At 69.1% G+C, this 55,451-nt stretch carries 53 protein-coding genes and 1 riboswitch (1 of these 54 only partly in view); of the genes, 20 read left to right on the top strand and 33 right to left on the bottom strand.

Going from position 1 to position 55,451, the window contains the following annotated elements; genetic code table 11:
* Positions 1-48: 48 nt before the first annotated feature.
* The 3 genes from FBZ83_RS09520 to FBZ83_RS09510 are packed head-to-tail and all read left to right on the top strand — an operon-like array spanning position 49 to position 3,490.
* The gene (locus FBZ83_RS09520; protein ID WP_145682241.1) at positions 49-1,554 is read left to right on the top strand and encodes a CHASE2 domain-containing protein; all 1,506 of its coding nucleotides are present in this window, start codon (positions 49-51) and stop codon (positions 1,552-1,554) included.
* 5 nt (positions 1,555-1,559) lie between these two features.
* Entirely contained in the window at positions 1,560-1,916 is a 357-nt protein-coding gene (locus FBZ83_RS09515; RefSeq protein ID WP_211101644.1) for a hypothetical protein, read from the top strand.
* On the top strand, positions 1,907-3,490 hold the full coding sequence (locus FBZ83_RS09510; protein ID WP_186466027.1) for a M48 family metallopeptidase: 1,584 nt from the start codon (positions 1,907-1,909) through the stop codon (positions 3,488-3,490). The genes FBZ83_RS09515 and FBZ83_RS09510 overlap by 10 nt, the downstream gene beginning before the upstream one ends.
* A gap of 19 nt (positions 3,491-3,509) precedes the next feature.
* Here the strand turns inward: FBZ83_RS09510 and FBZ83_RS09505 are convergent, their stop codons facing one another.
* On the bottom strand, positions 3,510-3,950 hold the full coding sequence (locus FBZ83_RS09505; protein WP_186466042.1) for a nucleoside deaminase: 441 nt from the start codon (positions 3,948-3,950) through the stop codon (positions 3,510-3,512).
* 113 nt (positions 3,951-4,063) lie between these two features.
* Between FBZ83_RS09505 and FBZ83_RS09500 the strand changes: the two genes are divergently transcribed.
* Genes FBZ83_RS09500 through rsmD form a run of 3 tightly spaced genes read left to right on the top strand, consistent with a single transcriptional unit; the run spans position 4,064 to position 6,113 of the window.
* Positions 4,064-4,273 (top strand): dodecin, encoded by a 210-nt coding sequence (locus FBZ83_RS09500; RefSeq protein ID WP_014239544.1) that lies wholly within the window; start codon positions 4,064-4,066, stop codon positions 4,271-4,273.
* A 60-nt stretch (positions 4,274-4,333) separates the two neighbouring features.
* A complete protein-coding gene (locus tag FBZ83_RS32525) occupies positions 4,334-5,554 on the top strand; it encodes a pseudouridine synthase (RefSeq protein ID WP_145682237.1) in 1,221 nt (406 codons plus the stop codon).
* A complete protein-coding gene (rsmD, locus tag FBZ83_RS09490; RefSeq protein ID WP_247888240.1) occupies positions 5,535-6,113 on the top strand; it encodes a 16S rRNA (guanine(966)-N(2))-methyltransferase RsmD in 579 nt (192 codons plus the stop codon). Before FBZ83_RS32525 ends, rsmD begins: the two co-directional genes overlap by 20 nt.
* On the opposite strand, the gene FBZ83_RS31645 is transcribed toward rsmD, so the two are convergent.
* Positions 6,104-7,294 carry a calcium-binding protein gene (locus tag FBZ83_RS31645; RefSeq protein ID WP_145682235.1) on the bottom strand — a complete coding sequence of 397 codons (1,191 nt, stop codon included), beginning with the start codon at positions 7,292-7,294 and terminating at the stop codon, positions 6,104-6,106. The genes rsmD and FBZ83_RS31645 overlap by 10 nt on opposite strands.
* A 214-nt stretch (positions 7,295-7,508) precedes the next feature.
* Here FBZ83_RS31645 and FBZ83_RS09480 point away from each other — a divergent pair, with 214 nt between their 5' ends.
* From FBZ83_RS09480 to FBZ83_RS09460, 5 genes are all read left to right on the top strand, one after another.
* Complete coding sequence (locus FBZ83_RS09480; protein ID WP_145682234.1) at positions 7,509-9,197, top strand: alpha-amylase family protein; 1,689 nt, start codon at positions 7,509-7,511, stop codon at positions 9,195-9,197.
* A 63-nt stretch (positions 9,198-9,260) separates the two neighbouring features.
* Positions 9,261-9,413, top strand: a riboswitch (FMN riboswitch).
* A gap of 152 nt (positions 9,414-9,565) precedes the next feature.
* The gene (gene ribB / locus FBZ83_RS09475; protein ID WP_145682233.1) at positions 9,566-10,240 is read left to right on the top strand and encodes a 3,4-dihydroxy-2-butanone-4-phosphate synthase; all 675 of its coding nucleotides are present in this window, start codon (positions 9,566-9,568) and stop codon (positions 10,238-10,240) included.
* Positions 10,241-10,438: 198 nt separating this feature from the next.
* Positions 10,439-11,209, top strand: coding sequence for a substrate-binding periplasmic protein (locus tag FBZ83_RS09470; protein WP_145682232.1), 771 nt, complete (start codon positions 10,439-10,441; stop codon positions 11,207-11,209).
* 587 nt (positions 11,210-11,796) lie between these two features.
* Positions 11,797-12,441 (top strand): TetR/AcrR family transcriptional regulator, encoded by a 645-nt coding sequence (locus FBZ83_RS09465; protein ID WP_247888239.1) that lies wholly within the window; start codon positions 11,797-11,799, stop codon positions 12,439-12,441.
* 234 nt (positions 12,442-12,675) lie between these two features.
* Complete coding sequence (locus FBZ83_RS09460; protein WP_145682231.1) at positions 12,676-14,532, top strand: tetratricopeptide repeat protein; 1,857 nt, start codon at positions 12,676-12,678, stop codon at positions 14,530-14,532.
* 54 nt (positions 14,533-14,586) lie between these two features.
* Here the strand turns inward: FBZ83_RS09460 and FBZ83_RS09455 are convergent, their stop codons facing one another.
* The 19 genes from FBZ83_RS09455 to FBZ83_RS09360 form a co-directional block, all read right to left on the bottom strand.
* Positions 14,587-14,883 carry a hypothetical protein gene (locus tag FBZ83_RS09455; protein ID WP_145682230.1) on the bottom strand — a complete coding sequence of 99 codons (297 nt, stop codon included), beginning with the start codon at positions 14,881-14,883 and terminating at the stop codon, positions 14,587-14,589.
* Positions 14,884-14,887: 4 nt separating this feature from the next.
* Positions 14,888-15,466, bottom strand: coding sequence for an RNA polymerase sigma factor (locus tag FBZ83_RS09450; protein ID WP_432612490.1), 579 nt, complete (start codon positions 15,464-15,466; stop codon positions 14,888-14,890).
* A 52-nt stretch (positions 15,467-15,518) separates the two neighbouring features.
* The gene (gene fliS, locus FBZ83_RS09445) at positions 15,519-16,001 is read right to left on the bottom strand and encodes a flagellar export chaperone FliS (RefSeq protein WP_145682228.1); all 483 of its coding nucleotides are present in this window, start codon (positions 15,999-16,001) and stop codon (positions 15,519-15,521) included.
* A gap of 50 nt (positions 16,002-16,051) precedes the next feature.
* Positions 16,052-17,749, bottom strand: coding sequence for a flagellar filament capping protein FliD (gene fliD, locus FBZ83_RS09440; RefSeq protein ID WP_145682227.1), 1,698 nt, complete (start codon positions 17,747-17,749; stop codon positions 16,052-16,054).
* A gap of 120 nt (positions 17,750-17,869) precedes the next feature.
* On the bottom strand, positions 17,870-18,694 hold the full coding sequence (locus tag FBZ83_RS09435; protein ID WP_145682226.1) for a flagellin: 825 nt from the start codon (positions 18,692-18,694) through the stop codon (positions 17,870-17,872).
* A 106-nt stretch (positions 18,695-18,800) separates the two neighbouring features.
* Positions 18,801-19,706, bottom strand: coding sequence for a flagellin (locus FBZ83_RS09430; RefSeq protein ID WP_137115733.1), 906 nt, complete (start codon positions 19,704-19,706; stop codon positions 18,801-18,803).
* A 95-nt stretch (positions 19,707-19,801) separates the two neighbouring features.
* Positions 19,802-21,523, bottom strand: a complete 1,722-nt coding sequence (gene flgK, locus FBZ83_RS09425; RefSeq protein WP_145682225.1) for a flagellar hook-associated protein FlgK — start codon at positions 21,521-21,523, stop codon at positions 19,802-19,804.
* 22 nt (positions 21,524-21,545) lie between these two features.
* Entirely contained in the window at positions 21,546-22,007 is a 462-nt protein-coding gene (locus FBZ83_RS09420; protein WP_145682224.1) for a hypothetical protein, read from the bottom strand.
* A gap of 173 nt (positions 22,008-22,180) precedes the next feature.
* On the bottom strand, positions 22,181-22,438 hold the full coding sequence (locus FBZ83_RS09415; protein WP_145682223.1) for a hypothetical protein: 258 nt from the start codon (positions 22,436-22,438) through the stop codon (positions 22,181-22,183).
* A 14-nt stretch (positions 22,439-22,452) separates the two neighbouring features.
* A complete protein-coding gene (gene flgE, locus FBZ83_RS09410; RefSeq protein WP_145682222.1) occupies positions 22,453-23,763 on the bottom strand; it encodes a flagellar hook protein FlgE in 1,311 nt (436 codons plus the stop codon).
* Between the two features lie 58 nt (positions 23,764-23,821).
* Positions 23,822-24,481 carry a flagellar hook assembly protein FlgD gene (locus tag FBZ83_RS09405; RefSeq protein ID WP_145682221.1) on the bottom strand — a complete coding sequence of 220 codons (660 nt, stop codon included), beginning with the start codon at positions 24,479-24,481 and terminating at the stop codon, positions 23,822-23,824.
* Between the two features lie 365 nt (positions 24,482-24,846).
* Complete coding sequence (argE, locus tag FBZ83_RS09395; RefSeq protein WP_145682220.1) at positions 24,847-26,004, bottom strand: acetylornithine deacetylase; 1,158 nt, start codon at positions 26,002-26,004, stop codon at positions 24,847-24,849.
* Positions 26,005-26,131: 127 nt separating this feature from the next.
* Complete coding sequence (locus FBZ83_RS09390) at positions 26,132-27,091, bottom strand: agmatinase (protein WP_014199764.1); 960 nt, start codon at positions 27,089-27,091, stop codon at positions 26,132-26,134.
* Between the two features lie 41 nt (positions 27,092-27,132).
* Positions 27,133-27,555, bottom strand: a complete 423-nt coding sequence (locus tag FBZ83_RS09385) for a RidA family protein (protein ID WP_014199765.1) — start codon at positions 27,553-27,555, stop codon at positions 27,133-27,135.
* Positions 27,556-27,668: 113 nt separating this feature from the next.
* Positions 27,669-29,798, bottom strand: a complete 2,130-nt coding sequence (locus FBZ83_RS09380; protein ID WP_247888237.1) for a dipeptide ABC transporter ATP-binding protein — start codon at positions 29,796-29,798, stop codon at positions 27,669-27,671.
* 4 nt (positions 29,799-29,802) lie between these two features.
* Positions 29,803-30,666, bottom strand: coding sequence for an ABC transporter permease (locus FBZ83_RS09375; RefSeq protein ID WP_247888236.1), 864 nt, complete (start codon positions 30,664-30,666; stop codon positions 29,803-29,805).
* A 1-nt stretch (position 30,667) separates the two neighbouring features.
* Positions 30,668-31,624, bottom strand: coding sequence for an ABC transporter permease (locus FBZ83_RS09370; protein WP_014199768.1), 957 nt, complete (start codon positions 31,622-31,624; stop codon positions 30,668-30,670).
* 67 nt (positions 31,625-31,691) lie between these two features.
* The gene (locus FBZ83_RS09365; RefSeq protein WP_094303827.1) at positions 31,692-33,194 is read right to left on the bottom strand and encodes an ABC transporter substrate-binding protein; all 1,503 of its coding nucleotides are present in this window, start codon (positions 33,192-33,194) and stop codon (positions 31,692-31,694) included.
* Positions 33,195-33,516: 322 nt separating this feature from the next.
* Entirely contained in the window at positions 33,517-34,926 is a 1,410-nt protein-coding gene (locus FBZ83_RS09360) for an MmgE/PrpD family protein (RefSeq protein WP_145682217.1), read from the bottom strand.
* Positions 34,927-35,091: 165 nt separating this feature from the next.
* Between FBZ83_RS09360 and FBZ83_RS09355 the strand changes: the two genes are divergently transcribed.
* The gene (locus FBZ83_RS09355) at positions 35,092-36,048 is read left to right on the top strand and encodes a LysR family transcriptional regulator (protein WP_247888235.1); all 957 of its coding nucleotides are present in this window, start codon (positions 35,092-35,094) and stop codon (positions 36,046-36,048) included.
* Between the two features lie 35 nt (positions 36,049-36,083).
* Here FBZ83_RS09355 and FBZ83_RS09350 read toward each other — a convergent pair whose 3' ends face one another.
* Positions 36,084-37,007 carry an AraC family transcriptional regulator gene (locus tag FBZ83_RS09350; protein WP_211101643.1) on the bottom strand — a complete coding sequence of 308 codons (924 nt, stop codon included), beginning with the start codon at positions 37,005-37,007 and terminating at the stop codon, positions 36,084-36,086.
* Positions 37,008-37,099: 92 nt separating this feature from the next.
* Here FBZ83_RS09350 and FBZ83_RS09345 point away from each other — a divergent pair, with 92 nt between their 5' ends.
* Positions 37,100-37,828, top strand: coding sequence for an SDR family oxidoreductase (locus FBZ83_RS09345; protein WP_348982503.1), 729 nt, complete (start codon positions 37,100-37,102; stop codon positions 37,826-37,828).
* A gap of 20 nt (positions 37,829-37,848) precedes the next feature.
* Here the strand turns inward: FBZ83_RS09345 and FBZ83_RS09340 are convergent, their stop codons facing one another.
* The 6 genes from FBZ83_RS09340 to FBZ83_RS09315 all read right to left on the bottom strand — a co-directional run bounded on the left by FBZ83_RS09340 (position 37,849) and on the right by FBZ83_RS09315 (position 43,076).
* A complete protein-coding gene (locus tag FBZ83_RS09340) occupies positions 37,849-38,763 on the bottom strand; it encodes a sigma-70 family RNA polymerase sigma factor (protein WP_145682214.1) in 915 nt (304 codons plus the stop codon).
* Between the two features lie 26 nt (positions 38,764-38,789).
* A complete protein-coding gene (locus tag FBZ83_RS09335; RefSeq protein WP_145682213.1) occupies positions 38,790-39,125 on the bottom strand; it encodes an antibiotic biosynthesis monooxygenase family protein in 336 nt (111 codons plus the stop codon).
* Positions 39,126-39,218: 93 nt separating this feature from the next.
* Positions 39,219-40,244, bottom strand: coding sequence for an aldo/keto reductase (locus FBZ83_RS09330; protein WP_145682212.1), 1,026 nt, complete (start codon positions 40,242-40,244; stop codon positions 39,219-39,221).
* A 148-nt stretch (positions 40,245-40,392) separates the two neighbouring features.
* On the bottom strand, positions 40,393-41,430 hold the full coding sequence (locus FBZ83_RS09325; protein ID WP_145682211.1) for an ABC transporter substrate-binding protein: 1,038 nt from the start codon (positions 41,428-41,430) through the stop codon (positions 40,393-40,395).
* Between the two features lie 26 nt (positions 41,431-41,456).
* Entirely contained in the window at positions 41,457-42,230 is a 774-nt protein-coding gene (locus FBZ83_RS09320) for an ABC transporter permease (RefSeq protein WP_145682210.1), read from the bottom strand.
* Between the two features lie 3 nt (positions 42,231-42,233).
* Positions 42,234-43,076 carry an ABC transporter ATP-binding protein gene (locus FBZ83_RS09315; protein ID WP_145682209.1) on the bottom strand — a complete coding sequence of 281 codons (843 nt, stop codon included), beginning with the start codon at positions 43,074-43,076 and terminating at the stop codon, positions 42,234-42,236.
* Positions 43,077-43,309: 233 nt separating this feature from the next.
* On the opposite strand from FBZ83_RS09315, the gene FBZ83_RS09310 reads away from it, so the two are divergent.
* Complete coding sequence (locus tag FBZ83_RS09310; protein WP_145682208.1) at positions 43,310-44,014, top strand: GntR family transcriptional regulator; 705 nt, start codon at positions 43,310-43,312, stop codon at positions 44,012-44,014.
* Positions 44,015-44,044: 30 nt separating this feature from the next.
* Here FBZ83_RS09310 and FBZ83_RS09305 read toward each other — a convergent pair whose 3' ends face one another.
* Positions 44,045-44,443, bottom strand: coding sequence for a nuclear transport factor 2 family protein (locus FBZ83_RS09305; RefSeq protein WP_145682207.1), 399 nt, complete (start codon positions 44,441-44,443; stop codon positions 44,045-44,047).
* A gap of 79 nt (positions 44,444-44,522) precedes the next feature.
* Between FBZ83_RS09305 and FBZ83_RS09300 the strand changes: the two genes are divergently transcribed.
* Positions 44,523-45,758, top strand: a complete 1,236-nt coding sequence (locus FBZ83_RS09300; RefSeq protein ID WP_145682206.1) for an amidohydrolase family protein — start codon at positions 44,523-44,525, stop codon at positions 45,756-45,758.
* Positions 45,759-45,823: 65 nt separating this feature from the next.
* On the opposite strand, the gene FBZ83_RS09295 is transcribed toward FBZ83_RS09300, so the two are convergent.
* Positions 45,824-47,695: a tetratricopeptide repeat protein gene (locus FBZ83_RS09295; RefSeq protein ID WP_145682205.1), complete on the bottom strand. Its 1,872-nt coding sequence runs from the start codon at positions 47,693-47,695 to the stop codon at positions 45,824-45,826.
* Positions 47,696-48,198: 503 nt separating this feature from the next.
* Between FBZ83_RS09295 and FBZ83_RS09290 the strand changes: the two genes are divergently transcribed.
* Together FBZ83_RS09290 and ppk2 are read left to right on the top strand one after the other, a co-directional pair.
* A complete protein-coding gene (locus FBZ83_RS09290) occupies positions 48,199-48,450 on the top strand; it encodes a hypothetical protein (RefSeq protein ID WP_145682204.1) in 252 nt (83 codons plus the stop codon).
* A complete protein-coding gene (gene ppk2 / locus FBZ83_RS09285; RefSeq protein ID WP_247888234.1) occupies positions 48,447-49,382 on the top strand; it encodes a polyphosphate kinase 2 in 936 nt (311 codons plus the stop codon). Before FBZ83_RS09290 ends, ppk2 begins: the two co-directional genes overlap by 4 nt.
* A gap of 57 nt (positions 49,383-49,439) precedes the next feature.
* Here the strand turns inward: ppk2 and FBZ83_RS09280 are convergent, their stop codons facing one another.
* A complete protein-coding gene (locus tag FBZ83_RS09280; RefSeq protein WP_145682203.1) occupies positions 49,440-51,254 on the bottom strand; it encodes an esterase/lipase family protein in 1,815 nt (604 codons plus the stop codon).
* 706 nt (positions 51,255-51,960) lie between these two features.
* On the opposite strand from FBZ83_RS09280, the gene FBZ83_RS09275 reads away from it, so the two are divergent.
* A complete protein-coding gene (locus FBZ83_RS09275; protein ID WP_145682202.1) occupies positions 51,961-52,821 on the top strand; it encodes a DUF2092 domain-containing protein in 861 nt (286 codons plus the stop codon).
* A gap of 203 nt (positions 52,822-53,024) precedes the next feature.
* Positions 53,025-53,570: a hypothetical protein gene (locus FBZ83_RS09265; RefSeq protein ID WP_145682201.1), complete on the top strand. Its 546-nt coding sequence runs from the start codon at positions 53,025-53,027 to the stop codon at positions 53,568-53,570.
* A gap of 162 nt (positions 53,571-53,732) precedes the next feature.
* Here the strand turns inward: FBZ83_RS09265 and FBZ83_RS09260 are convergent, their stop codons facing one another.
* The gene (locus FBZ83_RS09260) at positions 53,733-54,017 is read right to left on the bottom strand and encodes a glycine zipper family protein (RefSeq protein WP_145682200.1); all 285 of its coding nucleotides are present in this window, start codon (positions 54,015-54,017) and stop codon (positions 53,733-53,735) included.
* A gap of 68 nt (positions 54,018-54,085) precedes the next feature.
* On the bottom strand, positions 54,086-54,487 hold the full coding sequence (locus FBZ83_RS09255) for a Rap1a/Tai family immunity protein (RefSeq protein ID WP_145682199.1): 402 nt from the start codon (positions 54,485-54,487) through the stop codon (positions 54,086-54,088).
* Positions 54,488-55,284: 797 nt separating this feature from the next.
* On the opposite strand from FBZ83_RS09255, the gene FBZ83_RS09250 reads away from it, so the two are divergent.
* Positions 55,285-55,451, top strand: partial view of a DUF3141 domain-containing protein gene (locus FBZ83_RS09250; RefSeq protein WP_145682198.1) — the beginning only. Its footprint extends 2,170 nt past the window's final position; only the first 167 of its 2,337 coding nucleotides appear in the window; its start codon is at positions 55,285-55,287; its stop codon lies beyond the right edge, outside the window.

Genomic DNA, 55,451 nt, shown 5'->3' with positions numbered 1-55,451 from the left:
TAGAGAGAAACTGGCTGGCACGTTGTCAAAGGACCAGAGGCCGCCGTTATGCCGCTTCGTGGCGCAAAGGGAACTTTCGAAACCGCCCGCCGCGCTTGGCAAGGCTTCATCGCTTGTCTGTTCCTGCAGTGTACCGGATGGCGGCGGCTGGGCGACCGGCTGCTCAAACTCTCATTCGTTCCGGCACTGATTGTTTCGGCGGCGGTCTTCAACCCTTTGGACATCAGCGGCTCCAGCGGTCGAACCTCTCTGGATGCCTATCGCCGGATCGCCACCAGCGTCTATCCCGATAAGGGGCAAAAGAAAATTGTCGTCGTTCAGATCGACGACACGTCACTTGCTGTGAATGGTGAATCCTATCCGCCGTCGTTCGATTTCTACGCACGTCTTATTCAAAAACTAAAGGACGCTGGGGCTGAAAGCATCCTCCTGGATTTGATGATCATCGACAGGAACAGGCCTGGAGAGCCGGGTGGTCTGGATCGCCTTGTCAGCGCGATCGCGGATTTTCCGGTTTTCATGACGGTCGCGCGCAGCAGCCAGCAGGATGACTCGGGGTGTGCGACCGCCGGCCGGCAGAACGTGGAGGACCTGCGCCTTGCGGTGAAAGGAGAGCCTCACCCCCTGATCCGCGACGGGGCGTCCCATGTCGATCTGTTTCCGGACAGCTATTGCGGTTCGCCGCGGCTTTCAGCGGCTCTGGCGGTCTACAACGAGTATTGCGGGCGGAGTGAGGCGTGCCAGGGCAGCCGGAACGATCCGCTGGTCAATCCGGACGCCTTTCGGAACATGACCCTGACCATCGAATGGGGGCGTGTCTGGCCGGCCGGGGCGGAGGCCGTGCATCCTGACCACCGGCGCCTTGCGGCGGAGTGCCCCGACGGTTCCCTTCTGGACAAGGCCGGCAATTTCCTTCGGACGTTGATGCCGTTCGAGAGCGGCGTCCTGTCCAACGCCCCGGCGGATTGCCGCTATCACCCGGTCATCCGGGCGGAATGGCTGACGGCACCGGAATCGGCGACGGGTGTCGACGGCAAAGCCCTGGCGGATTTGCTGGCCGGCCGGATCGTGGTGGTGGGGGCGATGTTCTCCGGCGTCCAGGATGTCGGCCCGTCGCCTGTGTTCGGCATCGTGCCCGGCATGTTCCTGCACGCCATGGCGATCGACAACCTGATCGTCCGCGGCGCCGGCTTCATGAAGGAGTGGAGCAAGCTCGGGCTTGGCGATCTCGACCTGTCGGTGCTGGTGGAACTTGCCGCCATGGCGCTCGTCGCACTTGCCGCCCGTAGGATCGGCATCTGGCTCGCCCCGCGGACGTTGCTGTCGGCGGTGGCATGGACCCTGCTGCTCATGGCGGCTGGGTCGCTTGTCGGCCTCGCTTTCTCGACTTGGTTGGTATGGCTCACCGGCTTGGAACCGGTGAACTGGATCGGCGTCGCCGTTGCCGGCGCGGCGGTCGCCGGCCCGGCCCGCATCGTGCTCGCCAAACGGTTCGAAGAGCTTCGCGTGCTGGAAGCACAGGAAAAGTCACAGAGCAATGGAGGAAACGCGTGATCAGAATGTCCGCTGTGGTCTTGGCCGCCCTGTGCTCGTTCGCGGTGTCCGCGATGGCTCAGGAAAAGATCAAGATCGAAAAGATCATGTTCGGTTCCGGGGGCATGATCGCCGTGTTCGATGAGAAGGGCGGCAAGAAGGGAGAATTGCCCAAGGAGGCGTTCCCGTCGGTTCCCTTCGATGCCGCCGACTACAACCGCAACACCCGCTCTGTGAAGGTGAACGCGGGCGGTCAGGAGGTGTGGCTCAGCCCGTTCCAGGTGCAGGTTTCGGCCAAGGCCCAGGTGCTCACCGAATGCCAGACGGCTCAACGGGTCAGCGGAACGACCTTCTCGTCGCGGGGCGCCTCCGAATGCAAATGAACGCCGCCTTGCGTCGCCCGCTCGTTCCCGCCCTGCTCGGCCTGACCCTGCTCGCCGGCGGATGCAAGTCGCTCGACACGCTGACCACGGAACTCAGCGGCAAGCGAACCTACGAGTCCGTCCCCGCGCGCTTCGTCGAGGTCGCGGAGCAGCGGCGTGTCCCGGACGCCGGGGGCAGCTCCCTGACGGCGCTCGCCGCATCGCTGCAGAAGCCGTCGGGTGCGTCGGCGCGGTCGCTCGACGGCCGTGACCCGCTGCCGCCGGGCACGCGCGAGCTGGCGGGGGCGGAACCGTTGCAGCGTTACGCCAACCAGATCCTGGCGCGTCTTCTGAAGGCATGGCCCCACGCCAAGCCGTCCGTCACCATCGTCGTGACCAACAACCCCGCCTATGTGGCGGAGGCTGTTCCGGCTGGCACCATCCTGGTTTCGCAGGGGGTGTTCGTGAACTCCGAGAACGAGGATGAACTGGCCTTCATCCTGGCTCACGAAGTGTCGCACCTTCTGCTCAACCACATGGACGCCGACCGCCAGCATGCGGCGCAGAAGACGGTCGAGGACACCGGGATGGGGACGCTGCTCTCCGCGGCTCCCCGCTCCAACCCGGACATGGCCAGGAACGCGGCGCTGATCTACACGACCTACCGGACGTTCCAGGACACCGTGGCGCAACCGTCGTGGGCTCGCCAGCAGGAGGACGAGGCCGACCTTCTCGGCTTTGATCTTCTGGAGAAGGCCGGGTACAACACCAACGTCTTTCAGGTCGTGATGGAGCGCTTCGCCGACGACGCGCGCAAGCAGAGCGCCAAGGCCGAGGAGGAGCGCAAAGCACTCGAAGACCAGATCAATGCGCTGATGCAGTCGGGGCAGTACAGCGCGGGCATCAACGCCGCCTTCAAGGAATTGTCGGCCGGTCCGTCCAAGATTTTTGGTGAAATCGGCAAGCAACTGCGCATGGGCCACAATTCCGCGGAGCAGCGCTTCGTGGATTTGAGCGCCTATGCGGTCCGGGAGCAGCTGTTCGAGGGCGCGACCCGGGACAAGAACACGGTGGGTTACGAGAAGGTCGTGTTCCAGGGGGCGGCGCTGAAGGCGCTGTCGCGCAGCGTCCTGGTGCAGCGCGCGGAGAGCCTGATCGCGAAGGAGCGTCTCGCCGAGGCGGAGGCCGCCCTGAAGGAGGTCGCCAAGGGGGGCTTCGAGTCCGATCCCTATCTGCGGATGACCTACTACCGGCTTCACACCAAGCAGAACCGGCCGGACCTCGCGGTGAAGGATCTCGAGATCGCCGTCAAAAGCGCCTCAGCTCCGCCGGAGGCGTTCGATCTGCTGATCGCCGAGCATCGGGCCGCCGGCCGGGCGTCCCAGGCTCTGGTCGCCCTCGACGCCAAGGACCGCCGCTTCGGCGGGGCTGAGCGGGGCTATCCGCTCCGCATCCGGCTGCTGGTCGAGGCCGGCCGCACGCCGGAGGCCGGGTCCGTGGTCGAGCGTTGCCGCGCGGTGCGGGGCCCGCTGGTCCGCGAGTGCGAAAACGCGTGGAGTCAGGCGACGGTGGCCAGCCTGTCCCAGCCGCAGTGACGAAACGCCGCCCCGGCACTCACCCGGGGCGGCGCTCCCTGAAGAACTCCCGCAGCATCTCCGCCGCCCGCGTCTCGTCGATGCCGCCGTAGACGTCCGGGGCGTGGTGGCAGGTGGGCTGGTGGTAGAAGCGGGGGCCGTGCTCCACCCCGCCGCCCTTGGGGTCGTAGGCGCCGAAATAGACCCGCCGCAGCCGGGCGAAGCTGATCGCCGCGGCGCACAGCGCGCAGGGTTCCAGCGTCACATAGAGGTCCAGCCCCGGCAGGCGCGGCTCGCCGAGCGCTGTGCAGGCGGCGCGGATCGCCAGCACCTCGGCGTGGGCGGTGGGGTCGTTCAACTCTTCCGTCCGGTTGCCGGCGCGGGCCAGCACGGCGCCGGTCGCCGGATCGACCAGCACGGCACCCACCGGCACCTCCCCGCGGGATGCGGCGGCTTCGGCCTCCTCGAAGGCGATGTCCATGGGGGAGGGGGGGCGGCTCATGCGGGGCACCCTGCCCGGCGGTCCCTGTTTTCGTCAAGCCGCGGAACGCCCTCCGGCGTTGTTAAGCATCGGACGAAACAGGGAGGACGATCATGAGCAACCATGTCTACAAGAAGGTGGAAATCGTCGGCACCGCCGAGACCACCATCGACGACGCCATCCGCAACGGCATCGAGCGGGCGTCCAAGACGCTGAAGAACGTGGACTGGTTCGAGGTGGGCGAGATCCGCGGCCACGTCAGCGGTGGAAAGGTCGCCCACTTCCAGGTGGTGATGAAGGTCGGCTTCCGCCTCGAAGAATAACGGCGGGGACCCCGTGCCGTGGGTTGCGGGCGGGGCTTGCAAGCCCTATGGTCCGTGCCCATGGACACCCCCGATTACGAACATTCCAAAGCCATGCCCGGCGCCGCCGATGCGGACGCGGGCGAGCCCGATGCCGGCGAGCGCATCGCCAAGCGGCTGGCGCGCGCGGGCTTGTGCTCGCGCCGCGACGCCGAGCGCTGGATCACCGACGGCCGCGTGGCCGTCAACGGCACGACCCTGGACAGCCCGGCCTGCGTCGTGCGGTCCGGCGATGTCGTGCAGGTGGACGGCAAGGTCATCCCCGAGCCGGAACCGGCGCGGCTGTGGCGCTATTACAAGCCGTCCGGGCTGGTCACCACCGCCCGCGACGAGAAGGGGCGCACCACCGTCTTCGAACGGCTGCCGCCGGACATGCCGCGCGTCATCTCGGTCGGTCGGCTCGACCTGACGACCGAAGGGCTGCTGCTGCTGACCAACGACGGCGAGCTGGCCCGCTTCCTGGAACTGCCGGCCACCGGCTGGACCCGCCGCTACCGCGTGCGCGTCTTCGGCGAGGTGAACGAGGTGAAGCTGGCCGAGCTGGCGAAGGGACCGACCATCGAGGGGGTGAAGTACGGTCCCATCGAAGCCGTTCTCGACCGCATCCAGGGCCGCAACGCCTGGCTGACCGTCAGCCTGAAGGAAGGCAAGAACCGCGAGATCCGCAAGGTGATGGAGGCGTTGGACCTCCAGGTGAACCGGCTGATCCGCGTCGCCTATGGCCCCTTCCAGCTCGGCAAGCTGGAGGAGAGCGCCGTCGAGGAGGTGCCGAAGCGCGTGGTGCGCGAGCAGGTGTCCCGATTCTTCACCGGCGCCGATCCGGCGGAGGATGGCAAGGCCAAGGGCAAGACCTCTGCCGCCAAGACCTCTTCCGCCAAGGCCGCCGCCAAGAGCGAGAGCACTGGCACCGAAGGCGCCAAGGGCCGTTCCGCCGCTCCGGCGAAGGCGTCCAAGCCGCGCGACGCCAAGGCCGGCTGGGCCAAGGCGGAGCCGAAGGCCGCGTCCGAGCGGCGCGGCCCGGCCAAGCCGGCCTCGGGCGGCTACGCTTCCGGGAAGCCCGCTTCCGCTAGGCCCGCTTCCACCAAACCGGACGGCAAGCCGGCGGGCAAGCCCGGCACGCTGACGCTGAAGGGCGGCAAGCCCGGCGGCGGTGGGAAGCCGGGGCCGAAGCCGCGTGGCGGCGGAGGCGCCTCCGAGGGTGGCCGCGGGCCGGAGCGGACCCGTGCGGATCGTCGGCGGTAAGCACCGCGGGCGGCGGCTGGCCGCCCCGGGGGGGAGCGACACGCGGCCGACCACCGACCGCACCCGCGAATCCCTGTTCAACATCCTATCCCACGCTGACTGGGGGCCGGACGGCGCCGACCTGCTGGAGGGCGCCGTCGTCGTGGACGCCTTCTGCGGAACCGGCGCCCTGGGGCTGGAGTCGCTGTCCCGCGGGGCCGCCCACGCCAGCTTCCTCGACCTGGGCCGCGCCGCGCTCGACGCCGTTCGGGCCAACGTCGCGGCGCTGGGGGAGGGGGCGAACGCCGCGGTCCTGCGCGCCGACGCCACCCGCCCGCCGCCTCCGACGGGCCGCCCCTGCACGCTGGGCTTCCTCGACCCGCCCTACGGCCAGGATCTGGCGCCGAGGGCGCTGGCCGGGCTGGCGAAAGCCGGCTGGCTGGCCCCTGGCGCCGTCCTGGTGGTCGAGGTCGCCGGGCGCGACCCGCTGCCCCTGCCGCCCGGCTTCGCGGAGCTGGACGAGCGCCGCTACGGCGACACCCGCGTCCAGTTCCTGCGGTACGGGCTGCCTCAGCCGTAGGTGAAGAAGGCCGAGGTGACCTGGTTCGGAGCGATGCCGGCCAGGGTCAGCCGGTCGCCGCTGCCGAAGTCGAGCAGGGCGCTGCCGCTGCCGTCCGATCCCAGGCGGTAGGTCATGTTGGAGGCGATCTGGATGCGGTCGTTCTGCGCGCGGCTGAAGTCGGCGATGCGGTCCTGACCGCCGCCGCGGGTGAAGACGAACAGGTCCGCCCCCGAGCCGCCCCACAGCGTGTCGTTGCCGGCATCGCCCCACAGCGTGTCGTTCCCCTCGTCCCCCATCAGCAGGTCGGCGCCCGAGCCGCCATGGAGTGCGTCGTTGCCGGCCTGCCCGCGCAGCGTGTCGTTTCCGGCGTCGCCCCACAGCAGGTCGTTGCCGGCGCCGCCGAACAGCTGATCGTTGCCGCTCAGCCCGCTCAGCGTGTCGTTGCCCGCCCCGCCATAGAGGCTGTCGGCCCAGGTGTTGCCGGTCAGCGTCAGGTTCTTCGGGATCTCGACGATCTGGAAGGTCTTGCCGGTGAACTGCTCGGCGTAATAATCGATGGAGTTCATGTAGTTGGGGCGCAGCGTCGGCGTCAGGTCCGACATGATGGTGCCGGTCGCGGCGAAGTTGCCGTAGGTGGCGCCGCCCGCATACTCGTCGAAGGCGCCGATCATGTGGCCGAATTCGTGGGCCGCCAGTTCGTCCTGGTAATCGGGCCCCCAGTCGGTCTGGGTGCACCAGTTCAGCATGTCGCAGCGCCCGTAGCTGTTGCTGACGTTCACGTCGTAATGCTGGTTCCCGGCCGCCACGAACTGCACGTCGAAGCGGATGGCGTAGCTGTTGGTGCCGTCCGACAGGCTGTACTTGTCGCCCCAGATCCCCTCGATTCCCTGCTCCCAGACCTGCTTCAGCGACCCGGCGTCGTCGCCGGTCAGGTGGATGCGGGTCTGCACGGTGAAGGCCGTGCCATCGAAGCCGAGGTCGTATTTCACGTCCCAGCCGAACCCGCCATCCGCCCGCGTCTCCGCGTAGTTGATGGTCACCGGGGCGAAGCTGGTGGGAACCGGCGCCGCGGGAGCCGCCGCCAGGGTGCCGGCGTTGTTCCCGTAGCTGTAGCTGACGGCCTGCGTCGTGGTGGTCTGGGTGGCGGGGCTCTGGGCGGCCCCGTTCCGGGCGGCGTTCTGGCGCATGGCACGCTTCATGGCACGATTCCCCTGGTTCTGTGCGTCTTGGGGGACATCATGCGGGCAGGATTGAAGGCTTTCTTGTGACTTTAACTATACATTAACCTTTTTCCTAAGGGCGTAGGACACCCCCTTACGGTTGGCTCGGCGGAGCGGCGGGACCTCGGCCGGTCGGCCCTGTTATGGCCTAGGACGAGCGGCGGCGGGCGCCGCGTCTGGGGCGGGGCGGGGCATGATCAAGGATCTCTGGTACAAGAACGCGGTCATCTACAACCTGTCGCTCGGCACCTTCATGGACGCCAACGGCGACGGGGTCGGCGACTTCCAGGGCCTGCAGCGCCGGCTGGATTATTTGCAGGGGCTGGGCGTGACCTGCGTCTGGCTGGGGCCGTTCCAGCCGTCGCCGATGCGCGACCACGGCTACGACGTGGCCGACTACTACAACGTCGACCCGCGCTACGGCACGCTGGGCGACTTCGTGGAGTTCAGCCACGCCTGCAAGCAGCGCGGCATCCGCCTCATCATCGACCTTGTGGTCAACCACACCTCGGACCAGCATCCCTGGTTCCAGGCGGCGCGCAAGGACCCGGACTCCCCCTACCGGGACTGGTACGTCTGGTCGGACAAGAAGCCGGACGGCGCCGACCAGGGCGTCGTCTTTCCCGGCGTGCAGAAGACCACCTGGAGCTGGGACAAGGAGGCCCGCGCTTACTACTTCCACCGCTTCTACGAGTTCCAGCCGGACCTGAACACCGCCAACCCGGAGGTGCAGGCCGAACTGCTGAAGGTGATGGGCTTCTGGATCGAGCTGGGCGTGTCGGGCTTCCGCATGGACGCCGTGCCCTTCGTCATCGCGACCAAGGGTCCGGACGTGAAGAAGCCGAAGGAGCAGTTCGACATGCTGCGCACCTTTCGGGAGTTCGTGCAGTGGCGGTGCGGCGACGCGGTGCTGCTGGCCGAGGCCAACGTGCTGCCGACCGTCGACCAGGAGTATTTCGGCGACGACGGCGACCGCATGCAGATGGTCTTCAATTTCCAGGTCAACCAGACCCTGTTCTACGCGCTGGCGACGGCGGACACGCGGCCGCTGGTCAAGGCGCTGGACGTCACCCGGGTGCCGCGCCCCAGCACCAACCAGTGGGGCCTGTTCCTGCGCAACCACGACGAGCTGGACCTCGGCCGCCTGACCGAGGCGCAGCGCAAGCGCGTGTTCGACACCTTTGGGCCGGACAAGGACATGCAGCTCTACGACCGCGGCATCCGGCGGCGCCTCGCCCCGATGCTGCGCGGCGACCGGCGGTGGCTGGAACTGGCCTACAGCCTGCTGTTCACGCTGCCCGGCACGCCGGTGCTGCGCTACGGCGACGAGATCGGTATGGGCGACGACCTGTCCCTGCCGGAGCGCGAGTGCGCCCGCACCCCTATGCAGTGGTCGGACGAGCCGCAGGGCGGCTTCACCAAGGCGGACGACCCCGTGCACCCGGTCATCAGCGGCGGCGCCTACGGCTACGAGCGGATCAACGCCGCCCACCAGCGCCGCGAGCCGTCGAGCTTGCTGAACTGGACCGAGCGGATCATCCGCATGCGCAAGGAATGCCCGGAAATCGGCTGGGGCGACTTCCAGGTGCTGCCCACCGGATCGAACGCGGTGCTGGCGATCCGCTACGACTGGCGCAACAACTCGGTGCTGGTCGTCCACAACCTCGACGACCGTCCCCACGAGGTCACGCTGGCGGTCGATGGCACGGGGGAATCGCCGCGGCTGGTCAATCTGCTGGCCGAGGACCACAACGATCCCGGGGAGGACGGGCGGCATTGCCTGGTGCTGGAGCCCTACGGCTACCGCTGGTACCGGCTGGGCGGGCTGGACTACCTGCTGCGCCGGACCGAGGGGCCGGCCGGCGGGACGAAGCGGCCTTGACTTTGCCCGGCCCGCTGGGGGACGCTGGCGGTGCCGTCCCCATCCGGGGGCGGCGCAACAGACGCTTGTTCTCAGGGCAGGGTGAAAATCCCGACCGGCGGTAGCCCCTCGCAAGAGGGGGAGCCCGCGAGCGCTCCCGGCCGTCAGGCGGGGAGGTCAGCAGATCCGGTTCAAGGCCGGAGCCGACGGTGACAGTCCGGATGGAAGAGGACGAGCCGGTCATCGACCGTGGTCCGCGCGTCGCGCCTTGGCGTGGCGCGTGGGGCGCGTGCGCTGGCCTGCGACGGCGGTTCGCGCGGGGCATCCCGCGCGCCGCCGGAAGTCTCTTTGCGCCCTGATTCAGGCTCGCCCCAACCGGAGTGAGAACCGTGAATCAGACCTTTGCCAGCAACTCCGCCTCCGCCGGCCTTCTCGACCGCTTCGGCAGTGCCGAGGAACGGGTGACCCGCGCCGTGGAGGCGATCCGCCAGGGCGGCGGGGTGGTCGTCGTCGATGACGAGGACCGCGAGAACGAAGGCGACGTCATCTACGCCGCCGAGACGATCACCGCCGAACAGATGGCCCTGCTGATCCGCGAAGGGTCGGGGATCGTCTGCCTGATCCTGACCGACGCCGACGCGCGCCGCCTCGACCTGCCGCCCATGGTCGGCAGCAACACGGCGCGCTTCGGCACCGCCTTCACCGTCTCCATCGAGGCGCGGGAGGGCGTGTCCACCGGCGTGTCGGCGGCGGACCGGGTGACCACCATCCGCACCGCCATCGCCGACGGCTGCCGGCCGGAGGACCTCGCCCGGCCGGGCCATGTCTTCCCGATCCGCGCCCACGCCGGGGGCTTGGCGGCGCGGCGCGGCCACACCGAGGCGACCATCGAGCTGACCACCCTGGCCGGGCGCCGTCCGGCGGGGGTGCTGTGCGAGGTGATGAACCCCGACGGCACGATGGCCCGCCTGCCCGAACTGGTCGCCTTCGCCGAGCGCCAGGGCATGCCGGTGGTGACCATCGAGGACCTGGTCGGGGCGATGCGCCTGCGCGCCGCCGCCTGACCGGCCGGGATCGGTGAGTGGGGCCGGCTCCCCCCTTCGCGGGCGGGGCCGGCCCTTTTTGTGTCCGGCTGGGGGCCGTGCGCGCCGTCTCCGGTGCGATATCACACCCGCCCGCTCTTTTCCCATTGAGGACGACCGGATTGCCCTGTACGCGGAGCCCCGCGACCGGCGGTGTCAGGATGTGAGCGGAGAGGGTTGATGAGGACGAGGGTGAGCGCGTGTCTGGCGAAGGCGATGATGACCGTGGCGGGGCTGCTGGCCGCCTTGGTTCCGGCCCTGCTTCTGGCGTCGAACCCGGCGCGCGCGGAGAACTGGACGGTCGCGTCCGAGGACTATTTCCCGCCGTACAATTACACCGAGCGCGGCAAGCGGACGGGAATGGACACGGAGATCGTCGATGCCCTGCTGAAGGACATCGGCGTCTATCCGGTTCACCGCCCCATGGGCTGGCCGGAGGTGGTGCGGGCTCACGACGAGAACGAGGTGGATGTCGCCTTTCAGTTCTTCACGTCGCCGCGCCGTCTGGAGCGTGGCCATCTGATCGGTCCCTACCGCGTCGGCGCGACCGTGCTCATGGTCCGCAGCAACGCCGAGATCACCTACACGGGCATCGAGGATTTGCGGGGCCTGCGGATCGGCGTCGTCGACGGCTTCGAATACACCCCCGAGTTCGACAGGTCGCCCCTGTTCGAGCGGGTGTCCAGCAGCAGCAACGTCGTGTCGTTCCGCCGCCTGCTGCTCGGCCGCGTCGATGCCATCGCCGGTGATTCGCAGGTGCTGCGATCCCTGGCCGACAGCGAGGGCCGGACGGGTTCGGTCAAGATCCTGGCCAAGCCGCTGGCCATGGTGCCGCGCTACATATCGGTCCCCAAGCCGCGGGCGGAAAAGGCCGCGCGGCTGCAAGCCGCCTACGAGAAGCTCAAGCAGGACGGCACCATCGACGCCATCGTCCGCCGGTGGGAGCGGTAGGGAAGAAGCACGCGCGAACAGGACGGAGCCGCGCGGGCATGGCGGAGGTGTTACGCGCGATGCCGCTCGATCGTGGCGACCGCGTGTTCGGCGAGCGACGCCAGCGCCTCGTCGGACGCGCCGTCCTGTGCCTGCACGGGACATGCCCTTGATCATCGCGCCGCTCGGCATGGATGACACCGGCTTCTCGGTGCGCGATCCCTCCCGCTCGCCAAGGTCTATGCGGACGGCCGGGGGTGTTTCCAACCGATGTCCGGAACGCCGTCTACGAGTAGGACCGGCGCGACGGGCCGCCGGTCCTGCGCCGTTCGTCCGCCCGAAGGAGCGGAGGCAAATGCGCGTCCTTGGCGATGGCGGTTTCTTTCCGAAGCAAACAGGACGGCATCGAGCGGCTGCTATATCCGGTTGTGATGCGGATGGCGGCGGACGGCCCGCGCGGCGCTGCGGCGCTTTGGTCTTGCTCGCTTTGGATGTAGGCGGTGCGGCGTTCGTCTGCTAAGGAAAGGGCGCCGGCCGGCGGCCCCGGATGACTCAGGTGTCGAGGTCCGGTCTGCCCGGGATCGGGCGGTGCAGGCAGAGGAATGATGATGGAATCGTCGCGCACCGCGGTATGGGTCGGCCGCCCTCCCAAGGAGGATGCCACCGGCCCCTCCGACCGGATCATCGACATGGCGGCTCGGCTTTTTGCGGCCCAGGGCTTTGCGGCGACCTCGATCGGGCAGGTCGCGGCCGCCTGCTGCGTCGGGAGCGACACGATCCATCGACGCTTTCCGTCGAAGGCGGCGCTCTTCGCGGCGGTGGCCGAGCGGATGCGCGCGCGGACCCTGGACGGTCTCGAAGCCGAGATCGGCTCCGCGGACGGCGACGCGCTGTCGCGCTTGAAGCGCGTCGCCCGCTGGTTTCTCGCCATGAACCTGGAACCGGACATGGTCGCGCTGAACCGGATCGCCCTGAGCGAAGCGATCCTCCTCGGTCCGGAGGAGGACGATCCGGTCACCGAGCGGCTGGTCGCCCTGGTCGCCGCCGCGCAGTGGGACGGCAAGCTGGGCGGTGACGATCCGCGCATGATCGCCGCGCATCTGCTGCACTCCATCGTGTCCGGCCCGTCGAACGACTCCATGCGGGGGCGCAAGACCTACGCGTCGACGGAGTCCCAGGACCGGTTCTTCGATCAGGCCTGGGCCTTGTTCCTGCGCGGGGTGGGGCGATCCCTGCCACCCGGCGGCCGCTGATCCCACTCCGTAACGGTCCGAGCGGCCAAGGGAGGCCGCGCGGGCGACCGATTGTTTTCGTCATCGGCTGCAAAAATTGCTCAAACCCGCGCAGGAGCGCGGCGGGGCTTCCCGTATCAAGGGCGGGAACATTTTTGGGCAATCGGGGGCAGGTCGGCACGGAGAAAGCCGCTGGACAGCATCACCCTGCTCGTCCGACGGCTCGGCCGGTTCCAGGACATAAAGCGCAAGGCCATGACGGATCATCACGACAGCGCGCCGGCGGCCAGCCGGCGCGGCGGGGACGGCTCGCCCTGGGAAGCGGTGCTTCACGACCCGGCACGGGCGGAGGGCGTCTTCCTGCTCGGGCTGGCGGCGGCGCGGCTGGGGCGGGCGGAGGCGGCCATCCGCTGGTTCCGGCGCGCCGTCCGGCTGCAACCCGGCTGGGCGGACGTATGGGCGGCCTTGGCCGACGCCTGCCGCCGTGCCGGACGCTGGAGGGAGGCGGCGGGGGCCTTCGCCGTGCTCCTGTCCTTGTCCCCCGCCGACGGCGCGGCGCTGGTCAACCTTGCGGTGCTGGAACGGGCCGCCGGCCACCCGCGGGCGGCGGTGCGCCGGCTCCGCCGCGCCCTGGCGCTCGACCGCCGCCAGGCCGCGACCTGGAACAACCTCGGCAACGCGCTGCGCGACCTCGGCGCGACCGCCCAGGCCGCGGCGGCGTGGCGGACGGCGCTGGCGCTCGACCCCGGTCAGGCGGACGCGCTCGGCAATCTGGGCGGCGCGCGGCGCGACCAGGACCGCTTCGCCGAGGCGGGGGTCCTACTCCGCCGGGCGCTGGCGCTGGCCCCGCAGCACGCGGCGCTTCACGGCGTCCTGGCCTACGCGCTGAGCGGCGAGGGCCGGCTGGCGGAGGCCGAGCGGGCCTGCCGCCGCGCGCTGGCCCTGGCGCCGGCCCTGGCCGATCCGCTGTGCACGCTCGGCCTGACGGTGCAGCGGCGCGGCGGCGGCGATGCCCTGCGCTGGTTCGACCGGGCCGCGGCGGCGTCGCCGGGCCACCCGCTCGCCCGCTTCAACCGCGGTCTGGCGGAGCTGGAGAGCGGCGCGCTGGCCGACGGCTGGGCCAACTACGCCTGCCGCTTCGCCGCCGGCCGCGCCGGACGGGAACGGCGCTTCTCCATCCCCGAATGGCGCGGCGAGCCGCTGGCCGGCAAGCGGCTGTTCATCTGGCGCGAGCAGGGGGTGGGGGACGAGTTCCTGTTCGCCTCCTGCTACGCCGACGCCATCCGACAGGCCGACCAGGTGGTGATCGAATGCGAGCCGCGCCTGCTGCCGCTGTTCGCCCGCTCCTTCCCCAAGGCCATCGTCCGGGCCGAGCAGCCGCTGCGGGGGCGGGCGCTGGTGGAGGCGGTGGACTGCGACCTGCACAGTCCCGCGGGCTCGCTGCCGCGTTACCTGCGCGGTGGGCTGGCGGACTTCCCGCCGCGATCCTCCTGGCTGTTTCCCGACCCGGCGCGGCTGCTGGACTGGCGGCAACAACTGGACGGCATCGGCGGGGACCTGCGCGTCGGCATCGCGTGGCGCAGCCAGCTGATGACCGTCGAGCGGCAATGGGCCTATCTGCCGCTCGGCGAATGGGGGCCGGTGCTGGGCGTGCCGGGGGTGACCTTCGTGAACCTCCAGTACGACGACTGCGAGACGGAGATCCAGCGGGCGGAGGCGCGCTTCGGCGTGCCCATCTACGAGTTGGAGCGGCTCGACCTGAAGAACGATTTCGAAGGAACGGCGGCGCTCACCGCCAACCTGGATCTGGTGATCGCGCCGGCCAATTCGGTGGCGGAGCTGGCCGGCGCGCTGGGCGTGCCGGTCTGGCGCTTCGGCGCGCGGGACTGGACCCATCTCGGCAGCGGCGTGCGTCCCTGGTACCCGTCCATGCGGGTCTTCCATCCCCGCGCGGGCGAGCCGCTGTCCGCGGCGCTGGGGCGCATCGCGGCGGAGCTTCGCCGCGCCGCCGCCCTGGCGCGCCGGGCGGGTGTGGAGGCGCCGGGGCCGCGCCCTTCCGCCCGCCCGATCCGGCGCACCCATCCCCAGGCCCCCTCGCTGCGGCGGCATTGAACCACCACGGCCGGATGCCGCCGCGTCGTTTCGCTGTGTTTGAAGAGTGGCGGCTCAGACGGGGCGGTTCGTGCCGGGAACCGGTGCCGCGTCGGGAGTCAGGGCGTCGGAGGACGCCGTCCGGGCGCCGAAGGCCCGTTCGAAGATGCGGTCGGCCAGATCGGCGGGGGGCGCTGCATCGCCGTCCGCTTCCGTCAGGGCGAGTTCGACGGTCACCATCTCGTCCAGCATGGCCTGGGCCGCGACGGACTGGGCGAGGAGGCGGCGCGCCTCCCGCAGCGTCGCGCGGGGCCAGCGTTCCAGATCGCCGCCGTGGCGGTCGAGCAGCTCGCGAAACTGGTCTTCGGTCATCGCGTCATCCGTCTTCGAACGAATCCCTGGCGGCCTGCGCGCTGGCGCGCAACAGCGTGCGAAGCTGCTGGCGGGCGCGTTTGAGCAGCGATTCTACAGCAGTGACGCTGATTTGCATAATGGTTGCGATCTCGGCGCCGCTCAAGCCTTCGTTATAATAAAGGGCGAGGGCGGCGCGCTGCTGCGGCGGCAGCCGGTCCTGAGCGTCGCGCAGGCGGGCGGCCACCTGCCGGCGCTGGATGTGGGTGACGGCGTCGGGGGCATGGTCCGGCGGCTCGGGCACCGAGTCCAGATCCTCCCCCGCCGGGCGGCGCTTGTGGTCGATGCAGCGGTTCACCACGACCCGGTAGAGCCATGTGGTGAACTTCGCCCCCTCGTCGGTCCAGTGGTCGCGCCGCTGCCAGACCTGGAGGAAGGCGTCCTGGGCGATGTCCTCCGCCTCGGCGTCGCTGCCGCACATGCGGCGGGCGAGCGCGTAGGCGCGCTTCAGGTGGCGGTGGACCAGCGCGCGGTAGGCCGCCTGGTCCCCGGCGCGGATGCGCGCCATCAGGACCTCGTCGGTCTCCGCCGCCAAGCCGGCCACGTTCCTGTTGGACACGGAATTGGAAAGGGTGCCGGACGGACGCGTGCCGTCCTCAGCCAAACAGGCCGCCGCGCGCATGATCCATGGATCTCCCGATCACGGATGCGTGCGACCCTTTGGTCGAAGCACCGGTTGAGCTGGGGACCACGCCGCGTTCTGCGGCGATGGTCTGCCACGCCTTCGTCATGAAGGACAGCTGGCGGATGATGGCCTCGGTCGCGGCCACGGGGTCCCGGCGCGCAGCGGCCAAACCGGCCTGCCGGACCAGGGACCGGTAGAAGCGCCGCAGCGTCGCCGCGACATCCCCACCTTTATCCAATTTCAGAATGGAATCAAGCCCCAAGAGGATGGTGATGGCGCGGTCCATGGCCTGGAAATGGGCGTCGTACCGGCCGTCCCGCGCGGCGTCGCGCGCCTGGTGCAGATGCGCCGCCGCCGTCTCGTAGAGGCGGACGACGGCCAACAGGGGCGGCATCGCCGCGCTGTTGGCGGAGGCGTAGGCGGACAGGGCCTTGGTCAGGGTCGGGTTGCGCATGGCGCGGGTCCTTCGGGTGGGGAAATGGAGGCGACGGGCGCGCGGCGCCGTCAGTCGTCGCTGCTTTCCTTGTATTTCAGCTGCTGGAGCAGGAGGTTCGCGGCTTCCGCCTTGGCCTCCAGCCGGGCGTAGTAGGCGGTCAGGCGGGTGCGATAGTCCTCGGCCTTGGTCTTGATGTCGTCGGATCGCCGGGTCAGGTCAGTGTTGTCGGCCTCAAGCTGCGCGACGATGCGGGCGACGTCGCCGTCGTCCTCCGCCGCGATGCCGTTCAGCGTGGTGTAGAGCTGGTCGGCCAGCCCTTGCGAGAAGCCGACGTCCACCGACCCGCCCTCGCCGGTGTAGACCAGAACCAGCCCGGCGAAGGCGGTTCCGTCGTTGCCGATGATGCGGTTGCCGCTGACCCGGAACAGCGAGGAGTCGCCGTCCACCGACGCGCCGGACAGGGTTCCGTCCTCGGCCACCGTGATGTCCAGCGTGAAGTCCGTTCGGCCGAGGCTGCGGTCGTAGCGCAGCAGCTTCAGGTCGGCGGAGGAGCTGGTCATCTCCAGCCCCAGCAGCGTGCGCACCGCGTCGATGTCGCCGGTCAGCGCGGCGTTCAGCGCCGTCTCGTCCACCGTCAGCGTGTTGTCGCTGGCGAAGGTGATGCCCAGGCTGGCCAGCGACAGGGTGCTGCCCTCGTCCGTCGTCACCTTGGCGTTCAGCGCGTCGTAGACCGACTTGGTGACCTGCCGCAGCAGGCTGTCCGCGAACAGGGTGGCGTCGCTGCCGGCGGTGCCGCCGCTGCCGACGGTCTGATGGGTCTGGGCGAAGGCGCGGAACGCGTTGTAGGCGTCCACGAAGCCGGTGATCGCGCCCTTGATCGACGACAGGTCGGTGCCGATCTCCACCCCGATCGTCTGGCCGGGCAGGGCGGCGTAGAGGTCGAAGGTCAGCCCGTCGACGGCGTCCGCGATGGTGTTGCTGCTGCGCTCCACCCGCACCCCGTCCACGGTGACGACGGCGTTCTGGGCCGCCACCAGCTCGTTGGCGTAGCCGCCGTCCGCGTCGGTCAGGCCAAGGCCGCTCAGGACGCCGCTGCCGCCGTCGTCGAGGGTGATCGCCTTGCCGGTGTCGTTGGCGGTGAGGATCAGCTGGTACTGGCTGTCGGTCACCTTCACGATGCTGGCGGTCACGCCGCTGGTGGATTTGCGCGCATTGATGGCGTCGCGGACGTCGGTCAGGGAATCCCCGGTCTCCACGTCGATGGACACCGCGGTGCCGCCCGCGACGCCGAGCGAGAGGGTGCCGGACTGGCCGAGCGCGGCGCTCTGGCTGGCGGTGGTCGCCGCACCGATCTTGTGGCGGGTGGCGAGCTGCTCCACCACGATGGAGTAGGTGCCGGTCTCCGCCCCGTCCGCCGCGGTTACCGACAGCACGTCGCCCGCCGCGGTGGAGCCGCCGCCCGACAGATAGGCGGTGCGCTCCTCGAACAGGTTGCTGCCGGCGCCGGTCGATACGCTGCGGTTGCGCAGCCCGTCCAGCGACGTGTTCACCGCCAGAAGCAGCGACTGCATGTCCTCATAGGCGGTGATCCTGGCCTCGTTGGCGGTGATTGTCGTGTCGATGCGGTCGGCGCGGGACAGGCGCTTCTGCACCGACGCCTCGATCAACGCCGAATAGTCGATGCCGGTGCCCGACCCGCTGGCGATCAGCGACGAACTGCCGGTCGATGCGGCGGTCGAGGATGAGGTTGAGGACACCGTCGTCATGGGCGTTGGTCCGGCAGGGGAAGGGGCGGGCGAGGGGTGTGTGCGTGGCGGTGCGTTCGGCGCCGGCCCATCCCCCTCGCCCTAACCCTCTCCTTGGCGAAGGGAGAGGGATGGCGGGCCTTATCGCAGCAGCTGCAGCAGGTTCTGCGGCATCTCGTTGGCCTGGGACAGCACGGCGATGGCCGCCTGGGTCAGCACCTTGGTCGAGGCCAGCTCCGCCTGCTCGGCGGCGACGTCCACGTCCATGATCGCCGACTGCGCCGCCTCGGTGTTCTCGATGGAGGTGTCCAGCACTTGGCCGCGGAACTCGAAGCGGGAGATCAGGGCGCCCACGTCGGCCCGCGCGCTCGACAGCGTTTCCACCGCCGTGTCCAGCGCGGTCAGCGCGGCGCTCGCTGTGGCGGAGGTGCCGACGTCCAGCGTGCCGATGGACAGGCCGGTGGTGTTCACGTTGGCGATGGTGACGGTGATCTTGTCGGTGCTTTCCGTGCCGACGCGGAAATCCACGCCGCTGGCCCAGGCGCCGTTGCCGTCCAGCAGCGGGTCGTCGTTGAAGCGGGTGCCCGACGCGATGCCGTCGATCTCCTCGATGAGCTGCTGGAACTCGGCGTCGAGGTAGCCGCGCTCGGTGTCGGTGACGGCGCCGGACAGCGACTGGGTGGCCAGCGAGCGCATGCGCTGCACGATGTCGGAGACGCGGGACATGCCGCCGTCCGCCGCCTGGAGGATCGAGGAGCCGTGCGAGGCGTTGGTCGCCGCCTGCTTCAGCACCGTGATGTCGGAGGTCAGCGAGGTGCCGACGGCCAGGCCCGCCGCGTCGTCCGACGCCTTGGTGATGCGCGAGCCGCTGGCGATCTTGGAGACGGAACTGGCCTGGTTCTCGGAATTGATGTTCAGGTAGCGCAGCGCGGAGTTCGCCGCCGTGTTGGTGGAGATGACGGGCATGATGTGCCTCCTGGTCGGAGCCTGATCGGATGGTGGGGCCGCCTGTGCATCAGCCCTCAGTGCGTCTCACGGCCGGTGCCGCGAAAGCTGGCGCGGAATCTTCGGCTCAGAGGAAATCGTTCAGGTTGGTCTGCTGGAGGATTTTCATCAGGCTCATGGTCGACTCCAGGTTGGCCTGAAGCTGCGACAGCCGCGTCGTCGCCTCAGCGAGGTCGATGCTGCGGATGTCCTCGACGTGGGTCTGGAGGACGAGTTGCTCCTCCAGGTGGCGGTCGATGGTCCGCTCCAACGTGGCGGAGGCGGAGCCGAGCTTGGTCTGCACCACGGTCAGCCCGTCCGCCGCCGCGTCGGCGAGGTCGGACGCCTCGTCCACCAGGGCGGTGTCCACCGGGTTGGTCGGCATGTTGGCGATCAGGCTGATGGAGCGCAGCGCCTTCTCGATGGACGGGTCGTCGGCGGTGACGCCGTACTGGACGATGAGGTCGTCGGCGGCCTGGAAGTAGGAGACGCTGCCATCGCCCTTGTAATAGGTCGTGTCGGCGGCGGAGGGGCTGGTCGCCGCCGGCAGGCCGTCCAGCGACACCGGCGCGCGGTCGGTGCGCCCCCCGGCGAACAGGTAGCGGCCTTCCTGCTGGGTGTTCAGCAATCCGGCGAACTCCGTCATCAGGGCCTGCGCCTCGCTCTTGATGCCGTCCGCGGCGCCGCTGCCGGCCCCCTGGAGGCTGGCGACGAGGCTGCGCACCCGGTTGGCGAGGTCGATCATCCCGCCCACGGCGTCGTGCATGGTCTGGATGCGCCCGTTGACCACCTCCCCCTCGTCGACGTAGCGCTCTGAGCGGCGGTAGTGGCTCTCCAAATTGACGAGGCGGCCACTGTCGCCGGCGATGCCCTTGTAATCGACCGATGCCTCGCGGGTTGCCGCCTGCACCTGGGCGGCGGCCACCTGGGACTCCGCCGCCAGCATGTAGCGGACGAGTTGGTTCTGGTGGTTGAAGGTCGCGATCCGTTCCATGCCGGCTCCCTTTCATATGCCTCATGCGCCGGCGGGCTCCGGCCGCATGCGCGGCCGGGACCGCAGTCGCGGTCCAAAGCGGATTGCAATCCGCTTTAGCGGACCAAATTCAGCGCCGTGTCGAACATCTCCTGCACCGCCTTCATGACCGCGGCGGCGGCCTGATAGGCGGATTGCAGGTTGCTGATCGCGGCGGTTTCCTCGTTGACGTTCACGCCGCTCTGCGAGGCCATCGCCGACTCCAGCCCGCTGGCGTAGGAGTCCTGGTCCTCGTAGGCGGTGGCGGCGCGGGTGGCGGCGGTCGCCGCCCCCTGGATGATGGCGCCCGCATACTGGGAGAAGGTGCCCGTCCTCCCGGACAGGCCACCCGCCGTGTCGAAGGACTGCGCCCCGGAGAAGGCCGTCTTCAGCGCCTGCGCCACCGAGCCCTCACCCGCGGACAGCGCCGATCCGCCGGCGGCCAGCGTCGCGGCGGTGGAGAGCGCGCCGGTCGCCAGACGCCCGCTGTCCTGGGCGATCGCGTCGCTCACCCTGAGGTCGGCGGCGCCGGTGCCGGTCAGCAGGTCGTTCAGCCCGAAGCGGGCGGAGAAGCCCTGGCCGTCCGCCCCCGCGGTGCCGTCGCCGCCCAGCGCCACGCCGTTCGCGGCGTTGTCGGCCTGGATGACCAGCCGCCCCTGGGCGTCGAGATGGGCCGAGAGCGAGTCCATGGCGTCGATGGCGTCCACCGCGTCCTGCATGGTGGCGTAGGCGGCGAGGTCGAGGTCCAGAACTTCCACCGCCGTGCCGTCCGCCGCCGTGACGGCGACGCGCAGCGTACCGTTGCCGTTCAGCGCGTCCGTTCCGGCGGCCGTGGCCGTGCCGGTCAGCGCGTTGGGCGGGGGAAAGGCGGTGCCCTGGTTGTGGAGGGCGTTCAGCCTGTCCTTCAGCGTCAGGGCCAGCTCGTCCAGCCGGGCTTGCTGCGCCGGCAGGTCCCTGTCGCGGACCTGGATCAGCCCGCTCAGCGTGCCCGAGGCGACGGAGGCGGTGACGTCCTTGCCGTCGATGGTGATCGGGCCAAAGCTCGTCCCGGCGCCGACCGTGGTGGCGGGCGTGTAGGACAGCCGGTGCACCGCGGAGTCCAGCAGCGACGTGCCGGAGGAGGTGGAGACCCGGACCATGCCGTTGGCGTCGGTCTGGTAGCGGATGTCGATGTCCCCGGCGAGGCTCTTCAGGGCGGTGTTGCGCTGGTCCTCCAGGTCGCCGGTGTCCTGGCCGAGCGCCTTGCCGGTCTGGATGCGGTCGTTGAGGTCCTTCAGCGTGTCGAGCGTGCCGTTGATGCGGGTTACCGTGTCGGCGATGGCGTGGTCGGCCTCGCCACGGAGGTCCTGCACCGCCTTGGCGGTGGAGCGCAGCGTCTCCGCCGCCGCGGTCAGGTCGTCCACCGCCGCCGCCTTGGCGCTGCCGCTCTCCGGGGAGGTCGCCAGCGTGGCCAGCGTCTCGCCCAGCGTGTCGATGACCGAACCGAGCGACGATGCGGAAGTGGTGGCGCCCAGCCGCTCCTGGAAGCGGTCCAGATAGTCGCTGACCGTCCGGCTGAGGCCCAGCCCGGACTGCGCCGACACCAGCGACGTCATCAGATAACGGTCGACCGTGCTGCCGATGCCGGCGACCTCCACCCCGGTGAAGCCGACGGCGGTGTCGCTCGCGGTCGCCTTGGCGGTCTTGCGGGTGTAGCCCTCCGTGCCGGCGTTGGCGACGTTGGCCGAGGCGACCGCCATGCCCACCTCGTTGGTGCGCAGCGCGGAGGTGGCGATGCTGCCGGCGACGCGCAGGGACATGACGGATCTCCTCGGCGGCGGATCAGGCGGTGACGGCGAAGTGCTTCGCCCCGGCCATCCGACCGAGCGCCGCGTAGGAACGCGTCGGGCCGGCGACGGACGCGGCGGCGCGCAGCGCGGCGCCGATGGCCGCCTGCCGGGCCTGCCGGGCCTTCGCCTGCGCTTCCAGCGCGCGCACCGACCGGCCGAGCGGGGCCAGCGCGCCGTCCAGCGCCTTGCGCACCGTCAGCCGGGTTTCCAGCGGCACGCGCTTGCTTTGCGCCGCGGCCAGCGCGTCGCGCAGCGTCCCGGCCTGGCTGTGCAGGAGCATTTGCATGGCGCCCGCCGCCCGCAGGGCGTCCACCGCGCGCCCCTCCTGCGCGGCGCTGGCGGCGCGCTCCGCGTGCCCTTCCAACTCCGCGACGAAGCGGGTGATGACCGCCACCGGGTCCGGGCGGGCGGCGGGCCTGGGAGATGTGGGCGGGCTGTGCGGGGTGGGGAGCATGGCGGGTTTCCTTGATGTGTTCCCTCTCCCCTCTGGGGAGAGGGTTTAGGGTGAGGGGGTTGCGCGTGTGCCGGACAAACCGCCATGCGCACCCCCCTCACCGGCCCTCCGGGCCACCCTCTCCCCAGAGGGGAGAGGGTTGGGAAGGGCGAATGCGGGCATCCGTCGAGGCGTCAGCCGCGCAGTGCGCCGGTGCGGCGGTAGGCGGTGGCGGCGCGCTGGGCGCTGCCGGTCTGGCGGATCGCCGCCTGCACTGCGGCCCGCGCCGCGGCGATGCGCGCCCGCAGGCCCAGCAGGTCGTCGATCAGCGCGAGGCGCTCCGCCGCTCCCGGAACCGGCTGGGACCGGTGACGGTCCACCCGCCGGGCGAGGCGGCGCAGCTCGGCGTCCAGAGCGGCTTCGCCGTCGAGAAGCGGTTGCGCGGGCTGCATGGCTGTCACCGCCGTCAGCGCTTCATGGCGATCAGCGTGTCCATCATGTCCTGCGAGGTCGTGATGACTTTGGAGGCGGCGGAATAGGCCTGCTGGGCGACGATCATGCGGCTGAACTCGTCGGTCAGCTCGACCGTGGAGCTTTCCAGCGCGCCCGCCGTCACCGTCCCGGCCTTGGCGTCGCCCGCCGTGCGGAGCTGGTACTGACCGGCCGCCGCCGTCTGGGTGAAGGTGGTGCCGGTGACGCTTTCCAGCCCGTCGGCGTTGGCGAAGGTGGCGATGGGGATCTGGTAGATGGCCCGCGTCTCGCCGTTGTCGAAGACGGCGCGGACGATGCCGTCCTTGCCGATGGTCGTGCCGGTCAGGGAGCCGGGCTTGTAGCCGTTCTGCGTCGTGGTCTCGACGCTGACCGAGGGCGTGCTGTCGCCCGACGCGTGCTGCGTCAGGCCGTTGTTGCTGTTGGCGGTGCCGAGGTTCAGCGCGACCGCGCTGTCGCCGGCCCCGGTGGTCCATCCGTCGACGGTGAAGGACAGGGCGGACAGGTCGGCGGGGGTCGTCGTTCCGTCGGCGGCCACCGTGGCGGCGGAGGACAGCGTGCCGTCGGTGTTGAAGGAGAGCTGGATGGGGAACCCCGCGATGGTCCCGGTGGTCCGGGTGGAGTCGGAGGACATGACGGGGTCGGAGGCGTCCAACTCCCACGTGTTCTCGCCGGTCTTGGTCCAGCTCAGGGTGATGGAGTGGCTGACGCCCAGGCTGTCGAACATCTCCATGTCGGTGGTGAAGCTGTCGCCGGTGTCCGCGTCCGAGGGCAGGTTGGCGTCGATCCCCATGGTCGAGGTCGCCTTGGGCGTGCCCTTGATGTTGGCGACGTTGACCGGGATGAGGCTGTCCACCGACCCCTTGTTGCCGGCGGCGACGGTGCCGTTGGCGTTCAGCGCCCAGCCGTAGAGATAGTAGCCCTCGCTGTTCGACAGGTAGCCCTGGGCGTCGGTGGAGAAGGAGCCGTTGCGGGTGAAGGCGACGGTGCCGTCCGCCGTCTCCTCCGACACCACGAAGAAGCCCTCGCCGTTGATCGCCATGTTGGTGGAGACCGACGACGACTGGATTTCGCCCTGCGCGCTGACGTTGCGGTAGGTGGTGGCGAGCACGCCGCCGGTCTGCTCGTCGATGGTCGAGGTCTTGTTGATGTAGGAGTTGAAGTTCGTCCCGGTGCTCTTGAAGCCGGTCGTGCTGGAATTGGCGATGTTGCTGGAGATGGAGGCGAGCGCCTTGCTCTGCGCCATCAGGCCGGACGTGGCGCTGTACATCGCGCTGGTGATGCTCATCGTCGCACCTGTCGCAAGAAGGGGGAGGGGGCCGGTGAGGAAGCCGGGAGGGGGCGGCTCAGCTCAGCGACAGCACGTCGTCGGCGGGCACGCTGACGCCGCCGATGCCCAGCGCCGCGCTGGTGCCGGAGGTGTCCACGGAGGTGACCGTGCCCTTGATCCGCGTTTCGGTGGCGACGGCGGCCTTGCTGGAGTCCAGCGCGGTGACGGTCAGGCTGTAGGCGCCCGACGTGTGGACCGCGCCGTCGCGGCCCGTGCCGTCCCAGGTGAAGGAATGGCTGCCCTGGCCGGTGGCGCCACTGTCCTGGTAGACGATGGCCCCGTCCTCGTCGCGCACCGTCAGGGTGACCGACGCGGCCTCGCTGTTCAGCGAATATTCCCAGTTGGCCGCGCCGTTCTGCAGGGCGGTCGTGTCGCCCTCCGCCGTCACCGTCCGCCCGAGATAGCCCAGCGCCGAACTGCCGGTTCCCAGCGCCTGCACCGCCGAGGTCAGCTCGTCCAGCTTGTCGCTCATGGACATCTGCTGCTCCAGCGAGGAGAGCTGCACGAGCTGGCTGGTGTATTGGGCGGTGTCCACCGGGTTGGTCGGATCCTGCACCTCAAGCTGCTTCAGCAGCAGCGTCAGGAAGGACTGGTAGCTGCCGGCCAGCGAGGCCGAGGAGCTTTTGGCGGACGAGGTGGTCGTGACGGTCGAGGAGCTGAGCGAGTCAACCTGCATGGCGGCCTCCGGGATGCAGCCTCCCCGTCGCGGGAATCGGGGATTCCGCGTCCGTTTCGGCGTGATGATCCAGCGTGTGGTCCGGGAGGAGGCGCCGCAGGGCGGAGCGTTGTCCCGTTCTGTGGCTATCCACGGACGGGAACGGAAAAGCTGGCGGACTTTTTTCAGCGCGGCCGGAAAGGCGGTGGGAGAGGCCGCGTGGGGCGAGCCGTCGAGGATGGGTCCGCCGAGATGGGCGGGGCGCACGGCGCTGTGCCGCCGCTGTTCCGTCGCACCATCGGCCCCGATCGTGCGACGGGGAAAAACGGAATCGTCGCTGTTTGGTTTGCTAAGTTTGGATCACGTCCGCCTTGCGGCGGGCGCGGTCAGGCCAGTCGGGCGAGCAACGCATCCAGCATGCGATCGCAGGCGGCCAGCTGGTCCTCGGCGACGAATTCGTCCGGCTTGTGGGCCTCGCCGATGCTGCCGGGGCCGCAGACAACGGTCGGAATGGACAGGCGCCGCTGGAACAGGCCGCCCTCGGTGCCGAAGGAAATCTTGCCAAGGCTGTTGCCGCCGGTGAGCGCCTTGACGAAGGACACCACCTCCGCATCCTCGTCGGTGTCGAGGGCGGGGTAGCTGGACAGCTCCGTGATGTCCACGGCGGCGGCGGGGAAGGCGGTGCGCAGACGCTTCTCCATGGCCTCGGCCTCGGCGCGGACGGCGTCGAGCAGAGGGTCCACCGGGTCCTGCGGCAGGTGGCGGATCTCCATGTCGAGACGGCACTGGTTGGGCACGATGTTCAGCGCGGTGCCGCCCTGGATGACGCCGGCGTGGATGGTGGTCCAGGGCACGTCATAGCCGGCGTCGCGCGCCCCCTCGGTCTGCACCCGCTCCTGAAGGCGGCGCAGGCCGGTGAGCATGTCGCAGGCCATGTGGATGGCGTTCAGCCCTTGCGGGGCGAGGCTCGAATGGCACTCGGCGCCCCGGCAGTCGATGCGCAGCGCCGTCTTGCCCTTGTGGGCGGTGACAACCTGCATCAGCGTGGGTTCGCCGACGATGCAGAAGCGCGGGCGGACCGGCAGGGCGGCCATCATGTCGATCAGGCGCCGCACGCCCAGGCAGCCGACCTCCTCGTCGTAGGACAGCGCGAGATGAAGCGGCTGGCTGAGCGTCCGCCCGGAGGCCCGCTCGGCCAGGGCCATCGCCGAGGCGATGAAGCCCTTCATGTCGGCGGTGCCGCGGCCGTAGAGATTGCCCGCCCGGTGGGTCAGGCGGAAGGGATCGCAGGTCCAGGCCTGCCCGTCCACCGGCACCACGTCGGTGTGGCCGGACAGCAGGATGCCCGGACGGTCGGCCGGGCCAACGCTGGCGAAGAGGTTGGCCTTGCGCCCGTCCTCGCTCGGCACCAGCCGCGTGGCGGCACCGGCCGCCTCCAGCCGCTCCTTGGCCCACAGGATGAGGTCGAGGTTGCTGTCGCGGCTGACCGTAGGAAAGGCCACCAGCCGCTCCAGAATGTCCAGCGTCGCACCCGTGGCGGTCATGGTCCTTCTCCCCTGGTCTTCGATCGGTCCCGGCTTTCATAAGCCGGCGGTGCCACAAGCCGGTGGTGCCGTGGGGACGGAGGCGGCCGTCGGCCGGCCTCCCCCGTTCCTCGTCAGGCCGCTCCGTTTACTTGGCGTCGAAGTAGCCGGCCTGGATGGTCTTGCCGATCAGGTTGCAGATGATGCGGCCGGCGGTGATCGCGGTGATGCCGTTCACGTCCTTTTTGGGGGTGATCTCCACAATGTCCATGCCGACGACGCGGCCCTTCTTCACCAGACCGTGGATCAGCGTGCGGATCTGGGGGTAGGTCACGCCGCCCGGCGCCGGGCCGTTGACGGCCGGCATGATGGTCGGGTCCATGCCGTCGGCGTCGATGGTCAGGTAGTAGCGTCCGCCGTCGGGGATGCGGTCGAGCACCGCCTTCATGCCGACGTCCTGCAACTCCACGTCGGGGATCAGCACGGCGCCGTAGGCCTGGGCCGCCTCGACCTCCTCCGGCCGGGCGCTGCCGGCGGAGCGCAGGCCGATCTGGAAGATCTGGCCGACATGGTCCATCTCCGCGGCGCGGCGGATCGGGCTGGAATAGCCGCCGCGGGCGCCGTTCACATGGTCGCGCCAGTCGAGGTGCGCGTCAATGTGCACGAGCGTGATCGGACCCTGGTCGTCGTAGGCGCGCAGCACCGGGATCGGGATGCCGTGGTCGCCGCCGATGATGATCGGCAACATGCCCTTGGCGAGCATCGCCCGCACCACCGCCTCGGCGTTGCGGTAATGCAGGTCGAGGTCGCGCGGGTTCGCCTTCACGTCGCCGCAGTCCACGACCTTGATGTCCTTCCCGCCGAGCAGCGGACCGCCGATGTCGAAGTCCCAGCGCTCCAGCTGGCGCAGCGCCCGCTCGGTGTAGCGGCGGACCCAGGTCGGGGCGTTGGTCTGGTCGTTGGTCACCTCGTCGATCGAGTAGGGATCGCCGTAGGGGATGCCGAGGATGCCGATGTGGCCGTCGAGCTGGTCGAGATCCGTGCAGATGGGGAAGTCGAGGAAGCTCTGCAGTTCGCGGCGCGGCGGGTTGGTCAGGGTGCTGCTCATGGCGGGCGTTCCAGGTTTCTTCTGAGAAATGCGGGAAGGGATCAGGGGGCGTCGGGGATCACGGCGATGGCGTCGACCTCGACCACCCATTCCGGCCGCGCCAGGGCGCTGACGACGATGCCGGTGGAGACGGGATGGACGCCCTTCAGCCACTTGCCGATGGTGCGGTAGACCGGCTCGCGGTAGCGCGGGTCGGTGATGTAGACGGTGATCTTGCAGATGTGCTCCATCTTCGCGCCGGCTTCGTCCAGCAGCATCTTGATGTTGCTCATGGCCTGCTCGGTCTGGCCGGCGGCGTCGCCGATGGCCACGCTCTCGCTGGTGTCGAGGTTCTGGCCGATCTGGCCGCGCACGAAGACCATCGCACCGCGGGCCACGACCGTCTGGCAGAGGTCGTTGTCCAGCGCCTGCTCGGGATAGGTCTTCTTGGTGTTGAACTTGCGGATGCGGGTGTGGGTGGTCATGGGTCGGTTCTCTCTTGGGTGAACGGATGCGCCGGGCATGGAGAGGGCGTGTCCGGGAAGCCGAAAGGGCCCCCGGCCGTCACGCCGCCCGGAAAGGGTTGCGGATCAGACGGTCAGTGCAGGGCCGCCAGCTCGGGGAAGACCGACGCCCGTTCCGCCAGCTCGGCCAGCGGGATGTGGCAGGCGATGCGGTGGCCGTCGGCCGCCGTCTGCACCGGCGGCGCGCGCTCGTCGCAGATGGCGCCAAGCTTGCGCGGGCAGCGGCCGCGGAAGGCGCAGCCCCCGCCGCCGGGCGGTGCGGTGGAGTCCTCCAGCAGGATGCGCTCCGGTTCCGGCCCGTCCTCCGCCCCGCTCAGCCGCGGCACCGCCGACAGCAGCGCCTCGGTGTAGGGGTGGTAGGGCGGGCGCAGGACCCGGCCGATCGGCCCCTCCTCGCAGATGGTCCCGCCATAGACGACCAGCACGCGGTCGGCGATGTGCGACACCACGGCGATGTCGTGGGTGATGAACAGGTAGGACAGCCCCAGCTCGTCGCGCAGGTCGGCCAGCAGGTTGAGGATGTTCGCCTGCACCGAGACGTCGAGCGCCGACACCGCCTCGTCGCAGACGACGAACTCCGGGTCGGTGGCCAGGGCGCGGGCGATGTTCACGCGCTGGCGCTCGCCGCCGCTCAGCTCGTGCGGGTAGCGGTCGGCGTAGGCGGCGGGCAGGCCGACGCGGGTCAGCAGGGCCGCGATCATCTCCCGGCGCTCCGCCTCGCCCTGGCGGCCGGCGAGGACGAGCGGGCGCTCCATGGCCGCCCCCACCGTCTTGCGCGGGTTGAGCGAGGCGGCGGAATTCTGGAAGACCAGCTGGGCGCGGCGGCGCAGGTCGCGGTCGCCTTCCTTGGCCTGCTTGACGAAGTCGGCGCCGTCGAACAGCACCGTGCCGGCGGTCGGCTCGATCAGGGCCAACAGCGAGCGGCCGATCGTGCTCTTGCCGCTGCCGCTCTCGCCGACCACGCCCAGCACCTCGCCGCGCTGGATGGTGAAGGAGACGTCGTCGACCGCCACCGTGCCGTCGCGGCGGAGCCACGGCAGGATCGACCGGCGCTCGCCGAAGACCTTGCGCAGCGCCTCGACCTGCACCAGCGGGGCGGTGCGTGCCGGAGGCGCCGCCTGCGGCCGGGACGCGGTCGATTCCTCCGGCCAGGGGGTGCCGGCCAGGGCCTCGGCCTTCCAGCAGCGCACGCTGTTGCCGGCGGCGTCCCCGCGCAGCGCCTGGGGCAGGCGGCGGCAGGTCTCCTCGGCGAACGGACAGCGCGGCGCGAAGACGCAGGATTCGGAGGCGCCCGACAGCTTGCTGACCGTGCCGGGGATCGAGGACAGGCGGTGCCGGCGATCGGTGGTGATGCGCGGCAGCGCCGCCACCAGCCCCTTGGTGTAGGGATGGACCGGCCGGGCCAGCACGTCGCGGGTGCGCCCGGTCTCCACGACCTCGCTGCCGTAGAGGACGCAGACCGAGTTGCAGATGCGGTTGACGATGCCGAGGTTGTGGGAGACGAAGAGGGCGCTCAGATGGTGGCTCTCGCACAGGCCGGCGAGCAGCTCGATGATCCGCGCCTCGACCGTGACGTCGAGCGCCGTCGTCGGCTCGTCGAGGATCAGCAGCTTGGGGTCGCAGCCGAGCGCGGTGGCGATCAGCACGCGCTGCTGCATGCCGCCCGACAGCTGGTGCGGGTAGGACTGCGCGATGCGCCGCGGCTCGCGGATGCCGACCTCGGCCAGCAGCTCCTCCACCCGCGGTGCGGCCTGCCGGGGGGTGAAGCCCTTGTGCTGGACCAGCGGCTCGGCGATCTGCCGCCCGACGGTCAGCGCCGGGTTCAGCGAGGTGAAGGGGTCCTGGAAGACCGCAGCGATGCGGTCGCCGCGCAAGCGCCGGCGGTGCGCGGCGGACAGGCGGCGCAGGTCCGTCCCCTCGAACAGGATCTCGCCGCCGTCGATGCGCCCGGCCTCGCCCAGCAGATCGAGGATGGCCATGGCGACGGTGCTCTTGCCCGAGCCGGACTCGCCCACCAGCCCCATGACCTCGCCCGGCCGGATCGCGAAGCTGACGTCGCTGGCGGCGCGCAGCGTGCCGCGCGGGCTGGCGTAGTTGATGGTGAGGTTGCGCACCTCCAGCAGGGCGGACACGGCGGTCGCGGAGGCCGGGGTGGGGGTCGGATCGGGGGACGCGGCGGCGGAAAGGGGCACGAGAGCGGTCATGGGGTCAGTGTCCTCCCGTGTTGCGGGGGTCCAGCACGGCGCGCAGTCCATCGCCCAGCAGGTTGATGCCGATCACGGTGATGCCCATGGCGAGGCCGGGGCACAGCGCGATCCACGGCGCCTGCTCGACGAAGGGCCGGGCCTCGCTGATCATCAGGCCCCAGTCGGAGGAGGGCGGCTGGGCGCCCATGCCGATGAAGCTGAGGGCGGCGCCCAGCAGGATGGCGAAGACGACGCGCAGGCTGGACTCGACCGCCAGCGGCGGCCAGATGTTCGGCAGGATCTCGTGGAACAGGATGTAGGCGGTGCTCTCGCCGCGCAGCCGGGCGGCGGTGATGAACTCCTCCTGCATCAGCTCCAGGGTGATGGCGCGGGTCAGGCGGACCACCTGCGGCACGTAGACGATGCCGATGGCGACGACCGCCTTCCACAGGGCCGGCGGCGTGACGGCCAGGACCAGGATGCCCAGCAGGATGGGCGGGAAGGACATCAGCACGTCCATGCAGCGCATGATGATCTCGTCGGTCCGGCCGCGGCCGTAGCCGGCGACCAGCCCCAGCGGCACGCCGACGAGCAGGCTGATGGCGGTGGCGGCGACGCCCATGACCAGCGAGTTGGTCGTGCCGACGAGGGTGCGGCTGAACACGTCGCGGCCGTACTCGTCGGTGCCGAACCAGAAGTCCGGCCCCGGCGGCTGGAGCCGGCTCATGATGTTCATCTCGTCGTATGGGTAGGGGGCCAGCCAGGGGCCGGCCACGGCGACCACCAGCAGCGGCGCCAGCAGCGCGATCCCGAGGACGAGCGAGGTGGGCCAGCGCTTCGGCGCGGAGCGGGCGGGCGCTGCGGGGGTTTGACTCGCGGCGGTCATGTCAGGCGTTCCCCATGCCATGGCGGATCTTCGGGTTGACGAACGCGTAGAGCAGGTCGGCCGCCAGGTTCGCCAGGCAGTAGGCCGTCGAGATGATCAGGATGGTCGCCTGGATCAGCGGCAGGTCGTGGCGCTGGATGGCGAACAGCAGCAGCCGGCCCATGCCGGGGAAGGAGAAGACCGTCTCGATGACCACGACGCCACCGAGGATCAGGCCGAAGTCGATGGCCAGCACGGTGATGGTCGGCAACAGCGCGTTGCGCAGGGCGTGGCGGACGATCACCACCTTCTCCGGCAGGCCCTTGGCACGGGCGTACTTCACGTAGTTGGTCTGCAGGACGTCGATCATGCTGGAGCGGGTCAGCCGCGCGATGCGGGCGATCAGCATCAGCACCAGTGTGACGACCGGCAGGACCAGATGCGACGCCCAGGGCACGAAGCCGTCGGCGAGCGGCGCGTAGCCGCCGGTCGGCAACCATTTCAGGTAGCTGCCGAAGATCAGAACCAGGACGATGGCCCAGAAGAAGTCGGGAACGGCGATGCCGAGATAGGACACGCCCGAGACCATCTGGTCGGCCATGCGCCCGCGGCGCACCGCGGCCAGGACGCCGGCGCCGATGCCGATCACCGTCACCACCGCCAGCGCCACCACCGCCAGGACCAGGGAGCGGCTCAGCGCCTCCATCAGGATGGGTGCCACCGGCTGCTCCAGAACCAGTGAGCGGCCGAGATCGCCTTGCAGGATGCCGGCGGCCCAGCGGCCGTACTGCACGATCAGGGGCTGGTCGAGCCCGAGCTTGACCGTGATGGCGTCGATCACCTCTTTCGAGGCGAACTGCCCGGCGATCATCGACGCGACGTCGCCCGGCATCGCCTGCGTCACCAGGAAGACGAGGATCGACATGACGACCAGCACCATCGCCAGATAGGCCAGCCGGGTGAGTGTGTAGAGGAGCATGGAAAGAGCTTCCCTTGGCCCGGGGCCGTCGGGAGCGCGGCGGGCGCTCCCGACGCCGTCGACGGCGCTACTGGCCGACCGAAACGTTGCGCAGGTCGAGGAACATCATCGGGTGGGAGGTGAAGCCCTGCACCCGCGCGCTCACGCCGTTGACGTGGTTGATGACGTAGGGGATGACGCCGGGGGCATCCTGGACGGCCAGCGCCTGCACCTCACCGTACAGCTTCTTGGCCTCCTCCTCGCTGGACGCCTGACGGGCGCCGTCGAGCAGCTTGTCCATCGCCGGGTTGGCGTAGTTCCACAGCGCGGCGTTCCACGACCCGCGCGAGTGGTACCAGGGGTAGACCGAGGTATCGATCGTCGGGCGGCTGAAGAAGCCGTCGATGTAGAAGCCCGCCTTGCCTTCGATGTCCTTCAGGAAGACGTCGAAGGGCACGCGCTGCACGTTGACGGTGATGCCCGCCGGCTTCAGCAACTCGCGGACCGCCAGCCCCAGACGCTCGCGGGTGGCGCGGCCGGCCGGGGTGTAGAGCGTGACCTCGAAGCCGTTGGGATAGCCGGCCTCGGCGAGCATCTTCTTCGCGGCGGCCGGGTCGCCCTTGGCGATCGGCAGATCCTTGTTGAAGTAGGGGTGGCTCGGCGGGATCGGCGAATGGGTCGGCGTGCCGTAGCCGAACAGGGCGATCTGGGTGATCGCCTGCTTGTCCAGCGCGGTCGCCACGGCGCGGCGGACGCGCACGTCGTCGAACGGCTTGGTCGTGCCGTTCATGATCACGCCGTCCCAGGTGGAGGTCGGCACGGCTTCGGCCTTCAGGTTGGACGTCGCCTTGACCTTGTCCACCGCCTCCGGCGGCAGGTTCCAGGCGAGGTCCAGCTCACCCGTGGTCAGCGCCGCCACCTGGCTGGCCGTCTCGGGCAGGATGCGGATCACCACCTCGTCCAGCTTGGGCAGGCCGGCCTCGAAATAGGTCGGGTTGCGCTTCACCACCATGCGGTCGCCGGGCGCGAAGGAGACAAACTGGAAGGGGCCGGTGCCGACGGGGTTGGAGGCCAGCGTGTCGAGGGCGTCGCGCGGCACGATGCGGGCCTGACGCTCGCCGAACAGCTCCGCGAAGCCGGAATAGGGGGACTTCAGCGTGAATTCCACCGTGTGGGAATCCACCGCCTTCATCGACTCCACGATCTCGAAGTTCACGCGGGCGGTGGAGCCGGTCGCCTTGTCCTGGATGCGGGTGATGGTGGCGAGAACGTCCTCGGCGTCCATCTCGCGGCCGCTGTGGAACTTCACGCCCTTCTTCAGGAAGAAGGTCCAGGTCTTGAGGTCGGCGCTGTGCTCCCAGCGCTCGGCGAGGTCGGGCTTCAGCGTCATGTCGGCGGCGATCGCCGTCAGGCCGTTGAACAGGAGGTAGGCGGCCACATACTCCTGACCGCCCTTCATCTTGGCAGGGTCGAGGGTGTTCAGGTTCGAATCCACCGCCACCTTGAGCGTGCCGGCGGCCTGCGCGGACAGTGCCGTGCCGGAGAGGAGGAAAGCCGAGAGCACAGCCCGTGCCACCAACCGTTTCACCATGATGAAGCCTCTCTGCTTGCGGGGTCCGTTGTGGACCTTGGTTCCTGTTGCCTCGACGCTCTCACAGACGTGTCATGAACGGAACGACCGAGGACGCGCCGTCCGGTGGTCCAGGGTATGCCTAAAAAACACTCATTATTGCGGATGCGAGCGGGATGCCCGATTTTCGACCACAGACAAAGTCCGGATTTCTCCGCCGGGATTTGGTTCGTCCCGCCGATAATCATGCCTAAAAATTAGGCTCGCTTGCCGACGGTTGTCCCGTACCATGAATGTTTTTTGTCGGCACCATGAATGCATCCGTATGGTATCGGAATGGGGATCAGTCCGTGCCGCCCTCCAGCAGCCCATCCAGGCCGGGCAGGGTGTCAATTGCCGACAGGTGCCGGTGGAGCCGTTGCGCCGCCGTGGGTCCGATGGCGCGGTCGGCGCAGGCGAGGAACTTCGCGGCGTGGGCCTCCATCGACAGGGGGCGGGCGACGGTGCCGCGCGCCGAGGCGCAGAAGCGGCGGACGCTTTGCCCCGTGCGGGTCTCCACCGTCACGTCGGCGCCTTCTGGGGCGCCTTCCGGGGCCAGCCGCGCCCGGTCGGGATCGGCGTTCCAGCCGGGATCGGGCCGCAGGCTCACGCGCTCCATCGCCGCGCGCAGGCGCCGGTCGGCCAGCGTCGGCCCGCTCAGATGATCCAGAGTCAGGTCGCCGTGCAGCATCACGCAGGCCACCGCGAAGGGCAGGCTGAAGCGGGCTTCGCCGGGGGTGGCGGGGCGATCGTAGGTGAGGTTGGCGGCCACCACCGGCGGCACGACGCAGCGCACCGCGGTGATGTCCGATGGGTCCAGCCGGTGCTCCGCCATCAGGTCGCGCACCGCGTCGGCCGCGGCGTGTGAGGACAGGCAGACCGGATAGGCCTTGGTGTCGATGCCGGGGTCGAGCAGGTGCCACCGCCGGCCCAGCTCGTCCAGCGCCGTGACGTCGAAACGGCCCTGCGCCACCAGCCGGGCGAAGCCGCGCGGGTCCTCGACCACGCCGTGCGGCACCGCCCCGCCGCGCATCGCCAGACGCGCCGCGCGCAGCCCGTTCGCGGCGGCCTGGGCGGCCAGCAGCGGTTTGGCGCCCGTGCCGAAGCAGGCCCGCAGGCCGCCGGTCCCGCAGAGCGCGAAGGCGATGGCATCGGCGGCCCGGTCGCCGTCCAGCCGGAAGGCCTTGGCCGCCGCCGCCGCGGCACCGACGGTGCCGAACAGCGCGGTGGTCCACCAGCCGGCCTCGTACACGCCGTTGCCGAGGGCGATGGCCAGCGCGTATTCCGCCTCCGACCCGGCCACCACCGCGGTCAGCAGATCGGCCCCCGTCCCGCCGGCGGCCTCCACCGCGGCCAGGGCGGTCGGCACCACCACGGCGGAACCGTGGACGAAGCCGGCGTAGCAATTGTCGTCGAAATCCAGCGCGTGGGCGGCGGTGGTGTTCGCGAAGGCGGCCCCCTCGGCGCACAGCCGCCCGCCCCCCAGCAGGGTGCACGGACCGGCGGCGTAAATGTCCAGCGCTTCCTCCCGCGCCATGCGGGCGGCGTCGGCACCGGCACCGGCCAGCGCCACGCCCAGCGTGTCGATGATGCAGCTGCGGCCGACCGCGGCGACTGCCTCGGGAATGCCGCCCCGTTCCAGACCGGCCAGCCAATGGCCGATGAGCCGGGCGGCGGGAGGGGCAGCGGGAGGGGCGGTGGGAGAGGCGGTCATGGCGGAACCTCGCGCGGATGGGGCGGACGATCCGGCAAGGCTGCCAGCGCCCCTCGTGCTCCGTCAGGTCAAGAAAGGACTTTCATGATCGGGATGAATTGGATTCATAATGTGGCACCCCTCGGGCACCACCGCGCCCGCCGACCGACGGAACCCGCCACCCCCATGCGCCACCGCGACTTCGACCTGGATTCCCTTGAAGTGTTCGTGACGGTGGCGGAGCTGGGCAACATGACCCGCGCGGCGGGCCAGCTGGGGCTGACCCAGTCGGCCGTGTCGCACGTGGTGCGTCAACTGGAAACCGCCTTCGCCACGCAGCTGTTCGACCGGAGCATCCGGCCGATGGCGCTGACCGCCTCCGGCCACCGGCTGTGGCACTGGAGCAAGCGGATCCTCGGCGACGCCCGACAGTTGCCGGCGGTGATCGGCGGCAAGGACACGCTCTTCGTGCCGGAGCTGCGGCTCGGCTGCATCGACACGCTGGCCGCCCCCTTCATGCCGCGGCTGCTCCAGCAGCTGCGCGACAGCGTGCCGTCCTTCAGCATCGCGGCGGGGCTCAGCCGCCAGCTGCGGGAGCAGTTCATGGCCCGGCGCCTGGACGTCATCTTCACCAACGAGTCCTTCGACGACCTGGATCAGGTGGACAGCTTCCGGCTGCTCAGCGAGCCCTTCGTGCTCCTGGTGCCCCGCAGCGCGCCGGATGTCGCCGACGAGGCCGGGCTGCGCGCGCTCTCGCAGGCTTTGCCGCTGATCCGCAACACGGTGGACAGCAGCCTGGGCCGGATGGTGGACCAGCATTTGCGCCGGCTGGGCATGGAGATCCCGCGCAGCTTCGCCTTCGACGCCGTCGACACCATGATGGCGATGGTGGCGGAAGAGATGGGGTGGAGCCTGCTGCCGCCGACCGCGCTGGTGAAAAGCCGCCAGCATCTGGGGCGCCTGAAGGTGCTGCCCTTCCCGGCGGCCAGCTTCCGCCGGTCCGTCTTCGTGGTCGCCCGCAAGGGCGAGCTGGGGGCGCTGCCGGCGCGCATCCACAAGGCCGGCCGCGGCATCCTCACCCAGGGCTATTTCACGGACGTGCTCGCTTCCTCGCCCTGGCTGAAGCCGATGATCAGCCGCTGACGGACAGCGTCTCCGCCGCTCCGCTCATCCCGACTTCATCCGTCGGCGCGCGGCCGGCTCCCGCCGTGGCGCCGGCCCCCGGGCGCGACGCCGAAGGAGCGGCGGAAGGCATGGCCGAAGGCGCTCTGCGAGCTGTATCCGACCGTGCTCGCGACGCTGGCGACGTCGGCGCCGGGCCGCCCCAAGGCGGCGCGTGCGCGGGTGAGACGCCAGGCCCGCACATAGGCCAGCGGCGTCTGCCCCACCCGGCGGGTGAACTGCGCGGAGAAGGCGGCGCGCGACATGCCGGCGACCGCGGCGAGCTGCGCCACGGTCCATGGCCGTGCGATGTCGTCGTGAATGGCGCGCAGCACCCGGCCGAGGCGGGGGTCGGACAACGCGCCCAGCCAGCCCATCCCGACGGCCTCGCCACCCGCCGCATGGGCGCGGATCGCCTCCACCAGCAGCACGTCGGCGAGGCGGGCGGTCACGACCCCATGACCCAGAGGGGCCCGCTCCATCTCGTTCCCCAGCAGGGCGAGGATCGTCGACACCGGGCCCGATCCGGGGGAGGACTGCGGGATCAGCAGGGCTTCCGGCAGCATGTCGAGCAGGAAATCGGCGTTCCCGTCGGCGAAGGAGACGCTGCCGCCGATCGCGATCATGGCGTTTCCGCCAAGCCGCACGGTGTCGCGCCCGGGCATGCCGAAGAGGCTCTGGCCGTCGGTGCGGGGCAGGGCCGGATCGCTGGCGACGGCGTAGGGCGTGCGTCCGATGAGGCAGACGTCCCCGGCGCCCATCACGCGGGGAGGGTGGCCCGGGAGGATCAGCCAGCTCGTGCCCTTCAGCAGCGCCACGAACTTCAAGCGGTCGAGCGCCGGGAACCCCAGCGCCCAGTCGTTCGCGGCCTCCAGCCGGGTCAGCCGGCTGACCCGGGGGCCGAGGACGTCCAGGACGTCCGACAACGGATCGGCAGCCAACCAAGACGATCGCGACAGAACCACGGACCCTCTCTTACCGATGATCTTGCACCATGCCTGAACTGAGTGTGCGAGGGAGAAAGGCAATGGGCATGGACGGCAAGGTCGTGGTCATCACCGGCGCGAGCAGCGGCATCGGCCGCGCCACCGCGATGCTGCTGGCCGAACAGGGGGCGTTCGTGGTCCTGGGCGCCCGCCGGGACAGCGCGCTGGCCGATGTGTCGGGCGCGATCGCCGCGGCCGGCGGCACCGCCGTTCACAAGGTGACCGACGTTCGCCGGCGCGACGATCTCGAAGCTTTGGTCGCTCTTGCCGTCGAGCGGGGCGGCCGGGTCGATGTCCTGGTGAACAGCGCGGGGATCGGTCCGATCTCGCGCTTCGACGCGCTCCGCGTCGAGGATTGGGACGCGATGATCGACGTCAATCTGCGCGGGACGCTGTATGGCATCGCCGCCGTGCTGCCGCTGTTCCAGCGTCAGAAATCCGGCCACGTCATCAACATCGTTTCGACCGCCGGCCTCAAGATCCTGCCCACCATGGGGGTCTATGCCGCGACGAAGAACGCGGTGCGCACCGCCACCGAAGCCCTGCGTCAGGAGGCCGGACCGCATCTGCGGGTGACCGAGATTTCTCCGGGCTTCGTCGCAACCGATTTCGCAGCCTCCATGACCGACCCCGCCATCCGGGAGGCGATGGCGAAGCGGGCGGCCACGGTCTCGATCCCGCCGGAAGCGATCGCCCGCGGCGTCGTCTACGCCATCGAGCAACCGGATGACGTCGATGTCGGCAGCGTCGTGATCCGGCCGACGGCCCAGGACTGAGCGCCGACTGGCCAGGAGCGTCACACCGTGACGCGCATCGCCGCCGCATCGGCGGGGGCCTTCCGATGCATCGAAGCGCCGTCCACACGCCGCAGCTTGTCCGGGTTCCTGGTGATGTAGAGCGCGACGATCCTTCCCCGTTCGATTTGCAGGGCGGTGGTCTGCACGATTCCGCCGCCCTCCACGGATAGGAAACCGGGGAGGCCGTCGATGACGGCGTAGCGCAGGAGACGGGACGGAGACCGCTCGAACTCCTGCGCGAGCTGGGCGTGCCGGGCCATCACCTCCTCGATTCCGATCAGCGGGCGCTGCGAGGCCGGCACCTTGCCGCCGCCGTCCGTGCGAGCGGCCACATCGTCGGCAAGCAGCAGGCGCAGCCGGTCCAGGTCGCCATGACGCGACGCGGTGAAGAAGGCGGCGGCGATCTCCAGCCCCTGCTCCTTCGTCACCGGGAAGCGCGGGCGGGCCGCCCGTATGTGGTCGCGCGCCCGGCTGGCCAGTTTGCGGCAGGCCGCGGCGTCGCGGCCTATGGCGCTGGCGACGTCGTCGAAGCCCATCCCGAACACGTCGTGGAGCAGAAAGGCCGCCCGCTCCAGCGGCGACAGACGCTCCAGCGCGATCATCAGGGGAAGCGTGATGTCGTCGATGGCCTCCATTTCCTCCGCGTCGACGATCGGTTCCGGCAGCCACGGCCCGACGTAGGTCTCGCGCCGGCGCCGCGCCGATTTCAGCTCGTTCAGGCAGAGGCGCGTGACGATGGTGTGCAGCAAGGCCGCCGGCTGCCGGACCGTCTCAGGGTCGGTCGCCAGCCAGCGGAGATAGGCATCGTGAACGACGTCCTCGGCGTCCGCCACCGATCCGAGCATCCGGTAGGCGAGCCGGACGAGGCGGGGGCGAAGGGCGGAGAAGGGCGGGTCGGCGGGGGCGTCGGTCATGGTCCTGCGGCCTCGTCATGCCTTCGTCAGTCCGCGTGAACGGTGCTGACCCTGTAGAGGCTCGGCGCGACCGATGTCGCGAGACCCGCGAACCTCCTGAGTTGCTCCTGCGTCTCGGGCTTCCTCATGAATCCCTCGAAGTGCTCCCTGGAGGCCCATTGGGCGTAGTTGACGACCGTCTTCCCGTCGAGGCTGCTGTGGACGCTGACCGACAGGAAGCCGGGCTGGTGGCGGATGGTGCTTTCGGTCGCTTCCGACAGCGCCTTCGCCAGGTCGGCCTGCTTCTCCGGCTCGACCTCGTAGATGTTTATCAGCGTCAGGCACGAGGACCGAGGATCAATCACCGCTGTGTTCTTGGCCATCGTCGTCTCCCTTGAAGGTTCAGCAACGAGGGGGATGACAAGGCCCGCCCCCGGACTGTGACATCCGGGGCGGAAAAAATAAGATGCGGCGGCCTACGATCCGGAAGGTGCGGTGGTTCGGGCGGGGCGGCCCTCGATGGGGTAGGCGGGGTCGTTGTAGCCGGGAGAGGAGGGATGTCCGGTCGTCACCAGACGGTCGACCAGCGCCTCGTCCTCGGCGGTGAAGGTGTAATCCAGCGCGGCGAGGTAGGCGCGCCATTGCTCCTCGGTGCGCGGCCCGGCGATCGGAGCGGTGACCAGGCGATTGTTGAGCACCCAGGCGACGGCGAACTGCCCCGGCGTGATGCCACGAGCCTCGGCGTGACGCTTGATCTCCTGGGCGATCTCCAGGCTTTCCGGGCGCCATTCGGTGTTCATCATGCGCCGGTCCTTGCGGCCGGCGCGGGTGTCGGCGGAGGGCTCATCCCCCGGCCGGTACTTGCCGGTGAGCACGCCGCGGGCGAGCGGGCTGTAAGGAACCACCCCCAGCCCGTAATGGCCGCAGGCGGGCAGGATCTCGACCTCCGGCATGCGGTTGAGCGCGTTGTAATAGGGCTGGCAGGCCACCGGCCGGTCGATGCCCAGAACGTCGCACAACCGGCAGATCTCGGCGATGCGCCAGGACCGGACGTTCGACACGCCGAACGCGCGGATCTTGCCGCTGCGGATCAGGTCGCCCAGAGCGGCGACGGTCTCCTCCAGCGGGGTGTCGGGGTCCTCGCGGTGCAGATAGTAGAGGTCGATCCAGTCCGTGCCCAGCCGCCGGAGGCTCGCGTCGCACGCCACGTTCAGCCGGCGCCGCGAGAGGCCCCGCTGATTCGGGCCGGGGCCCGTGGGGTTGCCGACCTTGGTCGCCACCACCCAGCGCTCGCGGTCGCCCTTCACGGCGCGGCCGACGATCTCCTCCGAGCGGCCGTCGTTGTAGACATCGGCGGTGTCGATGAAGTTGATGCCGGCCTCTGCGGCGTGGGCGATGATGCGCCCCGCCGTCGGTTCGTCGGTGGGGCCGCCGAACATCATGGCGCCGAGGCAGAGCGGCGACACCTTCACGCCGCTGCGGCCGAGCTTGCGGTAGTTCATCCTTGCCACCCTCCCGTTGTGCTGCTTTGGCCTGAGATGGCCCGCGTTTCCCCATCATCGGAGCCGTCCGTCATCCCGGACGAAGCAAGCTTAGCCGACCTTGCGGGAAACGGGGACCATCTCATCCCGGCCGGGCGGTCTTCGGCGATCAGTCGGCCTTGTAGGCGAGCTTGCGGTCGGCCGCCGGCGGCAGGAACTGGCGGGTGAAGACCTGTTCCGGCTTGGGTGTGGCGGTCAGCTGGTAGCCTTCGACCATGATGCCGATCGAGCGGGCGAGGCGGGCGTCGTCCACGTCGCCGAGGCCGAGGCGGTCGACTTCGGGCGAGAGGATGAGCTGCTCGTAGGAGAACTTCATGCGGGCACGTTCAAGCTCCTCCTTGGCCAGATTGTCGTAGGCGAGGACCGCCTTGACCCCGGCCTCGGCATTCACGCCGATCTCCACCGCCGCCTTGTTGACCGCGCGGACGAGGCCGGCCACGGCCGCCGGGTTCTCCTTGACCAGCTTCTGGGAGACCATCATGCCGTTGGAATAGAGGTCGAGGCCGAACTCGCCGAACAGCAGCCAGTTGTAGTCCTTGGCGGGGTCCTGGCGGTTGTTGATCAGGTTGAACCAGCTGGTGATGTTGAAGACCAGGGCGCCGTCGATGTCGCCCTTGATCAGCATCGGCTCCTGCAGGTTCGGCCCCATGTTCTCGATGGCGACCTTGGTCATGTCGACCTTGTTGAGCGTGCCGAGCACGGTGACGAGGCGGGTGGTCGGGGTGCCCTGGGCGCCGCCCAGCTTCTTGCCGACGAGATCGGCGGGCGTCGTGATGTTGGTCGCCTTCTTCGAGACGATGGCGAAGGGCGGCTTGTTCCAGAGCTGATAGACCATGATCGGAACCTCGCCGGGGCGGGTCGCCGCGTTCTGGATGATCGCGTTGATGTCGCCGAAGCCGGCGTCGTAGGCGCCCGACATGATGCGGGTCACCGTGGCCGCCGACCCTTCGCCCTGGTCGATGGTGACGTTCAGCCCCTCGGCCTTGAAGTAGCCCTTCTGCTGCGCCAGCAGGAAGGGCGCGTCGGAGCCCTGGGTCTTCCAGCCGAGCGTGAACTTGATGTTGGTTTCGGCCAACGCCGGCCCGCTCAGGCCCGGCCCACTCAGGCAAAGACCGAGCGCAAGCGTCGAGAGAAGCGTTTTCAACATGGGAGGCTCCGTTTCGGGATGAAGGGTCAGGCGGAAGCAAAGCCCTGGCGGCGGGTGGCCCAGCCGGTGACGCGCGCCTCGACGAGCGAGAAGGCGACGTAGAGCAGGATGCCGAGGCCGGCGAGCAGGAAGAGGCCGGCGAAGACCAGCGGCACGTCGAAGTTCGAGGAGGCCGTCATCATCACGTTGCCGATGCCCTTGTTGGAGGCGACGGTTTCCGACAGCACGCTGCCGACGAAGGCGAAGGTGACGGCGATCTTCAGCGAGGCGAAGAAGAAGGGCATGGTGCGGGGCAGCCCGACGTTCCACAGGATGTCGAGCTTGCTGGCGCCGAGCGACTTCAGGACGTCCTCCAGCTCCGGCTCGGTGGTGGCGAGGCCGGTCGCGATGTTGACGACGATCGGGAAGAAGCACATGGCGAGCGCGGTGAGGATGGCCGGCGTGGCACCCGATCCGAACCACAGCACGAAGATCGGCACCACCGCGACCTTGGGGATCGAGGAGAAGCCGATCAGCAGCGGATAGACCGTGTCGTAGGCGGTGCGGGAGACGCCGATGGCCGCCCCGATGACCACCCCGACGGTGACGCCCAGGACGAAGCCGATCATCGTGGTCCAGAGGGTTTGCAGCACATGGGGCCACAGGATGCCGAGGCGGTCGAACAGGGTCGCGAACACCTGGCTGGGGCGGGGAAGGACCAGATCGGAGACCTGGAGGGCGAGGCAGAGGATTTCCCAGGTCGCGAAGAAGCCGAGGATGAGGATGCCGGCCCACAGGCGGCGGCGCAGTTCGTAGCTCATGGCTCAGGCTCCGCGGATGGCGGTGTCGGTGCGCGCGTCGATGATGAGGTCGCGCAGCCGCTGGTTGAGGGCGACGAACTCGGAATCGAAGGTCATCTGGATCGTGCGCGGGCGGGGGAAGTCGACGGCGCTGTCGTCGATGATGCGGCCGGGGCGGGCGCTCATCACGCAGACGCGCGAGGCGAGGAATCCCGCCTCCTTCAGGTCGTGGGTGATGAGCAGGACGGTCGGCTTGCGCTTCAGCCACAGGGATTGCATCGTCCCCCACAGCTCCTCGCGGGTGAACTGGTCGAGCGCGCCGAACGGCTCGTCGAGCAGCAGGAGGCTCGGCTCATGGATGAGGGCGCGGCACAGGTTGGCGCGCTGCAGCATCCCGCCCGACAGCTGCCAGGGATAATGGCCGGCGAATTTGTCGAGTCCGACATCGGCCAGCAGGGCATGCACCCGGTCGCGATACTCCGTCTTGCGCTTGGCGCGGTAGTCGGAGCGGAAGGGCCGCACGATCTTCAGCGGCAGCATGACGTTCCGCTCGATGGTCAGCCAAGGCAGCATGGTCGGATTCTGGAAGGCCATGCCGATGCGCAGGGCCTTGGCCGCCACCTCGCGCCCGCCGACGAGGACGGCCCCCCGGCTCGGTTGCAGCAGGCCGGCGGTCAGCCGCAGGATCGTCGACTTCCCGCAGCCCGACGGCCCGACCAGGGCGACGAACTCGCCCGCGGCGATCCGAAGGCTCGTCTCCTGCAGAGCTGCGACCGACTTGCCCGGCGCGCCGAACGAGACGGCGGCCTGGGAAAGCTCGACGGCGATGGCGGGACGGCCTTGCGGGATGGCGTGGGGTGGGGACATGCGGCGCACCTCGTGACGGACTGATCAACTGTATGCAACAGATGCGCCAGTTTCCGGGATGCGCCGCGCCCCACGTTGCGGGTGACCGGCGTTTGGCAAGGAAAAGTGTGTACAATTTATGCATGCATTTGATTTGTGCAGTGTGGTGAGGCTGTTGCATCCAAATGCGGCACTTGGCGAGTTGAATTCCCGCCCGACCTCGCTTATGCAGAGCGGGGCTGGAGAGGGCGGCGATGGTCGAGGAAAAGCGTTCGAGGAAAACCGGAGGCGACCGTGTCGCGGTGATCTGCACGGCCTTGCGGCGCGCGATCATCGAGCGGGCCCTTTCGCCGGGGGACCGGTTGCCGGAGGACTCGTTGGGCGAACGCTTCGGCGTCAGCCGGACCATCGCCCGCAGCGCGCTCGGGCAACTGGCGGCGGAAGGCCTCGTCGATCTGCGCCGGAACCGCATCGCCGTGGTCGCCGTGCCGTCCTTCGAGGACGCGCGGGACATCTTCGACATCCGGGTCGATCTCGAGCGTCAGGTCGTCCGGCATCTGGCCGGCAAGCTGACCGACGCCCAGGTGAAGCAGCTGAAGGCCATCGTCGACGCCGAACATCAGGCCCGGCACGGCGCGGAGGGGATTTCGATCCGCCTGGCGACGGAATTCCATGTCCGGCTGGCGGAGATGACCGGCAAGCCCGTTCTGATCCGCTATGTGACGGAGATCTGCTACCGCGCGGGACTGTCTCTGGCGGTCTTCAGCCGGCCCCATTCGTCCGAATGCGCGGTGAATGAGCATCTGGAACTGATCGAGGCGATCCGGACCGGCCCCGCCGACAAGGCCTGCGCCCTCATGGACGAGCATCTGGAGGCCGTGGCTTCCCGCGCCCTGCTGCAAAGCTCGGGCGCCAGGAGCCGCGATCTCATGGATATCCTGGCGCCCTACACGGAATAAGCGCGCCAGGATACCCGGGACCCGTTCAGGTCAGCGGGCGCAGGAGGGATCGAGGATCCATTCGGCGCTGTCGTTCCAGACGTCGGTTTCCACGATCAGGCCGTCCCGAACCACGAAGCGGTCGACGTAGCGGTTGTTGTCGAAGGGGGTGCCGTCCGGCCAGGCGCCGTACAGGTAGCCGAGGCTGTAGACGATGGTTTCCGTCTCGCCCGGCACCACGTCGTAGCGCTCGATCCGCTTCTTCACCCATTTGTAGCGCGCGGCGTTGAAGCCGGTCGGCCCGCTCGGCGTGTCGAAAACGCGATGCCCGGTGAACCGGCAGATGAAGCCCGGCGCCACATGCTTCGCCGCGCGCACGGGATCAGGGGCCATGGAGGCGTCCAGGTAGTCCTTCACGGCCTGCAGGTCGCGTTCGCTCATCTCACTCATTTGGTCCTCCGCAAGTGTCGTCACATTGGTATCAAAAGTGCATACGGTTTTCCCATGCAAACGATACGCCGGATGTAAGATGCCGCAGAACCCGATTTTCGATCTTCTCCTGCGCAACGCCCGCCTGAGCGGCGGGCAGGGCCTGCAGGACGTCGCCGTCCGTCAGGGACGGATCGCCGCCATCGGCCACGGCCTCGCCGGGACCGCCGTCCTTGAGGAGGACGCCGGCGGGCGTGTCGTCCTGCCGGGGCTGGTCGACACGCACATCCATCTCGACAAATCCTGCCTGCTCTGCCGGTGCCGCGATGCCGGCGGCGGCCTCAAGGGGGCGATCGCCGCGGTGTCCCGCCTGAAGAGGGACTTCACGGTCGAGGACGTCTACGAGCGCGGAGCCCGCACCCTGGAGCGCGCGATCACCCAGGGCACCATGTTCATGCGGGCCCATGTGGAGCTCGATCCGCTGGTCGGCCTGCGCAGTTTCGAGGCCATGAAGCGCCTCAAGCGGGATTACGCCTTCGCCATCGATCTGTCGATCTGCGTCTTTCCGCAGGAGGGGATGACCCACGATCCGGCGGTCGAAGGGCTGCTGGTCCAGGCCCTGGAGCAGGGGGCCGATCTCCTGGGCGGCTGCCCCTACACCGATGCCGATCCGTCCCTGCAGATGGAGCGGATCTTCGCCCTGGCGGTGGCGCACGACGTCGATCTCGATTTCCACCTGGATTTCGACCTCGATCCGAGCTGGTCGCATCTTGAGGAGATTTGCCGACGGACGATGGCGGCGGGCTGGCAGGGGCGGGTCGCCGTCGGCCATGCCACCAAGCTCGCGGCCATCGACGAGGCCGCTCTGGAGCGGATGATCGCGCTCCTCGCCGATGCCGGCGTGGGCGTGACGGCCTTGCCCGCGACGGATCTCTACCTCAACGGGCGCGACGCCAACCATCGGGCCCCGCGCGGGGTGGCGCCGGTTCACCGGCTGGCGGACGGTGGCGTGACCGTCTCGGTCGCGACCAACAACGTCCTGAATCCCTTCACGCCCTTCGGCGACGGCTCGCTGATCCGGATGGGAAATCTCTATGCGAACCTTATGCAGCTCGGGCCTGAACGCTTCGGCGACTGCCTCGGCATGATCTCGACCGGGGCCGCCCGGCTGATGCGGATTGCCGACTATGGCATCGCGGTCGGCGGATGGGCGGACCTGATCGTGCTCGACGCCGATGACGAGGCCGACGCCTTCGGCGGCATCGCCGCGCCCCTCATGGGGTTCAAGCGCGGCCGCAAGAGCTTTGTTCGACCGGCGGCGACGCTGGTGAGGTAGCGGCTGCCCGGCCGGGCGATGCCGTGCGCTCCTGCCGGTTCAGGAATGCTGCGTTGTCGCGGCGCTCAAAGCCCCTCGCCGTCGGCCGTCTGCGGCGGCGGAATGGCCAGCCCGGCCTTGCGCAGCCCATCGACGATCCGGGCGATGGTGTCCGGGTGGATGTTGCGTCGCTCGAACTCGGTGACCGCTTTGACCGGGAAGTTCGGGTCGAGTCGCAGGATCTCCGAGACCGCCTTCGCCGCCTCGGCCCGGTTGCCGGTCTGGCCGTGGATCATCGCCAGAGCGACATGGCCGAGAAGAACCTCCCGCCCCAGATTGGCCCGCCGCATCTCATCGAGCGCGTCAGCGTAGCGGCCATGCACGTAATGATAGGTGGCGATCACGATGCGGTACCAGCTCGGCTGCGCCGGGTTGCGGGCGAAGGCTTCGCGGATCAGCGGGATCCCGCGCTCCCATTCGCCGGTCAGGCTGTAGCAGCGCCCCAGGTCGGCGAGCGTCGCGCTGTCGTTCGGGTTGAGCGCGAGCGCCCGCTCGTACGCCTCGATGCTGCGCTGCGGCTCGCGGCGCAGCCACCAGGCAAGCCCGAGCGCCTGATGGGACAGGGCGCTGTCCGGCGCCAGCGCCACCGCGCGCTCGGCCATTTGCAGCCCGTCATCGATCGGATCGGGGCGCGCCGGGCTGGGGTTGAAGCCGAGCCGGGCTTCGTCGATGGTGACCATGGCGAGCGCCGCCCAGGCTTCCGGGTAGTCGGGGTCGCTCCTCGTCGTCCGTTCCAGGCAATCCCGCACTTCGGCGTGGATGGAGGCGCTGAGCTGGCGCCAGTACTGGCGGGCGCGCAGAAGGCAGGCGTAGGACGACAGGTCCTGTGGTGCGTGCTGGCTGTTCAGCCGCGTTTCCTCGCGCTCGATCACGCCGTCCGATTGCGCCAGGGTGCGGGCGACCTGGACGGCGATGTCATGGCGCAGATCCAGCAGCCTGGCCGGCGTGACGGCGCGGCGGAAACTGTCCGACCACAGGTAGCGATGGTCCTTGGCGGCGATCAGCGTGGCCGTGACCTGGATGTAGTCGCCGGTTTGGGCGACGCTGCCCTTGAGCATGTAGTCGACGCGGGTGGCCGGCACGGCCTCGCGCAGGGCCGGCGCCGACGGATAGCGGAAGCTGGTGTCGGCGCCGAAGACCAGGAAATCCTCGAAGCGGACGAGCGCGGCGACGACATCCTCGGTGATGCCGTCGGCGACGAGGTCGAGAGCGGGGTCGCCGGAGCCGTTGGCGAAGGGCAGAACCAGCAGCGCCGGTCCGCGAACCGCTCGCTGTGTTGCGGCTGGTGCGGTGGCGCGCTCCGCGACGGTCTTCGACGGGGCGGGGGCGATGCCGCGCCAGCCGGCGTACAGAGCGGCCACGGCCAGCAGCATGACGATGGCCGCGACGGCCAAGCAGCGGAGTGGACGGCCGATGCGATGTCCGATCACCAGCGTCGCGTGGGGCGGATGCCGCCGTTCACCGGTTGGCCCCGGTGCCGGACCGGCGGCTTCGTCCGCAAGGTCGGCCCCGGCCGTGACCGGCACCAGGGAGAATTGGGGAGCGTAGCCACCCTTGGGAATGGCGATGCGCAGGGGGTCGGCGGCGCCTTCGGTCAGATAATAGTGCTCCAGCGCGCGGCGAAGGCGGCCGGCCTGGATGCGGACCACCGGATCGAGCAGCGGGTCGAAGCTGGCGTCGCGGTCGAACACGTCCATGGCGATGGTGTAGGCCTTGATGCGGTTGGCGCGCCCGGCCAGAGCCTCCTGCACGATGAATTGCAGGAAGCGTCGCCCGCGGGCGGAACCGCGCAGGCTGCGGCTGCCCAGCACGCGCGCCAGCGCCGCCTCGATGAGCGGTGGCGTGATGGTGGAGGCGGTCAAATGCGTGCTCTGCGGTCCGTCGGAAGTGTGAAGCACGACGCCCTCCTTCCGTTGCGTCCATCCGGCAGTCGCTCCGACGCGGCAAGCGGTTGCCGCAGCCTGCGCTTCCGGACGGTAGTCCTGCATCAGCCAAAAACCATAGATTGTAAAAGGCATGATCCTGAGGCGGGAGGCGTAACATCAAGGAAATCAGTGCGAATGCACGAAAAGTTTCCAAAAAAGGATGGCGTGCACGAGCATTGCAGCATGTCATGCCACGTCATGGGCCGGGCGCATTCTAAACCGGAGAATTGGTGGCTGGAACACTCGCGGATGGTATAGGCGATTTACACCAAGACCCTCGCTCCACTGATTCGCTCGGAATATTGGCCTTTACCTTTTCGTGCAGCACACAAAGGCGTGTTGTCCGCCTGTTACGGTATCAAAGCCAACCGTTTCACGCTTCAAGGCAACGGGCAATCCGGTGCAGGGTGTCCGGGAGCAACGTCCGGAACAAGGCAGGCATCCCGGCGCTCATCCAGGACCGGGGAGAACAGCCCATGTCGGATAAGCTGCGGCACGTCGTGGAGCGGTTCCCGGATTTGGAGGAGATGATCAAGCAACAGAGCGCGGACAACCGGTTTTTCCGCAGTCTCTGCGAAGACTATGGAGAAGCTGTCGACGTTCTGCGCGGCTGGGAGGCATCGAGCCGCGGCCGACGCTCGAAACGCACCGTCGCGTGCCGGGCTCTCATCGCGGATCTGGAACAGGAAATCCTGCTCGAACTCCAGAACCGGATCGACGGTGTGTGACCACCCGCTGGTTTTGCGGCCGAATTCGCCGCCAATTCTGCCAATGGACCGCCAGTCCCGTCACGGATCACGTTGAACACCCGTCCGCGAGGATGATGAGCATGGCAAAAAAACGGAAAGCCGTCCAAAGCGTGGAGCACGAACAACCAAAGCTCAAGCGGCGGGAGTATGAAAGCGCGCTTGCGGAGCTTCACGTCGAACTGGTGAAACTCCAACAATGGATCGTTCACAAAGGCATGAAGGTCTGTGTCGTCTTCGAAGGGCGCGACACCGCCGGCAAGGGCGGCACCATCAAGGCCATCACCGAGCGCGTGAGCCCACGCGTGTTCCGCGTCATCGCCCTGCCCACGCCGACCGAGCGTGAAAAGTCGCAAATGTACATCCAGCGCTACATTCCGCATCTGCCGGCGGCCGGAGAATTCGTCATCTTCGACCGCAGCTGGTACAACCGCGCCGGGGTCGAGCGGGTGATGGGCTTTTGCAGCGAGGATCAGGCCAAGCGTTTCCTCGACGCCGTCCCCAGCGTGGAAAAGGCCATCATCGAGTCCGGGGTGATTCTGCTGAAATACTGGCTGGAAGTCAGTCCGAAGGAGCAGACGCGCCGGCTGCAGGCACGGATCGACGACGGGCGGAAGGTTTGGAAGCTGTCGCCGATGGATTTGAAGTCCTACGGCCGCTGGTACGACTATTCCCGCGCCCGCGACGACATGTTCGCGGAGACGGACACCGCCTGGGCCCCATGGTTCGTCGCGCGGTCGGACGACAAGAGGCGGGCGCGTTTGAACATCATCCGGCACATGCTCGACCACATCCCCTACGAGGAGCTGCCCAGGGAAACCGTGAAGCTGCCCAAGCGCCAGGACCCGGACGGCTACGAGGACCCCAACTACCCGTCAAAGGTCATTCCGGAGTTGCCATGGCCAGCAGGGTGACGCCGGGCGTTCATTGACGTCGGGCGGTCATTGAGTGAGCCGCGGCGCAACCGACCGTCATCGGGTCCGGCTCGCGACGCGCGGAGCGCCGGGGCCCAGCGATCCGCAGGCGTTGCGTTTCGTGCAGGACTCGTCCCAATGGAGGAGGAGGATGCGGCGCACCTCCTCGATCGTGCGCGGATCGGACTGCGTCGAGTGCCCGGAACGCACGACATATTCGGAGTCGACCCCGTCGATGTGGGCGCTCTTGTATTCCACGACGCCATCGTCCCCGGTTTCGACCGGCCCGTCGCCGCGCACCGCGATGATCGAATGCGCCTTGACCCCCGCGGCGATGGGCGTGCGCGCCAGGGTCTGGACCAGCAGGCTGCCGGGGGTCATGGCGTGGACGCTTCCGAACCCCGTCTGTCCGGCAAGCGCGGTGCTGGCGTCGTCCAGCCGGCCGATTTCCAGGCTCACGCTCAGGAGGCGCCCCGGCAACCGCACGAGGCTTGCGACCAGTTGGCTGATCCGGTTGCCGGCGACGTAGCTGCCGCCGTGCGGCGTGGCGATGAAGACGAGGCGCCGGACCGACGGAACCGGCTTCACGAACAGGGCGCGTGTCAGCAGGTCGCGCGTGTCCCGGTCGAGCTGGAGCTGGTCGGGCGGCTTGCGGAACGCCGCGTTCCACAACCGCGGACCCGTGTCCACCGCCGCCATCTTGGTCAGCAGCCCGCCCTGGCTGTGCCCGATGACGACCATCTCGTGCAGCGCCGGTTCCCGTCCGGACGGGTCCAGCGTGGCCACCGCCTCCTGAAGCGCGTCGCGCAGCAACAGGGCGGAATAGGGAACCGGGTTTCCCGTCTCGTAGCTGAAGAACCAGAACTGGAAATGGTCGCGGATGCGCGGGTCGCTCCGCAGATCGTTCAGCATCTCGGCCCAGCGCACCGGGCTTGACGCCGTCCCGTGGACGAAGACGACGGGGATGCGGCCGGACCGGTAGGGTTCCAGCGCGACCAGGCGGGACGGCATCTTGTCCAGCAGGCCACCGCGCAGGAAGCCGCCGAACTCGAATTCCCAGACCGGCATGCCGTCCAGCATGTAAGCCAGCGTGGACGTGTACTCCACCTCCAGCGGCACGGGTTGGCGGTCGATCAGCACCGTGTCGGTGTCGGACGAGGGGTAGAGTTCGAGCCGCGCGCGCACATGCCCCTCCGAGAGCTGGCGCCGGGGATCGGGGACGCGCAGCAGGGCGGTCACGGGCGTCTTGACGCGTGGGGCGACCTGGAAGCCCTTTGCCAGGGTGCCCTGCGTGGTCCCCGCCGCCAGGGGCGCGCCGATGCCGGGCTGGCGGTAGCGGGCGTCGAGGCCATGAACCTCCAGCTCGGCGACCGGAAAGAAGCCGGTCAGCTGGCGCCCGCCCCACACCAGCTCTTGGGGATCGAAGGCGACGTCCAACTCACCGAATGGGAGCGGGTGGCGCGCCTCCTTGATGGCGATGCCGGCCCTGTCCTCCGTCGCCAGCCCGGAGGTCAGGCCACGGTTGTACAGGTCGGTGGCAAGCCGGAACCGGGGATCGTAGGGACTGGGCGGTTGATCCATGCCCCCCGGAAAGAGAAAGGCGTAGGCGTAGAGGGCGGAGGCCAGATAATAGGGCCGTCCTCCCTGCTCCTCGGCGTGCAGGAACGACATCTCGGCCAGGGCGAAGATCTCGTCGGCGCCGCCATGCCCCTGCGCGACCACCGCGCGGAGGTCGGCAATGGCGTTCTCCGGCTGCGCCAGGAAGCGATCCGCCAGGGACCAGCGGCGCAGCACGTTGTGGGTCGGATCGCTGAGCGCGTGCGCCGACAGGACATTGCTCGTGAGCTGCCGGTGGAGGGTGACGTGGTCCACGCGTTCGACGCTGACCGCCGATGCGCAGCCTCCGGCGAGGAGCGTCCCGGCCAGCAGGACCGCGGCGGCGAAGCCTCGCGGAAAGGGTCGGGGCCTCCTCGCGCAGCCTGTGGAGCAACCCGTCGCCATCGGCCGGACCTTTTGCATTGCGTGCACGCCCTTGCCCTCCGCCGGTGCCTTCCGCCCCTGCTCGATCGCCACCGCGAGCGCTTCGCCCGACGTAAAGCCGTCTTCGGGGTCGTCTCTGGAGCTGTCTTCGGGGCCGTCCTCGCGTGATGCGGGACATTGCTTCCCACGGCCAATCCTGTAGTTCGGGAGGCCACTTCCGACGAGTATTCTACGGTAGCCTGAATGCCGCTCCGCGCTGCCGCCGGGCGCCGTGTTTGGCACGCGGCGGCCATGGTGAAGAGTGTGGGCGTCGGATGGCGCCGGCGGTCTCGGTTACCGTAACGGATGTTACGGTAGCGTACGCGGCACGGCGCCGGCGCTCCGCCACTCCTCAGCCCGTGTGGCGGCCCGTGTGCGGCCCGTGTGGCGGTCGTGCGCGTGGGTGCGTCGCCATCGCGGGGCAGCGTTACCGTAGCGGCCTCCGTCGACCGTGGCTGCTACTTTCAACGGCGCCGCTCCCTGCGGCTCAATGATCCCGGGACTCTCACCGATGCCGCCACCGATGCCGCCGTCGGCATCCGGGGCAGGAGGGATTTTGATGACGGGAGCGACATGGCTGATACGGTCGGCGCTGTGCCCGGTGCTCTGCGCGTTCGCCCTGGTCGGGTCCGCCTTCGCGGCCGAGGCGCCGTCCATCGGCCCCCCGTCCGACAGCCCATCGCAAGCGGTCGACCAGGACGCGCCGGAAGACGCGCCGATCGACGCCGAGGCGATGGCTATGCTGAACCGCATGGCCGAGACGCTCGCGCAGGCCCAGCGCTTCACCGTGACCATCCGGGCCAGCTACGACGTGGTTCAGGACACGGGCGAAAAGATCACGTTCGGCGAGCGGCGCGCCGTCACCCTGAACCGTCCCGACGGGCTGCGCGTCGAAGCGCAGGAAAGCGACGGGAAGCGGTCGCTGGTGACGTTCGACGGCAAGGCGATCTCCGTGTTCAATGCGGATGAGAACGTCTACGCCCAGATCGAACGGGCCGGCACCATCGACGACGCCGTGCGCTATCTGGTCCAGGATCTTCAGGTGCGGCTGCCGCTGGCGCTGCTGCTGGTCAGCACGCTGCCGGACGAATTGGAGCGACGCCTCCAAACGCTCGATTATGTGGAGCGGGACACGCTCACGGCGGTGCCGACCGATCATCTGGTGGGGCAAACCGAGGATGTGAGCTTCCAGATCTGGATCGCCGCCGAAGGCCCGCCCCTGCCGCAGCGCGTGAGCATCACCTATCAGGCCGACGAGGGCGAACCGCAATACCGGGCCGACTTCTCCGACTGGAACCTCGACCCGGTTGTCCAGGCGGCGCAGCTCGCCTTCCATCCTCCGGAGGGCGCGGAACGCATCCCGGTCATGATGCGCGTCCGCCGGACCACGGCCGGCAGCCCGGAAGGAACGCCGAAATGAACAGACCGTCGTCAAGGATCGCCTTTTCCATCGCCGCATCCCTGCTTCTGGTGGTCGGATCGGTCGCGGACGCCTATGCCCGCGGCGGCGGCCGAGGGGGTGGCGGTGGCCGGGGAGGCGGAGGGGGCTTTTCACGGTCCGGTCCGGCGGCGGGGGGCGGCTTCTCCGCGCAACGATCCTCGGCGGGACGGTCGACGGCGGGCGTGGGCGCCCGTCAGGCCGGCGCCACCCAGCGGTCGAGCGAGCGGACCGCCGCCGCGCAAACGGCTTCCCGGCAGTCCGGCCTGACGGAGCGTTCCGCGCAACGCGCCGAGACGAAGCAGACGCGCACGGAGGCCCGGGCCGACACGCGCACGTCGGGCCAGCAGGAGCGGACCGAACGCCAGGGGCAACGGCAGCAGGGCCAAACCGAACGGACGGAAGCCCGCCAGCAGGGACAGACCGAACGCACGGAGGCGCGGGCCAATGCCGCGCAGAACATCGCCAACGACTGGGACGGTCATCACTATTACGACGATGATGACGATTGGGGGTGGGCCCTTGCGGGTGCCGCGGTGGGAGCGACCGCCGGCTTCATCGCCGGTGCGGCCACGGCGGGGCCCAACTACGTGACCGTGCTTCCCTGCACCCCCACGGTCGTGCCCTACGGAGGCGTCAGCTACTACGGCTGCGGCGGGACCTGGTACAACCGCAGCTATGTGGATGGCAGCGTCACCTACGTCACCGTCAGCCCGCCCCCCGGCTACTGACCGTCTGGAGCGGGACCGGTCGGCCCGATCAAATCCCGGCCGTCCGGGGGAGCGGTCAGCAGGGGGTGAATGCGTGCGATGACGAGGCCGACATGCGGCCGCCCCCTCGGCACAGGATCACCCCGATCCTCCCGCTCCCCGCCAGGATGGGCCGCGGAAGGCTCACTGGGTGCCGCTGCGCTGGGTGGACCCCTGCTGGACGCCGCGCTGGTAGGCCGAAGCCTCGGTCCGCTTGTGATAGTCGTAGAGCAGACCGCCGGCCAGACCAGCACCGGCGCCGATGGCCGCACCCATGCCGGCGTTGCCGGCTATGGCGCCGATCAGCGCTCCGCCGGCGGCGCCTCCGGTCGTGCCGGTGAGCGCGCGCTGCTGGGTCGGTGACATGTCGGCGCAGGCCACGAGGGGAAGCGTGACGACGGCGACGCGGAGGAACGGTGTGAGTGTCATGGTCTTTCCCATCCTGGATGGCCTTTGATCGGAGGCCGTGGACCGCGGCGGAGGCGGATGCCGGCGGATCAGGTGCGGCACGGGTAGCGCTGGGAGAGGAAGCGGAACAGCCCGTCCACCGGGGGCGTGTCCATCAGCTTGGGATTCTGCTTTGCCCAGGCGACGAACGCGGAAACGGCGTCGTTGCGCGACGGCGGAGGTGTGGGCGCACACACCAGCTGGCGCTTGCCTTCGGCGGCCGCCACGACTTGGTGGTACTGATAGGCGCCGACGGCGAAGCCGTGGCAGAAATGGAGCGCCGCGATGCCGGTCGGGTCGTTTGGCGTGGCTTCGCACAGCCGCACAAGGTCGCCCGTGGTCCGGACCTGAAAATTGGTTTCCGTGGGGGTCGGCCCCATCTGCGCGTTCACGGCGGTGATTGCCGTTGCCGACAGGGCGACGGCCAGAGCGACCTTGGCTCGGTGTTTCATGGTTTGCTCCCGGCGCTTTTCGTGGACGAGGAGACGGCTCCCCGACAAACCGGCTGGTCGGATGGACAGTGTGCGGAGGTCGGAGAAGACTTTAACTCGCAAAAGTCAGTGCCTTGAAAAATAGCACTCGATTGAGCCCTGGCGCAGTCTGCTACGGTAACGCCCGCTGTATCGGCCATGTAAAAACGGCCAAACTCTTTTAGAAATGATAGCAATGAATTACATAGAGGGTGATTGGAATAATTATTCCAATTATTTTAAGTGATTATTTAAAACACATACTTCTGTTAAATTATTATTAATTTTCTTGTCATTTTGATTAAGATCAATCGAAGTTTATTGTTGTGTCATTTGGCAGAATTTCAATCTGGGAGAACGTACCTAACCCTATCCCGGTCATGAACCGACAAGCAAACGGGGCTTGATACGGTAACAAGGCCAACAGTTGCATGCTTCAACGTGGCGGGTGGCTTGGTGCAGAGTTCCCCGCGTCAAAGCCGGCGCCCCGACCCCCTTGCCTTCATCACAGGTCGTTGTCCACGGGGCTGGCATTGCGACGCCTTTGCGCATGCGAAGAAACCGGTCGGCACAGCGAACGCGCAGCCGGCACATGCACGTACAGCCAGAGAGAGCATGTGATGAAAACTCGGCGGAAGCATTCCCTGACTGAACAGCCGCTTCTGACGACGTGGTGTTCCGCCTGGACTTCGGCGTTTCCCTTTTGGGGTCCCTTCATCGAAGCCGCGGGGGAAGCCGCGGGGAACGGAGCCTCGGCAAGACCGACGGGGACAAAGCCGGTGGACGAGACGGCGGCCGGGAAAGGCGCGGATGGCTGGCAGACGCCGGCTTTCCCCAACCCGTTCAATCTTCCCAACCCGTTCCAGGACGCGTTCGACTACGGCGTCGATGCGATGCAGCGTTGGGTCCTGTTCCTGGATGTTCTGCGGCGTCGCGGCGATCAATT

The organism is Azospirillum brasilense (assembly GCF_007827815.1).
Lineage (GTDB): Bacteria > Pseudomonadota > Alphaproteobacteria > Azospirillales > Azospirillaceae > Azospirillum > Azospirillum brasilense_C.
Note: the sequence above shows the minus strand (reverse complement) of the source record. Positions and strands in the feature narration are given on the sequence as shown.

Excerpts from the sequence above, each read along its gene's own strand:
- FBZ83_RS09365 (WP_094303827.1), bottom strand. The coding sequence starts at position 33,194 with ATGGTGAAACGGTTGGTGGCACGGGCTGTGCTCTCGGCTTTCCTCCTC.
- FBZ83_RS09505 (WP_186466042.1), bottom strand. The coding sequence starts at position 3,950 with ATGGACATCGCCTTCGAGGAGGCCGAAGCCGCCGCATCCCGCGGGGAG.
- FBZ83_RS09290 (WP_145682204.1), top strand. The coding sequence starts at position 48,199 with ATGTCGGATAAGCTGCGGCACGTCGTGGAGCGGTTCCCGGATTTGGAG.
- FBZ83_RS09260 (WP_145682200.1), bottom strand. The coding sequence starts at position 54,017 with ATGACACTCACACCGTTCCTCCGCGTCGCCGTCGTCACGCTTCCCCTC.
- FBZ83_RS09435 (WP_145682226.1), bottom strand. The coding sequence starts at position 18,694 with ATGCCCGTCATCTCCACCAACACGGCGGCGAACTCCGCGCTGCGCTAC.
- FBZ83_RS09500 (WP_014239544.1), top strand. The coding sequence starts at position 4,064 with ATGAGCAACCATGTCTACAAGAAGGTGGAAATCGTCGGCACCGCCGAG.
- FBZ83_RS09390 (WP_014199764.1), bottom strand. The coding sequence starts at position 27,091 with ATGAGCAGCACCCTGACCAACCCGCCGCGCCGCGAACTGCAGAGCTTC.
- fliS (WP_145682228.1), bottom strand. The coding sequence starts at position 16,001 with ATGCGCAACCCGACCCTGACCAAGGCCCTGTCCGCCTACGCCTCCGCC.
- flgK (WP_145682225.1), bottom strand. The coding sequence starts at position 21,523 with ATGTCCCTGCGCGTCGCCGGCAGCATCGCCACCTCCGCGCTGCGCACC.
- FBZ83_RS09320 (WP_145682210.1), bottom strand. The coding sequence starts at position 42,230 with ATGAGCTACGAACTGCGCCGCCGCCTGTGGGCCGGCATCCTCATCCTC.
- FBZ83_RS09335 (WP_145682213.1), bottom strand. The coding sequence starts at position 39,125 with ATGGCCAAGAACACAGCGGTGATTGATCCTCGGTCCTCGTGCCTGACG.
- argE (WP_145682220.1), bottom strand. The coding sequence starts at position 26,004 with ATGACCGCCACGGGTGCGACGCTGGACATTCTGGAGCGGCTGGTGGCC.
- FBZ83_RS09310 (WP_145682208.1), top strand. The coding sequence starts at position 43,310 with ATGGTCGAGGAAAAGCGTTCGAGGAAAACCGGAGGCGACCGTGTCGCG.
- FBZ83_RS09255 (WP_145682199.1), bottom strand. The coding sequence starts at position 54,487 with ATGAAACACCGAGCCAAGGTCGCTCTGGCCGTCGCCCTGTCGGCAACG.
- fliD (WP_145682227.1), bottom strand. The coding sequence starts at position 17,749 with ATGACGACGGTGTCCTCAACCTCATCCTCGACCGCCGCATCGACCGGC.
- FBZ83_RS09465 (WP_247888239.1), top strand. The coding sequence starts at position 11,797 with ATGGAATCGTCGCGCACCGCGGTATGGGTCGGCCGCCCTCCCAAGGAG.
- FBZ83_RS09315 (WP_145682209.1), bottom strand. The coding sequence starts at position 43,076 with ATGTCCCCACCCCACGCCATCCCGCAAGGCCGTCCCGCCATCGCCGTC.
- FBZ83_RS31645 (WP_145682235.1), bottom strand. The coding sequence starts at position 7,294 with ATGAAGCGTGCCATGCGCCAGAACGCCGCCCGGAACGGGGCCGCCCAG.
- FBZ83_RS09330 (WP_145682212.1), bottom strand. The coding sequence starts at position 40,244 with ATGAACTACCGCAAGCTCGGCCGCAGCGGCGTGAAGGTGTCGCCGCTC.
- FBZ83_RS09420 (WP_145682224.1), bottom strand. The coding sequence starts at position 22,007 with ATGCTCCCCACCCCGCACAGCCCGCCCACATCTCCCAGGCCCGCCGCC.
- FBZ83_RS09360 (WP_145682217.1), bottom strand. The coding sequence starts at position 34,926 with ATGACCGCCTCTCCCACCGCCCCTCCCGCTGCCCCTCCCGCCGCCCGG.
- FBZ83_RS09520 (WP_145682241.1), top strand. The coding sequence starts at position 49 with ATGCCGCTTCGTGGCGCAAAGGGAACTTTCGAAACCGCCCGCCGCGCT.
- FBZ83_RS09305 (WP_145682207.1), bottom strand. The coding sequence starts at position 44,443 with ATGAGTGAGATGAGCGAACGCGACCTGCAGGCCGTGAAGGACTACCTG.
- FBZ83_RS09405 (WP_145682221.1), bottom strand. The coding sequence starts at position 24,481 with ATGCAGGTTGACTCGCTCAGCTCCTCGACCGTCACGACCACCTCGTCC.
- FBZ83_RS09375 (WP_247888236.1), bottom strand. The coding sequence starts at position 30,666 with ATGACCGCCGCGAGTCAAACCCCCGCAGCGCCCGCCCGCTCCGCGCCG.
- FBZ83_RS09345 (WP_348982503.1), top strand. The coding sequence starts at position 37,100 with ATGGACGGCAAGGTCGTGGTCATCACCGGCGCGAGCAGCGGCATCGGC.
- FBZ83_RS09340 (WP_145682214.1), bottom strand. The coding sequence starts at position 38,763 with ATGACCGACGCCCCCGCCGACCCGCCCTTCTCCGCCCTTCGCCCCCGC.
- flgE (WP_145682222.1), bottom strand. The coding sequence starts at position 23,763 with ATGAGCATCACCAGCGCGATGTACAGCGCCACGTCCGGCCTGATGGCG.
- FBZ83_RS09515 (WP_211101644.1), top strand. The coding sequence starts at position 1,560 with ATGTCCGCTGTGGTCTTGGCCGCCCTGTGCTCGTTCGCGGTGTCCGCG.
- FBZ83_RS09370 (WP_014199768.1), bottom strand. The coding sequence starts at position 31,624 with ATGCTCCTCTACACACTCACCCGGCTGGCCTATCTGGCGATGGTGCTG.
- FBZ83_RS32525 (WP_145682237.1), top strand. The coding sequence starts at position 4,334 with ATGGACACCCCCGATTACGAACATTCCAAAGCCATGCCCGGCGCCGCC.
- FBZ83_RS09380 (WP_247888237.1), bottom strand. The coding sequence starts at position 29,798 with ATGACCGCTCTCGTGCCCCTTTCCGCCGCCGCGTCCCCCGATCCGACC.
- FBZ83_RS09415 (WP_145682223.1), bottom strand. The coding sequence starts at position 22,438 with ATGCAGCCCGCGCAACCGCTTCTCGACGGCGAAGCCGCTCTGGACGCC.
- FBZ83_RS09470 (WP_145682232.1), top strand. The coding sequence starts at position 10,439 with ATGAGGACGAGGGTGAGCGCGTGTCTGGCGAAGGCGATGATGACCGTG.
- FBZ83_RS09480 (WP_145682234.1), top strand. The coding sequence starts at position 7,509 with ATGATCAAGGATCTCTGGTACAAGAACGCGGTCATCTACAACCTGTCG.
- FBZ83_RS09460 (WP_145682231.1), top strand. The coding sequence starts at position 12,676 with ATGACGGATCATCACGACAGCGCGCCGGCGGCCAGCCGGCGCGGCGGG.
- FBZ83_RS09325 (WP_145682211.1), bottom strand. The coding sequence starts at position 41,430 with ATGTTGAAAACGCTTCTCTCGACGCTTGCGCTCGGTCTTTGCCTGAGT.
- FBZ83_RS09430 (WP_137115733.1), bottom strand. The coding sequence starts at position 19,706 with ATGGAACGGATCGCGACCTTCAACCACCAGAACCAACTCGTCCGCTAC.
- FBZ83_RS09385 (WP_014199765.1), bottom strand. The coding sequence starts at position 27,555 with ATGACCACCCACACCCGCATCCGCAAGTTCAACACCAAGAAGACCTAT.
- FBZ83_RS09355 (WP_247888235.1), top strand. The coding sequence starts at position 35,092 with ATGCGCCACCGCGACTTCGACCTGGATTCCCTTGAAGTGTTCGTGACG.
- FBZ83_RS09275 (WP_145682202.1), top strand. The coding sequence starts at position 51,961 with ATGACGGGAGCGACATGGCTGATACGGTCGGCGCTGTGCCCGGTGCTC.
- FBZ83_RS09300 (WP_145682206.1), top strand. The coding sequence starts at position 44,523 with ATGCCGCAGAACCCGATTTTCGATCTTCTCCTGCGCAACGCCCGCCTG.
- FBZ83_RS09455 (WP_145682230.1), bottom strand. The coding sequence starts at position 14,883 with ATGACCGAAGACCAGTTTCGCGAGCTGCTCGACCGCCACGGCGGCGAT.
- FBZ83_RS09510 (WP_186466027.1), top strand. The coding sequence starts at position 1,907 with ATGCAAATGAACGCCGCCTTGCGTCGCCCGCTCGTTCCCGCCCTGCTC.